Annotated in this window: 57 protein-coding genes (1 of these 57 running past the window's edge); 29 read left to right on the top strand and 28 right to left on the bottom strand. The window is 60.2% G+C overall.

Annotated features, from left to right (window positions below):
- The first annotated feature begins 86 nt into the window (after positions 1-86).
- The 5 genes from QRN31_RS07475 (at position 87) to QRN31_RS07495 (ending at position 4,695) form a co-directional block, all read left to right on the top strand.
- Complete coding sequence (locus tag QRN31_RS07475; RefSeq protein ID WP_285431141.1) at positions 87-1,520, top strand: amino acid permease; 1,434 nt, start codon at positions 87-89, stop codon at positions 1,518-1,520.
- An 83-nt stretch (positions 1,521-1,603) separates the two neighbouring features.
- Positions 1,604-2,569: an ABC transporter substrate-binding protein gene (locus tag QRN31_RS07480; protein WP_285431142.1), complete on the top strand. Its 966-nt coding sequence runs from the start codon at positions 1,604-1,606 to the stop codon at positions 2,567-2,569.
- 16 nt (positions 2,570-2,585) lie between these two features.
- Complete coding sequence (locus QRN31_RS07485; RefSeq protein ID WP_285431144.1) at positions 2,586-3,362, top strand: amino acid ABC transporter ATP-binding protein; 777 nt, start codon at positions 2,586-2,588, stop codon at positions 3,360-3,362.
- Positions 3,363-3,365: 3 nt separating this feature from the next.
- On the top strand, positions 3,366-4,046 hold the full coding sequence (locus tag QRN31_RS07490; RefSeq protein ID WP_222587192.1) for an amino acid ABC transporter permease: 681 nt from the start codon (positions 3,366-3,368) through the stop codon (positions 4,044-4,046).
- A 1-nt stretch (position 4,047) separates the two neighbouring features.
- On the top strand, positions 4,048-4,695 hold the full coding sequence (locus tag QRN31_RS07495; RefSeq protein ID WP_222587191.1) for an amino acid ABC transporter permease: 648 nt from the start codon (positions 4,048-4,050) through the stop codon (positions 4,693-4,695).
- A 76-nt stretch (positions 4,696-4,771) separates the two neighbouring features.
- On the opposite strand, the gene QRN31_RS07500 is transcribed toward QRN31_RS07495, so the two are convergent.
- The 11 genes from QRN31_RS07500 to gbd form a co-directional block, all read right to left on the bottom strand.
- Positions 4,772-6,079: an OprD family porin gene (locus QRN31_RS07500; protein WP_285431146.1), complete on the bottom strand. Its 1,308-nt coding sequence runs from the start codon at positions 6,077-6,079 to the stop codon at positions 4,772-4,774.
- Positions 6,080-6,178: 99 nt separating this feature from the next.
- Positions 6,179-6,751 carry a PPC domain-containing DNA-binding protein gene (locus QRN31_RS07505; protein WP_222587188.1) on the bottom strand — a complete coding sequence of 191 codons (573 nt, stop codon included), beginning with the start codon at positions 6,749-6,751 and terminating at the stop codon, positions 6,179-6,181.
- Between the two features lie 130 nt (positions 6,752-6,881).
- Entirely contained in the window at positions 6,882-8,459 is a 1,578-nt protein-coding gene (locus QRN31_RS07510; protein ID WP_285431147.1) for an aldehyde dehydrogenase (NADP(+)), read from the bottom strand.
- Between the two features lie 30 nt (positions 8,460-8,489).
- Positions 8,490-9,431, bottom strand: a complete 942-nt coding sequence (locus QRN31_RS07515) for an amidohydrolase family protein (protein WP_285431148.1) — start codon at positions 9,429-9,431, stop codon at positions 8,490-8,492.
- Positions 9,424-10,383 (bottom strand): amidohydrolase family protein, encoded by a 960-nt coding sequence (locus QRN31_RS07520; RefSeq protein WP_285431149.1) that lies wholly within the window; start codon positions 10,381-10,383, stop codon positions 9,424-9,426. Before QRN31_RS07520 ends, QRN31_RS07515 begins: the two co-directional genes overlap by 8 nt.
- Before the next feature lie 15 nt (positions 10,384-10,398).
- On the bottom strand, positions 10,399-10,857 hold the full coding sequence (locus tag QRN31_RS07525; protein ID WP_259154547.1) for a thioesterase family protein: 459 nt from the start codon (positions 10,855-10,857) through the stop codon (positions 10,399-10,401).
- A 40-nt stretch (positions 10,858-10,897) separates the two neighbouring features.
- On the bottom strand, positions 10,898-12,796 hold the full coding sequence (locus QRN31_RS07530; protein ID WP_285431150.1) for a TRAP transporter large permease: 1,899 nt from the start codon (positions 12,794-12,796) through the stop codon (positions 10,898-10,900).
- 15 nt (positions 12,797-12,811) lie between these two features.
- Entirely contained in the window at positions 12,812-13,855 is a 1,044-nt protein-coding gene (locus QRN31_RS07535) for a TRAP transporter substrate-binding protein (RefSeq protein WP_285431151.1), read from the bottom strand.
- Positions 13,856-14,019: 164 nt separating this feature from the next.
- Positions 14,020-15,228 (bottom strand): CaiB/BaiF CoA transferase family protein, encoded by a 1,209-nt coding sequence (locus QRN31_RS07540; RefSeq protein ID WP_285431153.1) that lies wholly within the window; start codon positions 15,226-15,228, stop codon positions 14,020-14,022.
- Between the two features lies 1 nt (position 15,229).
- Positions 15,230-16,009, bottom strand: coding sequence for an enoyl-CoA hydratase-related protein (locus QRN31_RS07545; protein WP_285431154.1), 780 nt, complete (start codon positions 16,007-16,009; stop codon positions 15,230-15,232).
- A 75-nt stretch (positions 16,010-16,084) separates the two neighbouring features.
- On the bottom strand, positions 16,085-17,224 hold the full coding sequence (gbd, locus tag QRN31_RS07550) for a 4-hydroxybutyrate dehydrogenase (RefSeq protein WP_285431156.1): 1,140 nt from the start codon (positions 17,222-17,224) through the stop codon (positions 16,085-16,087).
- 175 nt (positions 17,225-17,399) lie between these two features.
- On the opposite strand from gbd, the gene QRN31_RS07555 reads away from it, so the two are divergent.
- From QRN31_RS07555 to QRN31_RS07580, 6 genes are all read left to right on the top strand, one after another.
- Positions 17,400-18,326 (top strand): LysR family transcriptional regulator, encoded by a 927-nt coding sequence (locus QRN31_RS07555; RefSeq protein WP_285431157.1) that lies wholly within the window; start codon positions 17,400-17,402, stop codon positions 18,324-18,326.
- Positions 18,327-18,476: 150 nt separating this feature from the next.
- Complete coding sequence (locus tag QRN31_RS07560) at positions 18,477-19,817, top strand: PQQ-dependent sugar dehydrogenase (protein WP_285431158.1); 1,341 nt, start codon at positions 18,477-18,479, stop codon at positions 19,815-19,817.
- Between the two features lie 29 nt (positions 19,818-19,846).
- Positions 19,847-20,635 (top strand): SDR family oxidoreductase, encoded by a 789-nt coding sequence (locus QRN31_RS07565; protein ID WP_285431159.1) that lies wholly within the window; start codon positions 19,847-19,849, stop codon positions 20,633-20,635.
- Positions 20,636-20,668: 33 nt separating this feature from the next.
- Entirely contained in the window at positions 20,669-21,784 is a 1,116-nt protein-coding gene (locus tag QRN31_RS07570) for an NAD(P)/FAD-dependent oxidoreductase (protein WP_285431161.1), read from the top strand.
- A gap of 93 nt (positions 21,785-21,877) precedes the next feature.
- Positions 21,878-22,474, top strand: a complete 597-nt coding sequence (locus QRN31_RS07575) for a DinB family protein (RefSeq protein ID WP_285431162.1) — start codon at positions 21,878-21,880, stop codon at positions 22,472-22,474.
- Between the two features lie 577 nt (positions 22,475-23,051).
- Positions 23,052-23,411 carry a DUF6124 family protein gene (locus tag QRN31_RS07580; RefSeq protein WP_285431163.1) on the top strand — a complete coding sequence of 120 codons (360 nt, stop codon included), beginning with the start codon at positions 23,052-23,054 and terminating at the stop codon, positions 23,409-23,411.
- Positions 23,412-23,566: 155 nt separating this feature from the next.
- On the opposite strand, the gene QRN31_RS07585 is transcribed toward QRN31_RS07580, so the two are convergent.
- Positions 23,567-24,463 carry a LysR substrate-binding domain-containing protein gene (locus QRN31_RS07585; protein WP_285431164.1) on the bottom strand — a complete coding sequence of 299 codons (897 nt, stop codon included), beginning with the start codon at positions 24,461-24,463 and terminating at the stop codon, positions 23,567-23,569.
- A gap of 132 nt (positions 24,464-24,595) precedes the next feature.
- Between QRN31_RS07585 and QRN31_RS07590 the strand changes: the two genes are divergently transcribed.
- Genes QRN31_RS07590 through QRN31_RS07600 form a run of 3 tightly spaced genes read left to right on the top strand, consistent with a single transcriptional unit; the run spans position 24,596 to position 26,850 of the window.
- On the top strand, positions 24,596-25,612 hold the full coding sequence (locus QRN31_RS07590; RefSeq protein WP_285431166.1) for an aldo/keto reductase: 1,017 nt from the start codon (positions 24,596-24,598) through the stop codon (positions 25,610-25,612).
- A 2-nt stretch (positions 25,613-25,614) separates the two neighbouring features.
- Positions 25,615-26,412: an SDR family NAD(P)-dependent oxidoreductase gene (locus QRN31_RS07595; protein ID WP_285431168.1), complete on the top strand. Its 798-nt coding sequence runs from the start codon at positions 25,615-25,617 to the stop codon at positions 26,410-26,412.
- 27 nt (positions 26,413-26,439) lie between these two features.
- Positions 26,440-26,850: an SRPBCC family protein gene (locus QRN31_RS07600; protein ID WP_285431170.1), complete on the top strand. Its 411-nt coding sequence runs from the start codon at positions 26,440-26,442 to the stop codon at positions 26,848-26,850.
- A 136-nt stretch (positions 26,851-26,986) separates the two neighbouring features.
- On the opposite strand, the gene QRN31_RS07605 is transcribed toward QRN31_RS07600, so the two are convergent.
- On the bottom strand, positions 26,987-28,381 hold the full coding sequence (locus QRN31_RS07605) for a sensor histidine kinase (protein WP_285431172.1): 1,395 nt from the start codon (positions 28,379-28,381) through the stop codon (positions 26,987-26,989).
- Complete coding sequence (locus QRN31_RS07610; RefSeq protein ID WP_010455216.1) at positions 28,359-29,042, bottom strand: response regulator transcription factor; 684 nt, start codon at positions 29,040-29,042, stop codon at positions 28,359-28,361. The genes QRN31_RS07605 and QRN31_RS07610 overlap by 23 nt, the downstream gene beginning before the upstream one ends.
- A 177-nt stretch (positions 29,043-29,219) precedes the next feature.
- Between QRN31_RS07610 and QRN31_RS07615 the strand changes: the two genes are divergently transcribed.
- From QRN31_RS07615 to QRN31_RS07625, 3 genes are all read left to right on the top strand, one after another.
- The gene (locus QRN31_RS07615) at positions 29,220-29,528 is read left to right on the top strand and encodes a YdcA family protein (RefSeq protein ID WP_285431324.1); all 309 of its coding nucleotides are present in this window, start codon (positions 29,220-29,222) and stop codon (positions 29,526-29,528) included.
- A 183-nt stretch (positions 29,529-29,711) separates the two neighbouring features.
- A complete protein-coding gene (locus tag QRN31_RS07620; protein WP_285431174.1) occupies positions 29,712-30,647 on the top strand; it encodes a hypothetical protein in 936 nt (311 codons plus the stop codon).
- Positions 30,648-30,879: 232 nt separating this feature from the next.
- A complete protein-coding gene (locus QRN31_RS07625) occupies positions 30,880-31,419 on the top strand; it encodes a hypothetical protein (RefSeq protein ID WP_285431175.1) in 540 nt (179 codons plus the stop codon).
- Positions 31,420-31,521: 102 nt separating this feature from the next.
- Here QRN31_RS07625 and QRN31_RS07630 read toward each other — a convergent pair whose 3' ends face one another.
- Positions 31,522-33,333 carry a monovalent cation:proton antiporter-2 (CPA2) family protein gene (locus QRN31_RS07630; protein WP_285431177.1) on the bottom strand — a complete coding sequence of 604 codons (1,812 nt, stop codon included), beginning with the start codon at positions 33,331-33,333 and terminating at the stop codon, positions 31,522-31,524.
- Between the two features lie 183 nt (positions 33,334-33,516).
- On the opposite strand from QRN31_RS07630, the gene QRN31_RS07635 reads away from it, so the two are divergent.
- Positions 33,517-34,431, top strand: a complete 915-nt coding sequence (locus QRN31_RS07635; protein WP_285431178.1) for a LysR family transcriptional regulator — start codon at positions 33,517-33,519, stop codon at positions 34,429-34,431.
- On the opposite strand, the gene QRN31_RS07640 is transcribed toward QRN31_RS07635, so the two are convergent.
- The gene (locus QRN31_RS07640) at positions 34,421-35,197 is read right to left on the bottom strand and encodes a substrate-binding domain-containing protein (RefSeq protein WP_285431179.1); all 777 of its coding nucleotides are present in this window, start codon (positions 35,195-35,197) and stop codon (positions 34,421-34,423) included. The two genes, QRN31_RS07635 and QRN31_RS07640, sit on opposite strands and share 11 nt — an antisense overlap.
- A 21-nt stretch (positions 35,198-35,218) precedes the next feature.
- Positions 35,219-36,511: an MFS transporter gene (locus tag QRN31_RS07645; RefSeq protein ID WP_285431180.1), complete on the bottom strand. Its 1,293-nt coding sequence runs from the start codon at positions 36,509-36,511 to the stop codon at positions 35,219-35,221.
- A 266-nt stretch (positions 36,512-36,777) separates the two neighbouring features.
- Between QRN31_RS07645 and QRN31_RS07650 the strand changes: the two genes are divergently transcribed.
- Both QRN31_RS07650 and QRN31_RS07655 read left to right on the top strand, forming a co-directional pair.
- Complete coding sequence (locus QRN31_RS07650) at positions 36,778-37,086, top strand: RcnB family protein (protein WP_285431182.1); 309 nt, start codon at positions 36,778-36,780, stop codon at positions 37,084-37,086.
- 100 nt (positions 37,087-37,186) lie between these two features.
- Complete coding sequence (locus tag QRN31_RS07655; RefSeq protein WP_285431184.1) at positions 37,187-37,651, top strand: hypothetical protein; 465 nt, start codon at positions 37,187-37,189, stop codon at positions 37,649-37,651.
- Positions 37,652-37,656: 5 nt separating this feature from the next.
- Here QRN31_RS07655 and QRN31_RS07660 read toward each other — a convergent pair whose 3' ends face one another.
- Positions 37,657-38,730 carry a sensor domain-containing diguanylate cyclase gene (locus QRN31_RS07660; protein WP_285431185.1) on the bottom strand — a complete coding sequence of 358 codons (1,074 nt, stop codon included), beginning with the start codon at positions 38,728-38,730 and terminating at the stop codon, positions 37,657-37,659.
- A 160-nt stretch (positions 38,731-38,890) separates the two neighbouring features.
- Between QRN31_RS07660 and QRN31_RS07665 the strand changes: the two genes are divergently transcribed.
- The 3 genes from QRN31_RS07665 to QRN31_RS07675 all read left to right on the top strand — a co-directional run bounded on the left by QRN31_RS07665 (position 38,891) and on the right by QRN31_RS07675 (position 40,576).
- A complete protein-coding gene (locus QRN31_RS07665; RefSeq protein ID WP_285431186.1) occupies positions 38,891-39,613 on the top strand; it encodes a hypothetical protein in 723 nt (240 codons plus the stop codon).
- A gap of 31 nt (positions 39,614-39,644) precedes the next feature.
- The gene (locus QRN31_RS07670) at positions 39,645-40,166 is read left to right on the top strand and encodes a hypothetical protein (RefSeq protein ID WP_285431187.1); all 522 of its coding nucleotides are present in this window, start codon (positions 39,645-39,647) and stop codon (positions 40,164-40,166) included.
- A 71-nt stretch (positions 40,167-40,237) separates the two neighbouring features.
- Entirely contained in the window at positions 40,238-40,576 is a 339-nt protein-coding gene (locus QRN31_RS07675) for an FKBP-type peptidyl-prolyl cis-trans isomerase (RefSeq protein ID WP_285431188.1), read from the top strand.
- A gap of 99 nt (positions 40,577-40,675) precedes the next feature.
- Here QRN31_RS07675 and QRN31_RS07680 read toward each other — a convergent pair whose 3' ends face one another.
- The 5 genes from QRN31_RS07680 to QRN31_RS07700 form a co-directional block, all read right to left on the bottom strand.
- Positions 40,676-40,915 (bottom strand): pyocin S6 family toxin immunity protein, encoded by a 240-nt coding sequence (locus tag QRN31_RS07680; protein ID WP_285431189.1) that lies wholly within the window; start codon positions 40,913-40,915, stop codon positions 40,676-40,678.
- 194 nt (positions 40,916-41,109) lie between these two features.
- Entirely contained in the window at positions 41,110-41,445 is a 336-nt protein-coding gene (locus QRN31_RS07685; RefSeq protein ID WP_285431190.1) for a hypothetical protein, read from the bottom strand.
- Positions 41,442-42,683, bottom strand: a complete 1,242-nt coding sequence (locus QRN31_RS07690) for an S-type pyocin domain-containing protein (RefSeq protein ID WP_285431191.1) — start codon at positions 42,681-42,683, stop codon at positions 41,442-41,444. Before QRN31_RS07690 ends, QRN31_RS07685 begins: the two co-directional genes overlap by 4 nt.
- Before the next feature lie 173 nt (positions 42,684-42,856).
- Entirely contained in the window at positions 42,857-43,153 is a 297-nt protein-coding gene (locus QRN31_RS07695) for a DUF6124 family protein (RefSeq protein WP_285431326.1), read from the bottom strand.
- A 368-nt stretch (positions 43,154-43,521) separates the two neighbouring features.
- Positions 43,522-44,553: a D-cysteine desulfhydrase family protein gene (locus QRN31_RS07700; protein WP_285431193.1), complete on the bottom strand. Its 1,032-nt coding sequence runs from the start codon at positions 44,551-44,553 to the stop codon at positions 43,522-43,524.
- A 277-nt stretch (positions 44,554-44,830) separates the two neighbouring features.
- Here QRN31_RS07700 and QRN31_RS07705 point away from each other — a divergent pair, with 277 nt between their 5' ends.
- Together QRN31_RS07705 and dmeF are read left to right on the top strand one after the other, a co-directional pair.
- Entirely contained in the window at positions 44,831-45,106 is a 276-nt protein-coding gene (locus tag QRN31_RS07705) for a metal/formaldehyde-sensitive transcriptional repressor (RefSeq protein ID WP_090184884.1), read from the top strand.
- A gap of 13 nt (positions 45,107-45,119) precedes the next feature.
- A complete protein-coding gene (gene dmeF, locus QRN31_RS07710; protein ID WP_285431195.1) occupies positions 45,120-46,043 on the top strand; it encodes a CDF family Co(II)/Ni(II) efflux transporter DmeF in 924 nt (307 codons plus the stop codon).
- On the opposite strand, the gene QRN31_RS07715 is transcribed toward dmeF, so the two are convergent.
- Positions 45,964-47,163: a cytochrome P450 gene (locus QRN31_RS07715; protein ID WP_285431197.1), complete on the bottom strand. Its 1,200-nt coding sequence runs from the start codon at positions 47,161-47,163 to the stop codon at positions 45,964-45,966. The genes dmeF and QRN31_RS07715 overlap by 80 nt on opposite strands.
- Positions 47,164-47,245: 82 nt before the next feature.
- Between QRN31_RS07715 and QRN31_RS07720 the strand changes: the two genes are divergently transcribed.
- Complete coding sequence (locus QRN31_RS07720) at positions 47,246-48,010, top strand: ArsR/SmtB family transcription factor (RefSeq protein ID WP_285431198.1); 765 nt, start codon at positions 47,246-47,248, stop codon at positions 48,008-48,010.
- On the opposite strand, the gene QRN31_RS07725 is transcribed toward QRN31_RS07720, so the two are convergent.
- Positions 48,007-48,615: a LysE family translocator gene (locus QRN31_RS07725; protein ID WP_285431199.1), complete on the bottom strand. Its 609-nt coding sequence runs from the start codon at positions 48,613-48,615 to the stop codon at positions 48,007-48,009. The genes QRN31_RS07720 and QRN31_RS07725 overlap by 4 nt on opposite strands.
- 105 nt (positions 48,616-48,720) lie before the next feature.
- On the opposite strand from QRN31_RS07725, the gene QRN31_RS07730 reads away from it, so the two are divergent.
- Genes QRN31_RS07730 through QRN31_RS07740 form a run of 3 tightly spaced genes read left to right on the top strand, consistent with a single transcriptional unit; the run spans position 48,721 to position 51,750 of the window.
- Positions 48,721-49,638, top strand: a complete 918-nt coding sequence (locus tag QRN31_RS07730; protein ID WP_285431200.1) for a LysR substrate-binding domain-containing protein — start codon at positions 48,721-48,723, stop codon at positions 49,636-49,638.
- A 52-nt stretch (positions 49,639-49,690) separates the two neighbouring features.
- Positions 49,691-50,911: a putative DNA modification/repair radical SAM protein gene (locus tag QRN31_RS07735; RefSeq protein WP_259154508.1), complete on the top strand. Its 1,221-nt coding sequence runs from the start codon at positions 49,691-49,693 to the stop codon at positions 50,909-50,911.
- Entirely contained in the window at positions 50,908-51,750 is an 843-nt protein-coding gene (locus tag QRN31_RS07740; RefSeq protein WP_285431203.1) for a TIGR03915 family putative DNA repair protein, read from the top strand. The genes QRN31_RS07735 and QRN31_RS07740 overlap by 4 nt, the downstream gene beginning before the upstream one ends.
- Before the next feature lie 56 nt (positions 51,751-51,806).
- On the opposite strand, the gene QRN31_RS07745 is transcribed toward QRN31_RS07740, so the two are convergent.
- From QRN31_RS07745 to QRN31_RS07755, 3 genes are all read right to left on the bottom strand, one after another.
- Complete coding sequence (locus QRN31_RS07745) at positions 51,807-52,826, bottom strand: branched-chain amino acid aminotransferase (RefSeq protein WP_285431204.1); 1,020 nt, start codon at positions 52,824-52,826, stop codon at positions 51,807-51,809.
- A 229-nt stretch (positions 52,827-53,055) separates the two neighbouring features.
- The gene (gene lpdA, locus QRN31_RS07750; protein ID WP_285431205.1) at positions 53,056-54,441 is read right to left on the bottom strand and encodes a dihydrolipoyl dehydrogenase; all 1,386 of its coding nucleotides are present in this window, start codon (positions 54,439-54,441) and stop codon (positions 53,056-53,058) included.
- Positions 54,442-54,444: 3 nt separating this feature from the next.
- A protein-coding gene (locus QRN31_RS07755; protein ID WP_285431206.1) for a dihydrolipoamide acetyltransferase family protein crosses the window boundary here: on the bottom strand, positions 54,445-55,446 show its 3' portion. Its footprint extends 279 nt past the window's final position; the window shows 1,002 of its 1,281 coding nt (coding positions 280-1,281); its start codon lies beyond the right edge, outside the window — the gene reads right to left on this strand; the stop codon is at positions 54,445-54,447.

Raw genomic sequence — 55,446 nt, forward strand, 5'->3', positions numbered from 1 at the left:
TATCCGGTGTGTTGTCCCCCTCGCGCAAAGTCTTCGATGAAATTATCCGGTCAATCGACCCCAGACCCTGAAGCGGAGGTCATCCAGTGAACAACGCCCAGCCAACCGATACAAAACCCGGCCAGCAGCGCCTTAGCGGGGCCTTGCGTCAGCGCCATATCACGATGATTTCCCTCGGCGGGATCATCGGTGCAGGCCTGTTCGTCGGCAGCAGTGCAACGATTCAGGCCATTGGCCCGGCGGCGTTCCTCAGTTATCTCGCTGCCGGCATCGTGGTGATGCTGGTCATGCGCATGCTCGGCGAAATGGCCGTGGCGCTGCCCGGCGTCGGTTCCTTTACCGAATACGCCCGAATCGGCCTGGGCAATTGGGTCGGCTTTACCAGCGGCTGGTTGTACTGGTACTTCTGGGTGATCGTGGTGGCGGTGGAAGCGGTGGTCGGCGCCAATATTCTCCAGCAATGGATACCATTGCCGGCGTGGATGATCGGCCTGAGCCTGCTGGCAGTCATGACCGCCATCAACTGCCTGTCCGTGAAGTCCTACGGCGAGTTCGAATACTGGTTCGCTTCATTGAAAGTCTTCGCGATCATCGTCTTCATCTTCGTGGTCGGCGCCTACCTCTTTGGTTTCGCCCCGAGCACCAGCGACCTGCTGGGCAACCTGGTGAATGACCGCGGCTTCATGCCTTACGGCGTCAGCGCGATTCTGGCGGGTGTGCCGACGGTCATCTTTGCGGTCGGCGGCGCAGAGATTGCGACCATCGCCGCCGCAGAGTCCGACGATCCATCCAAGAACGTGGCTAACATGACCCGTTCGGTGATCTTCCGGGTCATCACCTTTTATGTCGGCTCGATCTTCCTGATTGTCTGCGTGGTGCCGTGGGGGCAAATCGTTGCCGGTCACTCGCCGTTCGTGGCGGCGCTTGAAGTCATGCGCATTCCTGGCGCCGCGATGATCATGCAAGCGGTGGTGCTGGTGGCGGTGCTGTCGGCGCTGAACTCCGGGTTGTACGTGTCTTCGCGGATTCTGTTCGGCCTCAGTCAGCGCGGCGATGCGCCAGCAAAACTGTCGATGCTGACCGGGCGCAAAGTGCCCCGGGCGGCCGTACTGCTGAGCAGCGTGATCGGCTACATCGCGATCATGGCGGCGATCATTTCTCCAGAAGGCGTGTTCCTGTTCCTGGTCAATGCCTCCGGTGCGGTGATGCTGTTCGTGTACCTCGCGGTGGCGCTGGCGCAGATCAAGGTTCGCCGCCAGGTAGAAGCCACGGCGCCGGCCCGACTGACCCTCAAGATGTGGCTGTTTCCGTGGCTGTCCTATGCTGTGGTGGCAGTGATTGCGGGTGTTTTGGTCGCCATGGCGTTCCAGGAATCCTTGCGTACCCAGTTCCTTGCCAGCCTCGTCAGTCTTGGCGTGGTCTCCGCCGCTTACGTGGTGCTCAAGCGCCGTCGTCAGCAGGTCAGCAAGCCCCACCTCAGCGCAATCGACATTCTGGCGGGGGTTGCGACACGGTCTTGAAACGCAGGGATATCGAGCCACGGAGGGCTGTTGAGTAGTAAGGCTTGCACCGGTCAAAACAATAATTTGCCCATAGGTGATCTATGTCCGACTTCAAGTTTGATTCCCAAGGTTTTTCCCGACGCGGCCTGCTCAAGGCCACTGGCTACGGCACATTGGCGGCATTGGTCGGGAGTGCGATGGGCCCGATGTCCTTCGCCTTTGCCGCCGGCCAACCGATCAAGACCGTGCGTCCCGGTTATCTGACCGCCGCTTGCCTGGGCGACATGCCTTTGGGGGCGTTGCGCGAAGGTGTTCCGGTCGGCACCGATCTGGAATTGCTCAAGATCATTGCCGATCGCCTCGAGCTCAAGCTCGACGTGCTGACCATGGGGTTCCCGGCAGTGGTCGAGGCCGTGAGATCAGGGCGCGCCGACTGGTTCGGCGGCAACTTCGCCTGGAACCCGATGCGTTCCAAGATTTTGCTGTTGACCGACCCGGTGTTCTACACCGGCGCCTACGTGATCATGCGCGACAGCGAACCGTTCGACACCGCTATCACCGTGAACGACGTGAAGGGCCGCACCATCGGCGCCATCACCGGCTATTTCACCATCCCGGACATGAAGAAAATCGAGGGGGTGAAGGAGGTCAAGCTCTACGACAACACCGACTCGTGCCTACGTGACGTGCGCGCCGGACGCCTGGATTTCGCGGTGCTGGACGCCCCGACCATCGACTACATGATCCTTCAGGACCCGAGCCTCAAGCTCAAACAGATTCCTATGTCCTACGATGAAAAATTCCCCAGCCTGACCGCCAAGTTCGAGGCGATCTGGGGCGTTCATCCGCAGAACCAGGATTTGTTCGATGGCATCAATCAGGGCCTGCGCTGGTTGAAATCCACGGATCAGATTCGCCCGATCCTCGCCAAGTACGGGATCAAGAACCCTGACTACCTTGTGCCTCCGGCCAAGGACCCGCGCATCGGCGTCGACCGTGACGAGAAAGGCAGCCTGATCGGGCCATTCGAACATCCGCCGCGTGATTTCAGTCAGGCCTTTGCCTGAGTCGAGGATATAGCTCATGGCTGAATCAACTCCACTGGTGCGCATCGAGGGACTCTACAAGTCCTTCGGCAGCCTGGACGTGCTCAAGGGTATCGACCTCAGCGTGCAGCAAGGTCAGAAGATCTCGCTGATCGGCCCCAGCGGGTCGGGCAAGACCACGTTGCTGCGGTGCGTCAATTACCTGGAAGAGCCGACCAAAGGTGACATTTACATCGATAACGAACTGATCGGCCAGCGACTGGTAGGCACCCGCAAAGTGCCCATGAGCGACAAGGAACTGGCGCGCATGCGCACCGAAATCGGCATGGTGTTCCAGCGCTTCAACCTGTTTCCACACCTTTCGGTGCTGGAAAACATCATCCTCGGCCCGCTCAAGGTGCAACAGCGCAGCCGCGCCGAAGCCGTTGAACTGGCCGAGGACCTGCTGAATAAGGTGGGCATGTTCGCCAAGCGAGACGTCTACCCGGAACAGCTCTCGGGTGGGCAACAGCAACGCATCGCCATCGCCCGGGCGTTGGCGATGCAGCCCAAGTTAATGTTGTTCGACGAAGCCACCTCGGCGCTGGACCCGGAGCTGGTGGGTGAAGTGCTGGGGGTCATGCGCAAGCTGGCGGAGGAGGGCATGACGATGATTATCGTGACCCACGAAATGCACTTCGCTGAAAGCGTCTCCGATCAAGTGATCTTCATGGCCGACGGCAACATCGTCGAACAGGGGCCGCCCCGGCAGATCTTTCGCGAGAGCCAGATCGAACGCACCCGCTCCTTCATCCGTGCCGTGCAGGAGCATTGATCGATGTTTGATTCCATTGCCCTGCACAAAGCCATCGACATGCTCCCGTACTTTTTGAATGTGCTGGGCCTCGGTGCAGTGACGACGATCGGCCTGACGGCGGCGGCGTTTGTGGTGGCGACGTTGTTGGGATTTTGCCTGGCGTTGATGCGTCTTTCCCGCAGCCGGGTGTTGAGCCTGGTGGCGAGCGTCTACCTGGAGATTTTTCGCAACGTCCCGATCCTCACCCAGCTGTTCATCCTGTACTTCGGCCTGACCTACATCGGCATCACCTTGCCGGCGATTGGCGCGGCGATCATCGGTTTCGGCCTGAATGGCGCGGCGATTCTGTCGGAGGTGTTCCGTTCAAGCATCCGCACCATCGATCGCGGGCAAAGCGAAGCGGCGTATTCCATCGGCATGACCCGTTCCCTGGCGATGCGCATCATCGTGCTGCCCCAGGCGTTCAAGGTGGCGATTCCGGGGATGGCCAACTTCGCCATCGGGCTGCTCAAGGACACCTCGCTGGCCTCGGCGGCGGCGGTGCCAGAGTTGACGTTCAAGGCGCGGATGCTGGTCAGCGAAACCTACCAGACCAACCTGATTTACTTTCTGCTGGCGACCATTTACCTGGTGTTGAGCCTGGTGCTGTCCCACTGGGCGGCGCGTACCGAACGCCGTCTCAAAGTGGTCAAGGAGAACTGATATGGGTTATGGCGAGTTGTGGGAAGCAACCCATGTCGAATTGCTGGCGGCGGCCTGGGCCACGCTGCAGTTGGCGTTCGGGGCGCTGGTCATCGGCTTGATTGTCGGTTTGCTGGTGGCACTGGCACGTCTGTCAAACAGCCGGCCATTGCGCCGTGCGGCGCTGATCTACATCGAGGTCTTTCGCGGCACCCCGGCTCTGGTGCAACTGTTCATCGTCTATTTCAGCCTGACCGAAATCGGCGTTCAGTTCAGTTCGTTCCAGGCGGCGATGATCGGGTTGGGATTGAATGCGGCGGCTTATCTGTCGGAGATCTACCGCTCGGGGCTGGAGGCGGTGCCCAAGGGGCAGGTGGAAGCGGCGAAGGCGATTGGCATGCCTCATCTGAAGGTGTTGCGCTGGGTCGTGTTGCCCCAGGCCATCCGTATCGTGCTGGCGCCAATCGGCAACGTCGCGATCTCGCTGTTGAAAGACACTTCAGTGGCCTCGCTGATAGCGGCACCCGATCTGATGTTGCGGGCTCAGGACTTGAGTTCCGTGTACTTCATGCCGCTGGAGATCTACATCCTCGTCGGCGCGATTTATTTTGCGCTGTGTTATCCGCTGTCTCTGGGCGTGCGATTGCTGGAGCGCAAGACGCGACACTGATCAAACAGCCCCAAAAAACAGCGCTGACGACCACTCAGCGCTGATCTCTTGAAACCTTGCAGTACGCGCGGTGGCTCTACAGCAAGGGAATGCTGTAGCTCACGATCAAGCGATTCTGATCCTGGTCACGGGACGCTTCGCTGTTGGACTTGCCGTTGCGCCATCCAAAACCCACTCCTTTGAGCGAGCCGGACTGAATCACATAGTCCAGGGCAATGTCGCGCTCCCATTCCTTCTGGGAGTCGCCCGAGGTCGTCTTGATATTGTCCCCGCTGAGGTACATGACGGACGCTTTCAGTCCGGGCACGCCCATGGCCGCGAAGTCATAGGCGTATTGGCCGAACGCGGTGCGTTCGCCCGCGCGGGTGAAGGTTTGAATCAAACGGTCGGTGTACAGGTAAAGACTGCTGCCGCCAGCACCCTTGTTGGCCAGGCCGCCCTGATTGAGCTGGGTGAAGCTGCTGCCACTTGAAACGCTCTGATAGCCGGCGGTGATGCCGTGGCCACCCACCGTGTAAATCAGTGCGGCGCTCCAGGTTTTATTGTCGATCTCGCCATCGTTACCTTCGGTGAAACCGCTGATTTTGTAGCCCGAGGTGCCCGAGCTGTTTTTGCCGGAAGAATCGGTCTTGAAGTAGCGCAAGTCGGTTTTCAGTGACTGTCCTTCCGCGATGTCCAATGTGTGAATCAGTCCGAAAAACTGCTGGGTGTAGTAGTCGTCCAGGTTGGCGTAGTAATACTGCGCGGTCAGGTCCTTGGTGATTTTCCAGTCGCCGCCAGCGAAGTCGAACGCATTGCTTTCACGGGTGCCGCCGGTCGCTGCCAAGCCCGTCTGATCGGTTGAACCGCGACCGGTGGCGTGTTCGATTCGCCCTGCGGTGAAGGTCAAATCCTTGAACTCGCCCGAGGTGACCTGGCCACCTTCAAAGGTCTGCGGCAGCAGGCGACCGTCGTTGGCCACCAGGATTGGCAACTTCGGCAACAGCGTGCCCAGGCGCAGTTCGGTTTTCGAGACCTTGACCTTGCCGGTCAATCCCAGCCGGCTCCATTCGTCGACGGCGCTGTTGTCGCTGTCCGAAGGAATCATCGAACTGCCGACATGCCGTCCTTTGCCACTGTCCAGCGTGACCCCCATCAAGCCCAATGCATCAACGCCAAAACCGACGGTGCCATCGGTGTAGCCTGACTTGTAATCGAGCATGAAACCTTGCGCCCACTCCTCGGTTTTCGAAGGCGCGGCGGTGCCGTCGCGATTGTCATTGTTGAAGTAGAAATTCCTCAGTCCCAGGGTGGCTTTACTGTCACTCAGGAAGTCGGCGTGCGCCTGGGTGCTCAGCGCAATGGCGCCCAGTGCAATCGTTACCGCCGTGGTTTTAGTGCTCATCGAAATCGCCCTTTTTTTGTAGTTTGAATAGGGGGAGAGTGGCTCCCGCCGTGGCGAATGCCGGCAAGGCAAACGGCCTGCGGGAGCGTGAAACTTGAGTTAAATACCCAGCACGTTGGCGCCGATGCATGGGTCAATGCCGCGTTCCAGGCGACGTTGATGGACGATCACGGTGATTTCCATCGAACCGGTGGTGACCTCGAAGTCGAGGATGTGGCCGCCGTATGCCTGGAACGTGGCGTCACCGGCGACGCCGTGCATATGGATCGATGGTTGATCGTTCTTCCATGCCACGGAACCGGTGATGCTCGCCATCTCGACGCTGTTCAAGGTCTTGGCGTCGAAGTCTTTCTTGTCCTTGTTCCAGAAACCGAACTTCACATTGCCGAAACCGATGCCGGTGATCGAGGCGCTGGGGATTTTTTCGGCGATGGCCAGCTTGGTCAGTTCCTTGAAGGCGTTGTCGCCCATGCGCAGGACCATGAGGTAGCCGGTGGGGGTCTTGGTGTAGCGCGGTGTGGCTTCAGTGGCACATTGCATGGGGGCTGTCGTCGCGGCGGGAGTGGTTTCGGCGGCGGCCAGTTGCATGCCTGTGGTGTTGATCATCACGGCGGCGGCCACGGCCAGCATCAATTTGCAAACGCGGTGTTTCGGGTGAAGTTGAACGTGCATGAGACTTCCTCTGTTTTTGTTGTTGTGGGGTGTAGCGGTTTTCGGGACGAGCGAATCCGGCGCCTGTTGTTCAACAGGCGCGGGAGTTGTTGTTAACAATCGGTGTTAGTTGAAGCCGGGTTAGCGCGACTTACAGCGCATCGCGACAACTGATGCCGTCAACCAGTCGAGCAATGCTCAGCGGATTGGCATTCTTCAGGGCGTCCGGCAACAAACTGTCGGGGCAGTTCTGGTAACACACGGGGCGCAGGAAACGATCGATCGCCAACGTCCCGACCGAGGTGCCGCGCGAATCCGAAGTGGCCGGGTAGGGGCCGCCGTGAACCATGGCATCGCAGACTTCCACACCGGTCGGATAGCCGTTGAACAACACACGTCCGACTTTCTGTTCCAGCAGCGGCAGAATATCGCCCAGGGTCGCGGTGTCCGAGTCTTCGACAATGAGCGTTGCCGTCAACTGGCCGCGCAAACCCTGCAAGGCCTGGAGCAATTGGGCGTGGTCGGCGACCTCGACGATCAGGGTGGTCGGGCCGAAGACTTCCTCCTGAAGCAACTCGTCACCGTTGATCAACAGGCTGACGTCGGCCTTGAACACTTGCGGCTGCGCCTGATTGCTCTGTTGCGCGGCGCCGGCCAAGTGCGTGATGCCGGGGTGAGCTCGCAGGTTGTCGAGGCCGTGGCAATAGCTTTTCAAGGCGCCGCTGTTGAGCATGGTTTGCGCCGGTTGTTCACTCATCAGAGCGCTAAAGCGTTCAAGGAAAGCGCTGAATTCGGGCGAGCGAATGCCCAGCACCAGACCGGGATTGGTGCAGAACTGACCGGCACCCAAGACCACGGAAGCGCTCAGTTCGGCCGCGATCTTGTCACCGCGTGTCTTGAGTGCGTCGGGCATCAACACCACCGGGTTGATGCTGCTCATTTCGGCAAACACCGGGATCGGTTGCGGACGTGCCGCCGCCATGTCACACAAGGCCCGGCCACCGCGCAACGAACCGGTGAAGCCAACGGCCTGGATCGCCGGATGCTTGACCAGTGCCTCACCGACGCTGCCGTAAAGCAGGCTGAAAACGCCTTCGGGCATGCCGGTTTTTTTCGCGGCACGGGTGATTGCATCAGCGACGTAATCGGCGGTGGCCATGTGGCCGCTGTGGGCCTTGAACACCACCGGGCAGCCCGCAGCCAGCGCCGAGGCGGTGTCGCCGCCAGCGGTCGAAAAGGCCAGCGGGAAGTTGCTGGCGCCGAATACTGAGACCGGACCGAGCCCGGTGCGGTACTGACGCAAATCGGGGCGCGGCAACGGTTGGCGGTCCGGCAGTGCTCGGTCGATGCGTGCGCCGTAGAAATCGCCGCGACGCAGCATCGTGGCGAACAGGCGCATCTGGCCGCTGGTGCGGGCGCGCTCACCCTGAATGCGGCCGGCGGGCAGGGCGGTTTCCCGGCACACCAGGGCAATGAACGTGTCGTCCAGTGCCTCAAGCTCGGTGGCAATGGCGTCCAGGAACTGAGCACGGCGTGCAGCTGACAGTTGACGAAAGCGCGGGTAAGCCGTGGCCGCAGATTCTGCGGCCGCATTCACTTCATCGATGGTCGCCTGATGGAAGTGATATGGCAGTGCTTCGCCGGTGCGCGCGTCGTGGCTTTGCAAGGTGGTCGAACCTTGTGCGGAACGCGTGCCAGCGATGTAGTTGTGGCCTGAAACTTCAAACATGGGAACTCCTGAAGGGCTGTTCAATGAGGGTCAAGCAAGCCGGTAAATGCGCCGGGCGTTGTCATGAAACAGGGCGAGCCGATCAGTTGGGGAACGGTCGCGGGTAATCGTTTTGAAGCCGTCGAAGATCTCGCTCATGCCGTTGACGACGCCGTCCACCGGGTAATTGCTGGCAAACGCGCAGCGGCTGACGTCGAATATCGAAATTGCATCGTTGACCACGACCCGGTTCGCCTCCACGGGCCACGCCTTGCCCGGCAGGCAGATGCCGGAAATCTTCAGCGCGACATTCGGCTCCCGCGCCAGCAAGGCGAGGTTTTGCCGCCAGCCAGCCAAGCCTTCTTCCGAACGATCCGCCGGCAGCGCCGTGTGATTGACCACGAGGGTCACGTCCGGGAAATCCCTGGCCAGCTCGGCGGCTTCCGCCAGATGCCACCAGGGCGCCTGCAACTCGAAGTGCAGGCCATTGGCGGCCAGTTGGGCGTAACCCTCGCGCCAGCGCGGATCGCGCATCGAACCTGGCGCGACGAAATCTTCGCGCCAGGCTTCAAGGCTGGTCACCGCCGGTTTGTGGCGCACGCCACGCACCAGCGGATGGTCAGCGTATTGGCGCAAGAGCTGCGCGGCGTCCTCACGATCGAGCCAGGCCTGCGCGACCATCGCCGCCAGCGTGGGTTCGTCTTGAGCCAGCGACTCGACAAACCTCACTTCATCGGCGGGCGTCGCGGGGTCCCATTCACCTTCGATGACGACGGTTTGGACGATGCGATGGCGCCCCGTCAGCCGGCGATAGTCCTGAGGCAGAAAATTGCGGCAGATCGACGAATAATCGCCGTAGCGAAAGGGCCGCAACGGCCGGTCGTTCAGCCACGGGTAGTAATGCTGTTCGATGTCGAAGTAATGCTGGTGAGCGTCGACGATGGGCAAGTCCGCATCCTCGCCACTGGCCAGAAAGCGTGCACGGTTATCCATGCTGTTCCTCCAGGCGATAAAAACGTCGTGCATTGCCGGCGAACACCGCTTCCTGAACGGCGCGGCCCAGAGGCGCAAGCATCGCGGCCATGCCGTCGGCAATCGTGTCGTAGGACGCGCGCAATCCGGCGACCGGGAAGTTGCTGGCGAACATGCAGCGCTCGGGGCCGAAGATCTCCAGCGCGGTCAGCACCACGATCCGGTTGTCGTCGTAGTGCCAGGGCGAGTCTTTCAACCCGAACTCAGAGAGCTTGATGTGCACATTGCTCTGCAGGGCCAGGGCTTCCAGGCCTTTGCGCCAACGGGCCATGCCTTGCGGGCCGCGATCCCAGGCAAAACCGGTGTGATTGAGCGCGATGCGGATCTGCGGAAACAACGCCGCCACTTCAGCGGCCTCCACCAGATGCCACGGCGGCACGCGCAAATCCCACGACAGGTCGTGATCGGCCAGGCGCGCAAAGCCTTCCAGCCATTTCGGGTCCTGCATGGTGCCCTTGGCGCCTGCAATCGACACCTCGGGCGATGTCGACGTGACGGGTTTGGAGCGTATGCCTTTGACCAGTGGCCTGGCAGCCTGGGCCGCAAGAATCTCCGCGCTGTCCTCACGGTCGAACCAGGCATGGGCAACGATGGCATTCGGGAAGCCGTAACGGGCATTCACCTGTTCCAGCCAGCGTGTCTCGGCCACCTGCTCATCGCGGGCCCGTTCCGCCTCGATGTGCACCGTGCCGACCAATCGTTGTCTTTCGGTCAGGGCGAGAAACTCTTCCGGCAAGAAATCACGGCAAAGGCTGCGATAGTCGCCGAGGAAAAAATCCTCGTGATACTCGTCTTGCAGCCACGGATAACGACCGTTGCCCAAGTCCCACAAGTGGTGGTGAGCATCGACAATCGGCAGCGCATCCTCGGCCGCAAGGTTGGGCAAGCCATTGCGTTCGTGCAGCGTGATCATGACGTAGGCCCTTGTTCAGCGCGAGGCGGCGAATTGGGAAGGGCTGAGCACGCCGTCTTCGACTTCGCCGGCGGCGGCCGCATCAGCCTTGGCCTGAACGCGACTGCGCAGTTTGGCGACGTTCACCACAACCCGGGTATGGGCTGCCGTCGCGACCAGTTCGACGTCATCGCGTACCTCGACGTTGAACGTGACGCTGCGTCCCTCGATGCGGGTGACCGTGGCGACGATGCTGACTGACATGCCCAGCAGCGTCGCGCCCACGTGGCGAATATCGACTGCGGCCCCGACGGTGTTTTCGCCTTCATCGAGGAAGGTCAGCAGGTAGTCCAGGCACGTTTGTTCGATGTCGTTCACCAAGCGAGGCGTGGCGTAGATGCGCAAGTCTTCGCCCAGAAACGAGATGGTGCGTTCCTTGTCGACGATCAGTTTGTGTTCGGTGGCGGTGCCTGCTTCGAGCGTGGAGAAATTCATGAGAAACCTCGTATTTGAGTGCTGTCAGTCAAAAAATGATTCAGGTGGCGGGCAGGAAACCGATGGAGATCCATGGCACGGCGATCAGCACCCCGAGGGCGACAACAAGCGCGCCCAGATACGGCCAGACTCGACGCATGGCGCCGCTGGGGTCGACCTTGGCGATGGCGCACGCGGCATAGAAGCCCACGCCAAACGGTGGGGCGAACAAGCCCAGGCCCATGGCGAAGATCGCGACCATTGCGTAATGCACGTCGTTGATGCCCATGGCCTTGGCAATCGGAAACAGCAGCGGTCCGAACAGCACGATGGCCGGGATGCCTTCCAGAAAGCTGCCCAGGAGGATGAACGCCACGGCGGAGATGATCAGGAAACCCAGCGCACCACCCGGCACGGTCGACATCACTTGCGCCAATTGGTGGGAGAAGCCCGATTGGGTCAGCGCCCAGGCCATCGCGGTCGCGCTGCCGATGATGATCAGGATCGCGCCGGACAGTGACGCGGTGCTGACCAGGATCGGGTACAGCCGACGCCAGTCAAAGCAGCGGTAGCACAGCAACCCGACGATGAAGGTGTAGGCCACGCCAATGGCGGCGACTTCGGTGGCGGTGGCCACGCCTTCGACCACAGCGGTGCGTATCACGAAGGGCAGGGCCAGGGCCGGTAAAGCCACCAGCAGTGAATGCCCGATTTCCTTGGCCGAGGCGCGTTTGCCGGTGGTGACCTCGCCTTTGCGGTTTTTCCACCAGATCACTGCCGCCATCGCGATGGCGCCCACCACTGCCGGCATGAAACCCCCGGTGAACAGGGCCGAAATCGACACCCCGGTCACCGAGCCGATGGTGATCAGTACCAGGCTTGGGGGAATGGTTTCCGACATCGCGCCGGAGGCATTGAGCATCGCCACCAGTTCGTTTTCATCCTCGCCGCGTTTCTTCATTTCCGGAAACAGCGCCGGGGCGATGGCCGCCATGTCGGCAGCCTTGGAGCCGGAAATGCCGGAGATCAGGTAGATCGCGCCGATCAACACATAAGACAGACCGCCACGCACATGGCCGATCAGCGAGCAGAGGAAGTGGATCATTGCGCGGGCCATGCCCATCGCTTCGATCAACGCACCCAGGAACACAAACAACGGAATGGCCAGCAGAATCAGGCTCGCCATGCCTTCGTCCATCCGCCCGACCACCAGGGTCAGCGGTGTGCTGGTCATGGTCGACAGGTACGCCACGGTCGCCAGGCCGAACGCGACCATGATCGGCACGCCGATGACGATCATGGCCATGACGCCGATCATGAAGAAGACCACCAGGTTCCAGTTGCCCATCAGCAGCAGAGGACCTTCAGCCGCCCACAACAACCCGGCCAGGGAGGCCAGCATCGCCACCGACACCGAGAAATCGATCAGCCGGGCGCTGGTCAGCAGCCGCGCGACACACGTCATCAGCATCAGGCTCAAGCCGACCGCGATAGCAGACACGCGAAAGGCGTTGGGGATTTCCAGGGCCGCCGTGGTGATGATCCACTCGTCGCTGACGTATTCCCAGGCGGGGGTGAACAGCAACCCGATGAACGTGATGACGATCACCGCGCCCAAGGTGTCGACAAAGGCGCGCTTCTCGAGCGGCAAGCGCCCGATGAACGAGGTCAGGCGCATGTGCTCGCCGCGCCGCATCGCCACCACCGAACCGAGCATCGCCAGCCACAGAAACAGCAGCGAGGCCAGTTCATCACCCCAGACAATGGGTTGATTGAGTACGTAGCGCGAGAACACATTGCAAAACAGCAGCGAGACTTCGATAACCACCAGCAACGCCGCGCTGCCTTCAGTCAGCCAGCGCAGCCCGGTGTCGAGTGCGCGGCCCAGACGAAATGTGGCCTGGTGTGGGCTGAGTCCTTCAGCGGGAGAAACATCCGTCATTGGTAGTTGGCTTTTCATGACTTTGTCTCCGGCTTAGGACAGTTGACCCGCGTACTGCTCGAGCAAGCTCCAGGCTTCGGGGCCGTACTTTTCCTTCCATTGGGTGTAGAAACCTTTGGATTGCAGGTCCGCCCGGAACAACGAACGGTCAACTTTGTTGAAGGTGATGCCGTGGGCGGTCAGTGACGGTTCCAGGCTGGAGTTGAGGTCGATGACCTGCTGGCGCTGCACCAGGGCGGCGGCGTTGATTTGCCGGGAGACGATTTCCTGTACGTCCGCTGGCAGTTTCGGAAAGGTCTTGCCCGAGGCGACAATCCAGAAGCCACCCCAGATGTGGTCAGTCATGGAGCAGTATTTCTGCACTTCATAGAAACGAGCGGACTCGACCACCACCAACGGGTTTTCCTGGCCGTCGACGACTTTGGTCTGCAACGCCGAGTAGGTTTCGTTGATGCTGATGCCGGTCGGGGAGGCGCCAAGGGCGCTGAACATCGAGGTCCACAACGGGCTGACCAGCACGCGCAGTTTGAAACCGGCGAGGTCTTGCGGGGTGTTGATCGGTCGGGTCGAACTGGTGATCTGGCGGAAACCGTTGTTCCAGACTTTCTCCATCGGGATCAAACCGACTTTCTCGGTCTTGGCCCGGACGTGTTCGCCCAGCTTGCCGTCCAGCGCGGCCCAGACACTGTCGTAGTCCTTGAAGGCAAACGGCATGCTTTCAATCGACATGGCCGGCACCAGCGTGGAGAGGATCGCGCCTGGCAGCGGAATGAAATCGATGGCGCCGGCACGCACCTGGGACAGCATGTCAGTGTCGCCGCCCATGGCGCCGTTGGCGTACACCTGCAGGTCCACCGCGCCGTTGGTTTCGGCCTTGATGGCTTCGGACGCGGCCTTCATCTGTTTATTCAGCGGATGGGTGTCGGGCAGGCTGCTGGTGTAGCGCAATACAATCGGTTTGGTCGCGGCGAAGACGCTGGAGGGCAGCAGGTTGGCGGCGAATGCACCGCCCACGGTGACGCCGGCAGACACTAGAAATGATCGGCGGCTGACGGACTCGGTCAAGATACGGCTCATGATGTTCACCTTCTTGTTTTTGTTGTTGTTTTGATAAAACAGCGAATCAGTTAAGTGAACGCTGCTCCTTGTGGGAGCGAGCCTGCTCGCGATGAGGTCGTCAGACTCGATATCCATGCTGACTGACCCACCGCATCGCGAGCAGGCTCGCTCCCACAAGTGGTTCAGGATGCGAGTGCTACGACCGCTTGGGATCGAATCAACTCGTCGATTTCGGTTTCCGAGAAGCCACTTTCCTTCAACACTTCGCGAGTGTGTTCACCCAGCAATGGAGCGGGGCGGCTGGTCGGTGGCGCGGCGTTGTCCATGTCGGAGAAGTGGATCGGCAGCCCCATGCCGCGCACTCGGCCTTCGGTAGGGTGTTCAGTTTCCACCACCATGCCGCGTGCGATGGTTTGCGGATGTGCCAGCGCCGCCGCGATGTCCAGCACAGGCCCGGCAGGCAGGCCGAGGTTGTCGAACAGCACCATCCATTCGTCCGTGGTGCGCGCGACCAGCACTTCGTTGAGGATCTCCACCAGGGCCAGGCGATGCTCCATGCGCAACGCGTTGCTGGCGAAGCGCGGGTCGGCCTTGAGTTGCGGCACGGCGAGTGCTTCGACCAGGCGTTCGTAGTTGGCCTGGTTGGCGGCGCCAATGTTTATCCAGCCGTCGGCGGTGCGGAACACCTGATACGGCGCGCTGGTGGAGTTGGCTGAACCCATCTTCGGCAGGATGGTGCCATCGGCGAAATACGCCGCCGCCGGCCAGTACATTTGTTGCAGGCCGGCTTCGAACAGCGAGGTGTCGACCATCTGCCCAAGACCGGTTTTCTGCTTGGCCGCGTAGGCCGCGCAGATGCCGAGGGCGGCGAGGATGCCGGAGTTGATGTCGGCCACCGGCGAACCGGCCTTGACCGGCTCACGCCCGGCTTCACCGGTCATGCTCATCATGCCGCTCATGCCTTGGGCGATCAGGTCAAAACCGCCTTTTTCGCCGAACGGCCCGCTGCGGCCGTAACCGGAGATCGCGCAGTAGATCAGCCCGGGGTTAAGGGTTTTCAGGGTTTCATAACCGAGGCCGAATTTCTCCATGGTGCCGGCGCGGTAGTTTTCCGTGACCACATCGGCGTCCATCAACAGACGGCGCAATACGTCGCGCCCGCCCTCGGTCTTGAGGTTCAGGCCAATGCCGCGCTTGTTGCGGTTGACCACCATGAACGAAGCGGATTCACCGCTGGCCATGATTGGCGAGAAGCGGCGCGAGTCGTCACCGTCCGGGACTTTCTCGACCTTCACCACGTCGGCGCCCATGTCGGCCAGCATCATCCCGCACACCGGGCCGGACATGATGTGAGCCAGTTCTACCACGCGCATTCCTGTCAGCGGTCCCATGTTATTTCCCCTTGAATTGTGGTTTGGCTTTCGCGATGAAAGCGTTCAGGCCAATCTGAAAATCGTCGGTGTCGTAGCAGCTGTAACTGCTGTCGATCTGCTCGACGGTGGGCGCGACGCCGGCCTCAAGCTGACGTGCGGCCTGGCGGTGCCAGCGGGCGACGAGGGGCGCGCCGTTGGCGATGCGCCTGGCGGTGGCGAGGGTTTCGGACTCGACCTCGCTGTCAGCGACGACGCGGGTCACGAGGTGTTTCACGTAGGCATCGTTGGCGTCGAGAATCCGCCCTTCGAGAAGAATTTCGAGGGTGGTCGAACGTCCGGCCAATGCCACCAGACCGGCCATTTCGTCATAGGACATGACCAATCCCAGCTTGCCGACCGGCGCGCCGAAGCGACTGGAGGTGCCGCAGATGCGCAAATCGCACAGTGCGGCGATTTCCAGGCCGCCGCCGACGCACACGCCGTGGATCATCGCGATTACCGGGTGTGGGCAGTCGGCAACGGCGCGCATGGCCCTGGAAGTGACGTCGGCATAGACCCGGGCTTGCGCCTGATTGGCGCGCACAGTGGGAAACTCACCGACATCGGCGCCGGCGGCAAACGCTTGCTCGCCAGCGCCGCGCAACACCACGCAGCGCACGCTGGTATCGGCGGACAATTCGCTCATGACGTCACCCAAGTCCTGCCACATGGACAGGGTCAGGGCGTTCATTTTTCCCGGATGACTGAGGGTGACGATGGCAAGGCTGTCTTGCCGGTCGATAAGGACGGTGGGCTTCATGATTGTTCCGCTGGCGTCGAATCGCGTTCGACGGTGCGGTTGCCTCCTGATTTATTGTTGTTGGATCGCGGCTGCTTACAGCGATTGTTCGAGCATCGACAGGTAGTCCGCGGGCGATGCTTCGCGGGGATTGGTCTTGTGGCTGTGATCGTGCAAGGCGCCTTCGACAATGCCGGCGAACAGGCTTGGGTCGACGCCGATCTCGCTCAGGCGCGTTGGCAGGCCCAGGCGTCGGGTCATGTCTTCGATGGCCTCACCGATATTGGCACCGGCCGCAAGGCCCATGGCATGGCGCAGGCGTTCGAGCTTGCGTTCATCGCGAACGGTGGGCGCGTTGGCGTTGAAGTCGACGACGGCGGGCAGAAAGATCGCGTTCAACGTGCCGTGGTGCAGTTTCGGATTGATGCCGCCCAGGGCGTGGGACAAGCTGTGCACACAGCCCAGCCCTTTCTGGAAGGCCAGCGCGCCTTGCATCGACGCGCTCATCATGTTCATCCGGGCTTCGCGATCACCGGGTTCGGTGGTGGCGCGCTCGATGTGTTCCCAGGCGCGCCACAAGCCATCGAGGGCAATGCCATCGGCGGCGGGGTTGAAGGCCGGCGCCATGAACGTTTCGATGCAATGGGCGATCGCGTCCATGCCGGTGGCGGCGGTCAACATCGCTGGCAGGCCCAGGGTCAGTTCCGGGTCGCAGATGGCCACGCGAGGCACCACATAAGGTGAGATTACGCCCACTTTGCGACCATCGTCGAGGATCAGAATGGCGCCCCGGCCGACTTCGCTGCCGGTGCCTGCCGTGGTCGGAATGGCAATCAGCGGCGCGGTGGCAGACGTAATGCGATCCAGTCCGCCTTCGATCACCGCAAAGCTTTGCAGGGGGCCGTCGTGAGTGGCACAGACCGCGACGCCTTTGGCCAGATCAATCGAAGAACCGCCACCCACCGCGATGATGCCGTTGCACTCGCCCAGGTGGTATTGCTCGACGGCGTCACGCACCGCGTGTTCGTTGGGGTTGGGCGGGGTGGCGTCGAAAATGGTCGGTGTACGTTCAGCGCCGAGGGCTGCGATGACCTTGTCGACGATGCCGGCGCCGCGCACGCCGACGTCAGTGACGATCAGCGGTCGGGTGATACCGGCGCGCTCGGCTTCGGCGGCCAGATGCTGCAGGCTGTCGTAGCCGAACTGGATTTTGGTGACGTAATTGATGAGGGACATGATTCACCACAAGTTATACAGGATTGTTATTGTTGCAATCGGTTGGGGGCAGGAGAGCTTTCGATCTCAGGTCAAACCCATTGCATTGCCTGGTCGTGGGGTGGACTATAGGGCCGTCGTGGCGAGCCTCGATACTGACAACTTTCGATACCTCTATAACTTTTAGTTAATCCTGATGACGCCCTCACTCAATTCGATCATGTCCCGCCTGCACATCAAGCAGCTGCGTTTGCTGATAGCCCTGGATGAGCACGGCTCCTTGCTGGGCGCGGCCAAGCAGGTCGCGCTGACCCAGCCCGGCGCCAGCAAAGCCCTGCAGGAAATTGAAACCACCTTCGGCACGTCGCTGTTCACCCGCACTAACCGCGGGCTTGAGCCGAACGATGCCGGACGCTCGGTGATCCGCTACGCCCGGCTGATCCAGACCGACCTCGCACACCTGCGCGAAGAGATCATCGGCATCATGAGCGGCGAGGGCGGACGAGTGTCGGTCGGCACCATCATGGGCGCCGTGCCGCTGTTGACCACCGCGATCAGCCGAGTTATTGCCGACAACCCGAAACTGTCGATCGAGATCGTCGAAGACACTAGCGCCGCGCTGCTCAGCCAGCTCGACGCCGGGCGCCTGGACCTTGCGATCTGCCGTACCACCATCAGCACCACGCCCTACTTGTATGAGAGCTCGACCTTCGTCGAAGAAACCCTGGCGGTGATCGCCAGCACCCAACATCCGTTCGCCTACGCCCGGCAGTTATCGCTCAAGGACCTGGTGGATTACCGCTGGGTCGTCTATCGCGCCAACATGCCAATGCGCTTGTTGCTGGAACGCGAATTTCACGAGGCCGACCTGCGATTCCCGGTGCACCTGCTGGAAACCACCTCGGCGTTTGCCACGCTGTCGCTGCTCCAGGAAAACCCGACCCTGGTCGCGCTGGTGTCGACCGATGTGGCGAAGTTCTGCTCCGGCTACGGCTTCACCACCACGCTGCCGCTGCCCATCACCTCACGCAGCGAACCCTATGAACTGGTATCGCGCAAAGGCGTACCGGACTCGCCGGCGGCGCGTTTGCTGCGAGAGGCCTTATTGAATCCCTCGGGATAATGCCTGCGTCTGCAAGTGAGCATTCGTGCGATTAAGGCAAATGTGATTTGCCGCGGAGGCGGTGTTTGAGAGGGGGTATGCGCCGCAATACTTCGCGGGATTTTGCCTGCCCAATAATTGGCCCACGGATGGCCACTGCGAGGTTCCAACATGAATGTGCCCAACCGGCTCGCGCTCTTGATGACCACTGCCGCGCTCCTCACTGCCTGTGGTGAATCTTCCAAACTGCCGCCACAGGCGGGCGTCGGCCCGGCCCCGCAGTTGCCCGAGCCCGTCACTTCGCTGATCCCCACCTTGAAAGTTTCAAAAGCGGTGGGCTGGTCGGGTCAGGACCGTCCCACGGCGCCTGCCGGTTTCACCGTCGCCGCGCTGGCTGAAAACCTCGACCACCCGCGCTGGATCTATGTCTTGCCCAATGGCGATGTGCTGGTCGCCGAAAGCAATCATCCGCCGATGCCGGAAGGGGCCACCGATGGCGGCACCGGTCCGATTGCCTGGGTACGCCGCACGGCGATGGGATTCGTGATGGGGCGGGTGGGGGCCGACGCCCCGAGCGCCAACCGAATCACCTTGTTGCGCGATGTCGACGGCGACGGTCACGCCGAGGTTCGAACCGAGTTCATGACCGGTCTGACCTCGCCGTTTGGCATGGCGCTGGTGGGCAATGAGCTGTTCATCGCCAACGCCGACGCCTTGGTCAAGGTCCCTTACAGCGAAGGTCAGACCGAGATAAAGGCAGTTCCGGTGAAAGTCACCGACCTGCCTGCAGGCATCAATCACCACTGGACCAAGAACGTACTGGCCAACCCTGAGGGGACCCGGCTGTACGTCACCGTAGGCTCCAACAGCAATGTTGGCGAGAACGGTCTCGATGCGGAAGAAGGCCGCGCCGCGATTTGGGAGGTCGACGTCAAGAACGGCAGCAAGCGTCTGTTTGCCAGCGGTCTGCGCAACCCCAACGGGCTGGCCTGGAAGCCGGGCACGACGCAGCTGTGGACGGTAGTCAACGAGCGTGACGAAATCGGCAGCGACCTGGTGCCCGATTACCTGACGTCGGTGAAGGACGGCGCATTCTACGGCTGGCCGTGGAGTTACTACGGCGCCCACGTCGACACCCGTGTCGAGCCGCCGCGCCCGGACAAAGTGGCCCAGGCCATTGCTCCGGATTACGCGCTGGGCACGCACGTCGCGCCGCTGGGCCTGGCATTCTCGGACTCGCGGGCCATGTCGGCGAACTTCGCCCAAGGTGTTTTCGTTGGCGAGCATGGCTCGTGGAACCGCAACCCGCAGGCGGGCTACAAAGTGGTGTTCATCCCGTTCAGTGATGGCAAGCCCGCTGGAATGCCAGTTGATTTCCTGACCGGGTTTCTCAACGCCGACGGCGAGGCACGGGGGCGTCCCGTGGGCGTAACGCTGGACCAGCGCGGCGCGTTGTTGGTCGCTGATGATGTCGGGAACAAGATCTGGCGTATCGCCGCCGTGAAACCCTAGTCAACATCACAATTGTCAGGAGCACGATTATGGATTTGGGTATTTCAGGTCGTTGGGCGATTGTCTGCGCCGCCAGCAAAGGCTTGGGTCTGGCGTGTGCGCGTGCCTTGGCGATGGAGGGCGTCAATCTGGTGATCAACGCACGCGGCGACGAAACATTGCAGGCCGCCGCCGGACAATTACGCAACCTGGCGCCGGGAATTGAAGTGCGCACGGTGGCCGGGGACATCAGCACCCCTGAGGTGCGCGAGCAGGTGCTGGCGGCGTGTCCGCAGGTCGATATCCTGATCAATAACGCTGGCGGACCACCGCCGGGCGACTTCCGTGACTGGCAGCGTGAAGACTGGTTGAAGGCGCTGGACGCCAACATGCTCACGCCCATCGAGCTGATCAAGGCCTGCGTCGATGGCATGGCCGAGCGCGGTTTCGGGCGCGTGGTCAACATCACGTCGGGCGCGGTCAAGGCCCCCATCGATGTGCTCGGCCTGTCCAACGGCGCGCGCAGTGGCTTGACCGGTTTTATCGCCGGGCTGGCGCGTCAGGCGCGGCTGGCCGGGCACAACGTGACGATCAACAATTTGCTGCCGGGCCCGTTCGAGACCGAACGCTTGCACAAAACCCTGAGCGCGGCCGCCCAGGCCAATGGCACCGATGTCGAGCAGATCAGTGAACAGCGCCGCCGAAACGTCCCGGCCCAGCGCTTCGGCCAGCCCGATGAATTCGGCGCCTACTGCGCGTTCATTTGCAGCGCCCACAGCGGTTTTCTGACCGGGCAGAATTTGTTGTTGGATGGCGGCAGTTATCCCGGTACGTTTTGATGGATCGTCAGGCGTAAAAGGAGCACAAGGCAGGTGAGCGTCGATATTCAATGCGTGGTGGTCGGGGCCGGTGTGGTCGGCCTCGCGGTGGCCAGGGCGCTGGCCCGGACCGGGCGCGAAGTGATCCTGGTCGAGGCTGGCGACGGCATTGGCGTGGGCATCAGTTCGCGCAATTCCGAAGTGATCCATGCCGGGATCTATTACCCGAGCGCCAGCCTGAAAGCGCAGTTGTGCGTGGAGGGCAAGCAACGCCTTTACGCTTTCTGCGATGAGCGCAGCGTCGATTACCAACGCCTGGGCAAGCTGATCGTGGCCACCGATGAGCGTCAGTGCGTGGCGTTGCAGGCGTTATTGGAACAGGGCCAACGCAACGGCGTCGATGACTTGCAATGGCTCGACGCGGGGCAAGCACAAGCGCTTGAACCGGCGCTGTCCTGCGTCGCGGCGCTCTGGTCGCCTTCCACCGGTATCGTCGATTCCCATGCCCTGATGCTGGCGCTTCAGGCAGACGCCGAAGCCCTCGGCACATCGATTGCCTTTCACACGCCGCTGGCATCTGCCCGATGCACCGAGCAAGGTTTTGAACTGCACATGGGCGGTGCGCAGCCGATGACGTTGAACTGCCGCGAGTTGATCAATTGCGCCGGGTTGTCCGCGCCGGATGTGGCGAGCCGGATTGAAGGTTTGCCATCGCAGCACGTTCCTGCGGCGCGGTTGTGCAAAGGCAGCTATTTCAGTTTCAGCGGTCGGGCGCCGTTTCGGCATCTGGTGTATCCGGCACCGGAAAGTGCCGGGCTCGGTGTGCACATGACCCTCGATCTGGGTGGCCAGGCGCGTTTCGGGCCGGATATCGAATGGGTCGATCAGGTGGATTACCGTGTGGACCCGCACCGGGCCGACGGCTTCTACGAAGCGATCCGGCGTTACTGGCCCGGTTTGCCCGATAACAGCCTGCAGCCCGCTTACAGTGGCATCCGCCCGAAAATCACCGGCCCTGACGAGCCGGCCGCCGATTTCATCATCAGCGGTCCGACCGAGCACGGCGTGCCGGGGCTGGTAAACCTGTTCGGCATTGAATCCCCAGGCCTCACCAGTTGCCTGGCGCTGGCCGAACGGGTAGTTCAGCGTCTGGCACCGCACTCCTTCTAGTCGCTGACGAAGCTGCCGGTTATCAGTGTTTACGCTGCTTTGCGACGAGAGGGCTATGCTTGGCAGAGTGCCCATTGTCATGGGAGAGCTGTGATGATCAACGTACGCACTGCCCGCATGCTTGCCGAATACAAGCAATGGGCCGACAAGCGCCTGTTTGACAGCCTGGCCGAACTGCCGCCGGGAGAGGTCGATAAAGAGCGGGTGTCGGTGTTCAGGAACATGATCGGCACCCTGAACCACATCTATGTCGTGGACTGCATCTGGAAGGCTCACCTCGAAGGCCGAGGGCACGGCTTCAAAACCTCACACGATCTGTTGCATCCCGACCTGTCTGACTTGCGCATGGCGCAAAAGGACATCGATCACTGGTACTGCGACTGGAGCGCCCGGCAGACCGAGTCCTCGCTGGACAAACCTGTCGAGTTCACCTTCGTTTCGGGCGAGAGCGGCTCCATGAGCGCCGGGGCGATGTTGCTGCACGTGGTCAACCACGCCAGCTATCACCGGGGCTGGGTGATCCAGATGTATTTCGACATTCCCGCCATGCCGCCGATGACCGATATGCCGATCTTCCTGCGCGAAACCGATCCCGCGTCTTTCCAATCGATCAATACCCCGGTAGCGGCGCCGACCTGTATTGGACGATTCTCGAGTGCAACCAACGTTCTGCCGAATCGTTATCGTTGACGGTTGGCTGATCGTTCCCACGTCGAGGCGTCGAACCGTCCGCGTGGGAATGCCTCTAGGGACGCTCCGCATTCCAGCTTTCGAAAGGGACGCGGAGCGTCCCGGGCTGCATTCCCACGCAGAGCGTGGGAACGATCATTGCGAGCCCGATTTGGTCAGTACTTTCCTGAGCGTCTCCGGAAAAGGAGGCGCATTTATTTTTCAGTCTGGTCCGTGGTGTATGGGCGCGGGGCGGGTTTTAAACGTCGATGTTTAATCGACATCTCCAGACACTCTCTCAGGCTACACATCCTTGCGTCGTTGCCTACGTCTGCGCCAGAATCCGCCGGCTTGTGCGCCTTGGGCCTGGACTCTATCGTTTCCGGGTCGCTGCCAATTCAGCGTCCGGACTTGACCGTCCGAATCGATCAAGGCGTACCAGTGGCCAAGAAAAGCTCCAGGCTTTTTGCGGTGGCTGTGCGAGGGACACTTTCGAGTGTGCCGGATTCCTTGATTTCCGGTCGGTCAACCCGCGTACAGCTGCCACCTTTCGTTTGACCGCGTCAGGTCGCAGCTCCGCCAATCAAGGAGCTTCACTGTGTTCAAAACCACCCCCAATCCTCCGGATATAAACGACGTTTCTCCGTACGAATCCCCCGATTCCAAAAAATTCAACGAAGCCGCCGACCGCGCCCTCGACCATTACCTCAATCCCGCCAAGGCATCACCCCCAAGAAAACCCAGCACGATGTTCCTCATCGCGCCCGATATCGATTCGGAAAGCCTGCTGGCTCACGCCTGCGAGTCCATGGCCTCGGCGAGTGTGATGGCGAGTGATTTTGCCGGGGAGCTGCAAGGGCCGCAGCGTCACAAGATGCTGGCGTTGCAGCAGATCATCATGCTGGGCGAGCTGGCGGTGAATCGGGCGCTGGATAACGTCGATCCGCAGAACGCCTGACAAGATCGTTCCCATGCTCTGCGTGGGAATGCCTCTAGGGACGCTCTGCGTTCCAGCTCTCGAAAGGGACGCGGAGCGTCCCGGGCTGCATTCCCACGCGGAGCGTGGGAACGATCTCAATCACCTTGTTCGGCGTGGAGCGATAAGGGGAATGATCATGGCGAGCCCGGTTCTGTTAGCACTTTCCTGAACGTCTCCACCAGCGGTCGCAGATTGATCCGGTGCCACGCCGCCCACAATGGCGTGGTAAACGAAATCCATGGCACTTCCCGTAGCACCACGCCTGGCGGGGCATTGCGGCTCAAGCCTTTTTGAATCATCGCGATCCCCAGTCCTGACGCTACCAGCCCCAACGCGGTGAAGGGTTCGGTGGCTTCCATGCGGATGTCCGGGGTGAAGCCGGCGCGGATGCAGGCGCTGATGAAGTCGTCGCGGCTGGCAACGTTCTGGCGGTGTTGCACGCCGATCCACTCCTGATCGGCCAGGTCCGCCGGGGTCAATGTCGCTTGCTGGGCGAGGGCATGGTGCTCGGGCAAGGCCAGCAGCATCGGATCATCCAGCACCTGGAAACCCAGCAGGTCCGGATCGTCGGCGAGGGGCGGCTCGCCAACCAGGGCGATGTCCAGACTACGCTGACGCAGGCCTTCAAGTTGTTCGGCAGAGCTCAGGTTGTACAGCGCGACGTGCACGTTCGGTCGGTCGCCGCGCAGCACGCGCAGGGCGTTGGGCAACACGCCGGCGTGCATGGCGTTTTCGATGTAGCCGATGCACAAGCCGCCTTCTTCGCCACGGCCCAGGCGCTTGCCCAACGATTCGAGGCGGTTGGCGTGGGTCAACAGGGCGCGGGTTTCGGCGAGGAACGTCTGGCCGTCGCGGGTCAGGCGGATACGCTGCTGGCTGCGCTCGAACAGGGTCAAGCCCAGGCGTTCCTCGAGCTGGGCGATTTGCCGGCTCAGGGGCGACTGGGAAATGTGCAAACGTTCGGCGGCGCGACCGACGTGTTCTTCTTCGGCGACGGCGACGAAGTAGCGCAATTGGCGGATGTCGATCATGTCAGACCTATCAGGACTTAAGTGCTGCACATTATGTCTTGGACGGTCCGACCATCGCAATCTAGGATCTGCTCAACGGTCACCCGTACTACTTGATGAAGGGCGACCTCTGAAACTGATGAGGATTGAAGCATGAGCTTGAAAGACAAACTGCCCGGCGCGCTGGGTTTCGGTACAGCGCCATTGGGCAACATGTTCCGCGCCATTCCTGAAGAAGAGGCGCTGGCCACGGTGCATGCCGCGTGGGATGCCGGCGTGCGCTACTTCGATACCGCGCCGTTTTACGGTTCGGGCCTGTCGGAGATCCGCCTGGGCGCTGCGCTGGCCCACTACAACCGCGACGATTACGTGCTGAGCAGCAAAGTCGGGCGGGTCATCCTTGATGAAGTCGAAGACACCGCTGCCCGCGACCTCGGCGAGAAGAGCGGGGTGTTCGAGCACGGTCGCCCGAACAAGATCGTCAACGACTACAGCGCCGACGCCACCCTGCGTTCCATCGAAGACAGCCTCAAACGTCTGCAGACCGACCGCTTGGACATCGTCTGGGTGCACGACATTGCTCAGGACTTTTACGGCGATCAGTGGCTGGAATACTTCAACCAGGCCCGCACCGGTGCGTTCAAAGTGCTGACCCGACTGCGCGAAGAAGGCGTGATCAAGGGCTGGGGCCTGGGCGTGAATAAGGTTGAACCGTGCGAGCTGACCCTTGATCTGACTGAAGCGCAGCCGGACGGTTTTCTGCTGGCGGGTCGCTACACTCTTCTCGACCACGACCGTGCCTTACAGCGTCTGATGGACGCGGCACTGGCGCAGAACGTCGAGATCGTGGTTGGCGGTCCTTACAGTTCGGGCATTTTGGCCGGTGGTACGCACTTCGAATACCAGAAAGCCAGCCCGGCGATCATCAACAAGGTCGAGCAGATCAAGCGCATCGCGGCTGCCCACGGTGTCGACATCAAGGCTGCTGCGTTGCAGTTCTCGTTGGCGAATCCGGCAGTGGCCGCGGTGATTCCAGGGTCCAGCCGTCCGGACCGAATCGCTGAAGACGTGGCCGCACTGTCGGCGGTGATTCCCGCCGCATTCTGGCAAGCGATGCGTGAGGCGAAACTGGTTTCTGACCGTGCGCCATTGCCGATCACAGGAGCATGAGCATGAAAATCGATTTGACTGGAAAACTTGCCATTGTCAGCGGCAGCACCGCCGGCATTGGCCTGGGCATCAGCAAGGCACTGGCCGAATCCGGTGCCACGGTGGTAGTGATCGGCCGCGAGACGGCCAAGGTCGAACAGGCGCTGGCGAGCATCCGCCAGAGCGTGCCGGACGCGCAACTGCGTGGCCTGACCGCCGACCTCGGCACGGCTGAAGGCGCTGAAAAGCTGTTCGCTGCCGAACCCCGCGCCGACATCCTGGTGAACAATCTCGGCATCTTTAACGATGTGGATTTTTTCGACACGCCGGACAGCGAGTGGACGCGCTTTTACGAGGTTAACGTGATCTCCGGCGTGCGCCTGTCACGGCGTTACGTGCCGGACATGGTCAAGCAAGGCTGGGGGCGGGTGATCTTCGTGTCCTCGGAATCCGGCATCGCGATTCCCGCCGACATGCTCAACTATGGCGTGACCAAGAGCGCCAACCTGGCGGTGTCCCACGGCCTGGCCAAGCGGTTGGCGGGCACCGGCGTGACGGTCAATGCGATCCTGCCCGGCCCGACGCTGACCGATGGCCTTGAGCAGATGCTCAAGGACGCCACTGATGCGTCGGGGCGTAGTATTCATGAAGAAGCCGATGCGTTCGTGCGCAAGGCCCGGCCGACTTCTATTATCCAGCGCGTGGCGAATGTCGAGGAAGTCGCCAACCTGGTGGCCTACATCGCTTCGCCGCTGTCCTCGGCCACCACAGGCGCGGCGCTGCGGGTCGACGGCGGTGTTGTCGACAGCATGGCGATTTGAACCTTTTTAATTAAGAGAGAGGACTACATGGCAACTGCATCAGCATTCATTGATATCCCGGCGTCGGCCGATCAGGTGTGGCAATTGATTGGCGGCTTCGACACGCTGCCGGACTGGCTGCCGTTTATCCCGAAAAGCGAACTGAGCGAAGGCGGGCGGGTGCGCAGCCTGCAAACCGCGGAAGGCGCGGTGGTGGTTGAGCGCCTGGAGGCGTTTGATAACGCCGGGAAGACTTACAGCTATTCGATTGTGCAGGCGCCGTTTCCCGCGACCGAATACCTGGCGACTATCAAGGTAGAAGCACAGGGCGAGGGCACCCGGGTGACGTGGTCGGGCCGGTTTACGCCGGTTGGGGTGAGCGAGGCAGAGGTCGAGGCGTTGTTTGCCGGGATTTATCAGGGCGGCCTTGAGGCCTTGCGGGCCAACTACCCAGCCTGATAGTCACTGCAAATCCCCTGTGGGAGCGAGCTTGCTCGCGATTGCGTCTTCAGCATCAACATAGATGTTGACTGATAGACCGCTATCGCGAGCAAGCTCGCTCCCACAGGTGTTGTGTCAATTCAGGTGATTTGGCTCAGGTCTGGGACATCAGTTTTTGCTGGCAATCGAGTGTCAATCGTGCGCCGCCGAGTTCGCTGGTGCCCACTTCAAGCGCAAAGCCATGCAGGCTGGCGATCGCCGCAACAATCGAGAGACCCAGGCCAAAGCCGTTTTTCTGATTGCCACCGTCCGCCCGATAGAAGCGCTGGAACACCGCTTTGCGTTCGCTTTCCGGGATGCCGGGGCCTGAATCGAGCACTTCGATTCGCGTGTGCCCAGCCACATTGACCCCACGCAAAATCACTTCGCCGCCCGGCGGGGTAAATTTGATCGAGTTGCTCAACAAGTTCGCCACAGCCTCAAACAACAGCGCGCGATCGCCAGTCAACGGGGGCAGCGATGCAGGCAATTGCAGCGTGAACAGCAACTCGCCTTCCTCCGCCAGCGGCAGGTAAAAGTCGTGCAATTCCTGCAGCAGCGGCACCGGGTCCAGCTGCACAAATCCGGAGCGGCGCTGCCGGTCCTCCAGTTCGGAAATCCGCAACAATCCACGAAACCGCGCCATCAAGGTGTCGGCTTCAGCGAGCACTGAGTCCAGCTGCACGGCCAGCGTCGAGCCTTCATCCGCCTGCTGTTGAATCCGGTACAACTGCGCGCGCAGGCGGGTCAGCGGGGTGCGCAGGTCATGGGCGATGTTGTCGCACACACCCTTGACCTCGTTCATCAAGCGTTCGATGCGTTCAAGCATGGCGTTGACGATGGCGGCGAGCATATCCAGCTCATCGCGGCGATTGGACAGGGGCAGGCGCCGGGTCAGGTCGCCGGCGACGATGGCTTCGGCGCTCGCTTGAATCGCACGAATGCGCCGCAACGGGCGCCGCCGCAGCAGGTGCCAGCCGGCAATGCCGGGCAGAATGGTCAGCGTCACCCCCCAAAACAAGGCATGCAAAATGATGCGGGTCACGGCGAACAACGAACCGTTGTCGCGTACCAACACTAGCCAGCGACCGTCCCTGGTCTGGGTCGCCACCGCGTCACAACTGTCGGCGGGCAGGCTGGGGTCGTCGGATTCGGCGCAGTCGCTGAGCATGTGGATCTTGCCGTCCAGCGGCAAACCTTCGGGGATGCTTTGCATCGCACCGCTGAGGTAGCGGTGCTTGGCATCGAACAGGCCGTAGGCGTCGATGCCGCGAATGTCGAAGGTCATGCTGACGGCGAGGGCGTCCACCAGTTGCTCGCCCTGAAAGTGCGAAAACAGGTGCTGGCGTTGCATCAGCGAGTGCTTGGCCAAATTGTCCAGGTAAGCCGAAACCTCGAAATACATGACCCCCATGAGAATCCCGCTCCAGAGCACGAACAGCGAACTGTACAGCGCGAGCAGGCGGCTGCTGGACGAGCGCCAGCCGTTAGAGGGGTTCAGCAATGACATATCCCGAGCCTCGCACGGTGCGGATCAACGGGACTTTACCGGGTGGGTCGATCTTCTTGCGTAGACGACCGATGTGCACGTCGATGAGGTTGGTACCGGGGTCGAAGTGATAACCCCAGACTTCCTCGAAAATCATCATCCGCGACAGAATCTGCCCGGTGTTGCGCATCAGGAATTCCAGCAGCTTGTACTCGGTGGGCAACAGCGTCAGCAACTGATCGTCGCGGCTGGCTTCGTGGCTGATCAGGTTCAGCTCAAGGTCGGCGACGCGCAACGTGGTCGCCTGTGCGGTCACGGTGTTCTGGCGGCGCAGCAGCACTTCAACGCGGGCGGCCATTTCATCGGTGGCGAACGGCTTGGTCAAGTAATCGTCACCGCCAGCGCGCAAGCCGCGCACCCGCTCGTCGACGTCGGACAGGGCGCTGATCATCAGAATCGGCGTGGCCACGCCCATGGTGCGCAACGTGGTGACAATCGCCAGGCCATCGAGCTCGGGCAGCATGCGGTCCAGCGTGATCAGGTCGTAGTTGCCGCTGACCGCACGTTCAAGTCCTTCACGGCCATTGTTGACCCAATCGACATCGAGGCCGTGGCTGCTCAGTTCGGCGACGATTTCCCGGGCGGTCACGGCGTCGTCTTCGATGGTCAAGATGCGGGTCATAGGGCGTGCCTGATAGTCAGTTCATGGCGGAGTGTGGGGGTATTTTGCCAAGAATTACCGGGGTCTGAATAAATTAACTTTCATGTTGCTTGAAGAGCTTGTGCAGAGCATTGATATCATACGGCCATAACTCATTCAGGAAACTGCGCTGTGCTTACTTTGATTCGTCGCGGCGGGATGCCGATTACATTGTTGCTGCTGTGCATTGCCAGCGCTTCCAGCTGGGCGGGTAATACACCGTGCTCGGGAAAAAAGGGCGGAATTGATCGCTGTGACGGCGATCTGTTTCTGTGTAATGACGGATCTATCAGCGGTTCGAAGAAAAGTTGCTCGGCGGTGTATGGCGGCCAAAGCCAAGCCCGACCGCAAACCGTGTTGCAGAGTAATGATGGCTGCGCCTGCGGCACCGGCTCGTTCTGCACGGGGCCCAGAGGCGGGGTCTATTGCCTCACGCCCAGCGGTAACAAGAGCTACAAGCGCAAGTAGTTAATCGCAGTGCATAAAACCCGCTGCAATTGCCCCTACCTTGCAAATTGCAATAAAACTGGAAGTTCAAACTTTATAAGTTATTGAAATAACAAGATTTATTTAAATATTGCGACTGGCACGGTGACTGCAATTCTCCCTCCGAAGAGTTGTAACACCATCTTTCTGCCTGGAGCGAAAACAATGAATAGATCCTCTGATGGTTTCTATCCCGATATAGAAGAATCAAGCACGCTGTCGGGGGTGTCCTGGGGCGCGATCTTCGCCGGGGCTGCTGCGGCAGCGGCGTTGTCGCTAATTCTGGTACTGCTCGGCTTCGGTCTGGGCTTTTCGGCGGTTTCACCTTGGGCCCATGAAGGCGTGAGCGCCAAAGGCCTGGGGATTTCCACAATCGTCTGGCTGGCGGTAACGCAAATCGTGGCTTCCGGGCTCGGCGGTTATATCGCCGGTCGCTTGCGGGTGAAGTGGGCCAACATGCACGGCGATGAAGTTTATTTCCGTGACACTGCCCACGGCTTCCTGGCCTGGTGCGTAGCCACGCTGGTGACGGCGACGCTGGTCGTCGGTTCGGTCAGCAGCATCGTCAGCGGTGGCGTACAAGCCGGCGCAAGTGTTGTCGGTGGCGCTGCCAGTGTCGCGACTCAAGCCGCTGGCACCGCCGCGGCTAAAACCGACAGTGACCAGTATGGTTACTTCGTCGACACCCTGTTCCGCGATGATCGTCCTGCCGCTGTCAGCGATGACGCCGCCCGCAGCACCGTGACCCGGATCTTCGTACGCTCCCTGAGCGATGGCCAACTGGCCGCCGCAGACCGGACTTACCTGGCCCAATTGGTTGCCCAGCGCACCAACCTGACCCAGGCCGATGCCGAACGCCGTGTCGATGAAGTCTATGCCCGCACTCAAAAAGCGGTTGCCGACGCCAAGCTGGCGGCCCAACAAGCTGCTGACACCGCTGCCAAAGTCGCTGCCTGGACGTCGCTGTGGATGTTCGTTGCCTTGCTGATCGGTGCGTTTTTCGCCAGCTTCGCCGCCACCTTCGGCGGTCGTCGTCGGGATGCCGTGGTGTATCTGGAATCCGACACTTATGTCACCACCACTACATTGCCTGTTCGCTAACCCAGGAGAATCCTCATGCGCTCATTACTTCTGTTTTTTCTCGGCGTGCCTATCCCGATCATCATCCTGATCGCCCTGTTCATGCATTGATACTCTGAGGCTTATGCCTCTGCCGCTTCCGCCTCTGGTGGAAGCGGCTTTTTGCTTTCCGGGCTCCAATAAAGCGACACTGATCTGCGGCAGCAAGCTTGCTCGCACATTTTTGATTTGGGTTGCCCAGGAGAGAAGTACGTTGGACAAAAAGGAAATTAAACGGCAACTGGTGGAAATGCTGGAAGCCGGGCGTTCAAAAACCGAGACCTTCAAGGCGTTTTCGGGTGGGGCGGTCAAGGACCGGGTGCTGGCTTACTGGATTGGAGCCAGGCCGGATCCGGCGTTGCGCGAAAAGCATTCAGGCAAGGTCAACGTTCTGATTGCATTGACCTGTGTCCAGGCATTGCTGGGCGCGGTCACCAGTTTTTTCATGGGTTTGATGATCGGGCCCGGTGCAGCGGTGTTCTTCACGCTCTTTGCGGGGCTGGTGCCATTGGCATTTGCGTGGGGTTTTTACAAGAGCTCGGCGAAGGCCTACACGATCTACATGATTCTGAGCGTCAGCCAAATCTCGCGAATGTTCAAGGGATATGAAGAAGACCCGGTGATGACCGTGGTCGGCGTGGCGATCACCCTGGGCATGGTGTTTTTTGCCACGTGGATCAAAAACCTGTTGTTCCCGGACCTGGGCTTTGTGGGTTCGAAAAAGCTCAAGGGACAGTACGTGTTCTCCAACTGATTGACGAGGTAGGGGCCAGCTCCCACCGGGTTCTTGTGATCGACACAAATCCCTGTGGGAGCGGGCTTGCCCTCGATGGCGACAGACCTGCCGCCACAAGACTCAAACCTTACCCGCTTCCCGCTCCTCCATCTGATCCGCCTCAAACAATCTGGCCAATTCCGCCCGCGCTTCCTGTGCCGTCTGCAAGACCTTCGCCGCATCGTCATACACCGCATGCTGGGCTTCCAGCACTTGTTCATCGTGATGCTTGAAGCGCTTGATCCGCGCATCGGCCTGCGCTTGGGTGAGTCCGAGACCGACCAAGGTGCGCCGACTCATTTCCAGGCTCGAATAATAGGTTTCCCGAATCGCCTCGGCGCCAAGGTCCACCAGCCGGTGCACATGCTGACGGTTACGGGCCCGGGCGATGATCTTGATGTGCGGATACAGCTTTTGCACCACCTCGGCGGTCTTGATATTGGTGTCCGGATCATCGGTGGCGATGACAAAGTATTCCGCTTGCTCGACCTTGGCCGCGCTGAGAATTTCCGGGCGCATCGGGTCGCCGTAGAACACCGGGACGCCGCCGAAACTGCGCGACAGTTCGATGGTTTCCACCGAGGTGTCCAGCGCCACGAACTTGATGTTCTGTGCGCGCAGAATCCGCGCCACGATCTGCCCCATCCGGCCCATGCCGGCAATCACCACGCGCGGCGCGTCGGTGTCGATGTCGCGAAATTTCTCCGGCACCTCGACGGGCTGCACCTTGGGCGTATACAGCCGCGCGCACAGCAGCAACAACAGCGGCGTCACTGCCATGGACAAGGTGATCGTCAGCACCAGCAAGTCGTACAGGCGCGGCTCGAACAGCCCCTGGTCGCGCCCGATCTTGAACACCACAAACGCAAATTCACCACCGGCCGCCAGCACGATGCCCAGGCGAATCGCACTGACCTTGCCCAAGCCACCGGCCAGTCGACCGACCACAAACAGCAGCGGCAATTTGAGTGCGATCAGCAGCAGGGTCAGCCCCAACACCGTGATCGGCGCGCTGAGCAGCAGACTCAAGTTGGCGCCCATGCCGACGCTGATGAAAAACAACCCTAGCAACAGGCCCTTGAAAGGCTCGATCTGCGCTTCCAGTTCATGGCGGTATTCAGAGTCCGCCAGCAGCAACCCGGCGAGGAATGCGCCAAGGGCCATGGACACACCGACGAGGTCCATCAGCCACGCCGTGCCAATCACCACCAGCAACGCGGTCGCTGTGGAAACCTCGGGCAATCCGGTCTTGGCCACCACGCGAAACACCGGTCGCAACAGATACCGTCCGCCGACCACCACCACCGCAATGCTGCCCAGTACCCGCAAACCGTGGTTCAAGTCGTCGGCAGCGGTGGAGGTGTGATCGCCACCCGCCAGCAGCGGCACCATGGCGATCAACGGGATCGCGGCGATGTCCTGGAACAGCAGGATCGCAAACGCCAGGCGACCGTGAGGACTGGTCAGCTCCTTGCGCTCGGCCAGGCTTTGCAGGCCAAACGCGGTGGAAGACAACGCCAGGCCAAGGCCGAGTACGATGGCGGTGTTCAAGGGTTGGCCGAAGACAAACAGCGCCAGCACGCCGATCACCGAACCCGTCAGCAGCACCTGCGCCAGTCCCACGCCAAACACTGATTTGCGCATCACCCACAAGCGGCGCGGTGACAATTCCAGGCCAATGATGAACAGCAGCAACACCACGCCCAGTTCGGAGATATGGCTGACGCTCTGCGGATTACCGATCAACCCCAGCACCGACGGCCCGATGATCACCCCGGCAAACAGATAACCCAGCACGGCCCCCAGTTGCAGGCGTTTGGCCAAGGGTACGGTGAGCACGGCCGCGAACAGAAAAACAACGGCGGCTTGTAAAAGGTTGCCTTCGTGGGGCATGACGAACTCCAGACACTCGATACGGCGGGGCGACAAGGATAAAGGCTGAGGCCTCAGGCGTCAGCCTGAACATGAAGCGTTTCAGCTTGCAGTGAAGGCCAGTTGAATCTGGTTACAGTTAGCATCAATTAGTTACATTCATAGGATAAGCTAATCAATCTGCCTGTTCCCCGAGTACGCATTATGGCCATCAACTTCGACCTCAACGATCTGCAAGCCTTTCGCGCCGTGGTCGAGCAGGGCAGTTTTCGCAAGGCCGCCGACACCGTGCGTATCTCCCAGCCTGCACTGAGCCGACGCATCGAAAAACTGGAAGACGCCCTCGGCGTACGCTTGTTCGAGCGCACCACGCGCAAGGTCAGCCTGACCCAGGCCGGGCGCGGTTTTATGCCGAGTGTCGAGCGCCTGCTCGATGATCTCGACATCGCGCTGCTGGGTATCAGCGAAGTCGCTTCGACCCGACTCGGCCATGTCACGGTCGCGTGTGTGCCGTCGGCGGCGTATTACTTTATGCCGCGAGTGATCGCCCGTTACCACCGGCAATTTCCCCGGATCAAAGTCAAAGTGCTGGATTCCAGCGCTCACGACGTGCTTGGCGCGGTGGTCAATGGCGAGGCGGATTTCGGCCTGAGTTTCATGGGCACACTGGAGGCCGAAGTCGAGTTCGAACCATTGGTGCAGGAAGAGTATGTGGTGGCCTGTCGTCGCGATCACCCGCTGGCGGGGCGTAGCAGCGTGACTTGGGATGAGTTCTATCAGCAGGATTACATCTCGCTGGACAAGACGTCCGGCAATCGCTTTTTGCTGGATCAGGCGCTGGTCGGTATTGTCCCGCAGCGGCCGAGTATCTGCCAAACCCGCCATGTGACGACGATGATCGGTCTGGTGGAGGCGGGGTTGGGCGTGGCGGCGGTGCCGTTGATGGCGATGCCGGCGGCCGATCACCCGATTCTGACACGGGTGCCGCTGACCAATCCGCAGGTGATGCGCAGTGTCGGCTTGATCAAACGCCGGGGTCGAACCCTGACCCCGGCGGCGTTGGAACTGGAACGGTTGGTGGTGGAGATGAAAGTCCAGCCGTCCGCGGTCAGCGGCTGACCGAATCCAGCCCGGTGGCCTTCACGTCCGACTGAGCAGCCGAGGAGGCCAGGTATTCAAGCAGCGCCTTGGCTTGCTCCCGGTGCTGCGCGCCCACCGGAATGCCGGCCGCAAAACGCGTCACCGATTGCACCGACTCCGGAATTTTCGCCACAAAACTCACCCCCGGCACGGGCAGCAGTTCGCTGACTTGCTGGAAGCCCAGTTGGTAATCGCCCGTGGCAACCACCGAACCGACCGGGATTTTTGGAATCATCTTCGATTTGGGTTTGAGTTGATCCTCGATGCCCAGGCGCTTGAACAGTTGCTCCTCGATGTACACGCCGCTGGCGCTGTCGGAATAGGCCACGGACTTCGCGTCGAGCAAGGTCTTTTTCAGTCCGTCGACGGAACTGATGTCCGGCTTCGGCGCGCCTTCGCGCACCACCAGGCCGATTCGTGAATCCGCCAGTTCAACCCGGGACGCCGGGTCGACTTTGCCTTGCTTGATCAAGTCGTCCAGGGCGTAGCCCACCATGATCACCACATCGGCCTGCTCACCACGCGCGAGTCGATTGGGGATCGCTTCCGGCGCCTTGCCCATCGAAGGGCCAAGGGCGGTGTCCAGTGTGTTGCCCGTGGAGGCAGCGAATTTCGGGCCGAGGATTTTATAGGCAGCGGTGAAACCACCGGACGTCATCACGCGGATCTCTTCGGCCTGGGCGAGGGTGCTCAGACCGAGACTGGCCAGCAAAGTCAGGGCAGCAAAATTGAATAGTTTCTTCATGGTCATGTGTTCTCGAAGGGTTCAGGACATCGCCGGTTGCAGGCGACCGGTCGAGCGGCGGTAGAGATACAGCGTCGCGCACAACGCACAGAGCGCGGCGAAACTCATCCAGTAACCGGGCGCGGCTTTGTCGCCGGTGTACTGAATCAGGAAGGTCGACATCGCCGGGGTGAAACCGCCAAACACTGCGGTGGCCAGGCTGTATGCCAGGGAGAACCCCGCGACCCGGACCTCGACCGGCATGATTTCCGTGAGCGCCGCAATCATCGCGCCGTTGTACAAGCCGTAAATGAACGACAGCCACAGCAATACCAGCAGCATGTGCATGAAGCTCGGCGCGTTGACCAGGAAGGTCAACGCCGGATACGCGGTGGCGAGGGTCAACAACGCCATGGCGATCAGCACCGGACGACGACCGATCCGGTCGGACAATGCACCGCCAATCGGCAACCAGAAGAAGTTCGAAACACCCACCAGCAAGGTCACCAGCAACGCATCGGACGTGCTCAGGTGCAGCACGGTTTTGCCAAACGTCGGTGCGTAGACGGTAATCAGGTAGAAGGCGGTGGTCGTCAGCGCGACCATCATCATGCCGGCGAAAACGATCACCCAGTTCTGCGCCAGTGTGCGGAACACATCGCCCATGCTCGGACGGTGTTTACGCGCGGTGAACTCCTCGGTTTCTTCCAGGTTACGGCGCAGGAAGAAAATGAACGGCACGATCATGCAACCCACGAAAAACGGAATTCGCCAGCCCCAATCGGCAATCATCGCCGGCGCCATCCACTGGTTCAGTCCATACCCCAGCGCGGCGGCGATAATGATCGCCACTTGCTGGCTGGCCGATTGCCAACTGGTGAAGAAGCCCTTGTTGCCGGGCGTGGCGATCTCTGAGAGGTACACGGAGACTCCGCCCATTTCCGCTCCGGCGGAGAAACCTTGCAGCAGTCGGCCGATCAGCACGATGGCAGGAGCGAACAGCCCGATGGTTTCGTAGCCGGGTACCAGCACAATCAAGATCGTGCCGCTGGCCATGATCGACAGCGTGACAATCAATCCTTTGCGCCGGCCCACATCATCAATGTAAGCACCCAGCACCACGGCACCCAACGGACGCATCAGGAAGCCTGCGCCAAATACCGCAAAGGTCATCATCAGCGAGGCGAATTCGCTGCTGGCCGGGAAGAACACGGCAGCAATCTGCGTGGCATAGAAACCGAAAAGGAAGAAGTCGAATTGTTCGAGAAAGTTGCCCGAGGTGACCCGGAAAATCGCACTGGCGCGGGAGCGCCCGGAAGGGATTGATGTTGTCATTGATCAGTACTCCACCGCTTTTATGACGTGTATTGCCTGGACGCAATGCACGGTTCTTATTGGGGCGAATGGTGGATCAGGGGGATCGATATGATAAGTGCATTGTTGACATGCATTAATGCGTGAAGCGGATCAATGGTAGGCGCAGATAGGCGTGTAGCCGCTGTAGCGCCTGTTTTCGATTTCGACGTGGCTAATAATTTTCGAATGATCGAGCGTCTCGGCGGTCCCACTTCAGCTACCAAGCATTTACTGGAGGTTCATCAATGAACAACAAGACCCTTATCGCCAGCCTCGCCCTCGTTGCCGGCCTGGCCGGTATCGCCCCGATCGTTCAAGCGGATGACCCACCCCAAAAAACCGTTCAGCCCGGCGTCAACAATTCCCGCAAGCTGGTGGTCGGCGACCGCGCGCCGGACATCTATCAACGCAGCGAAAAAGCCTTGGGCAACTGGAAACAGAAGGGCCTCAAAGCCCCGAAAAGCCAGGCGCAATGGGTGCAGATCAATGACAAGTACATGATGGTGATGATTACCAACGGGACGATTGTCGATATCACGCCAGTGGAGCGATAGGCGGCCCGTAACAATTAGCCATGGAAGGCTGGTTGAATTCGTTGACGAGCGCGGTAAAGCTCGGCGGCGATTTTGTTGACTGGATGTCAGGAGCGACTCGTTGGAAAAGAAACCCCTTTACCGCAAGATCAACACCTGTACATGGGGTGTCCGGCGGAACGATTACGCGGGTAAATACCGCCACCAACGCCATACCAAAGCTGCAAATGCCCGTGATGCGGTACGGGTTTCGATGCATGGAAAACGCCGGCACGGGTTTGATTACACGCCTTTGTTCCGGTTTTTGCTGTCACGCGTCGGCAGGCAATGGAGTGAGGTTTTTAGTGAAGCGATAGCTCGGCTCGATCGGCCTGAACCGGTGTTCTGGATGGTTGCTCTGTGTGAAAGTGAGCGTCGGGATTACATCAGGACAGATGAAGCCAGTTACTTCAGCGGTCTATTTGTCGATGATCAGGGCTTGCTCGCAATAGTCGCCCCCGAGTTAACTGCAGCAAACATGACCACTTTCTGCCGCTGCTGCACTCATAGCTTCAATGGTATTCCTTACGGGCAAAGCAGGGACTGAGCGGTTCATTCGACCCTGCTAGGGCTCACTGTCTGATCGCCCAACCGATACTGATTATTCCCACTGCGTTTAGCCTCATACATCGCCAGGTCGGCGATGTGAATCAGCCGGTCCATGCTCGGCGCATGGTCCGGGAATACCGCGACGCCAAGGCTGGTGCCGATGTGGCGTTGGTCATTGCCGATGGTGATGGGCGGTGACAGTTCGACGAAGATTTTCTGGCAGATGTTGCGCGCTTCATCCTGCAGACTGATGCCCAGGGGCAGCCCCTGCAGGATCACCACGAACTCGTCGCCACCGATCCGCGCGACGGTGTCGGTCGAGCGCAGGATTCTCTTCAGGCGTGTGGCGGTCGTGATCAGCACCCGGTCACCCGCGGCATGGCCGTAGTGATCGTTGATGGCCTTGAAACCATTGAGATCGACGAACACCAGCGCCACTCGGGTCGCGCTGATACGTGCCTGTTCCAGTGCGTCGGACAAGCGTTCTTCGAGCACCAGGCGGTTGGGCAGGCCGGTCAGCGGATCGTAATGGGCCAGGTGTTGCAGGTAGCTGGCCGAGGCTTTTTCCTCGGTGATGTCGCGCACCACCCCCATCATCTTGACGGTGGCGTCATGGTCGTTCTTGACCACGTTGCCTGTCTCGCGCAACCAGCGAATGGTGCCGTCGGGCCAGACCACGCGGTATTCCTCATCATGGTTTTCACCGGTTTGCAGGCAACGCAGTTCCCCGGCCCGCACCTGAGCCCGGTCATCGGGGTGTACGCAGGCGCAAAATAGTGCGTAGGAGGGCGTCACCTCGCCGATCTTGAAGCCGAACATGCCGTAGATGGCGTCCGACCAGTAGAGCTTATCGGTGTCGACATCCCAGTCCCAAGTGCCGATGCGGGCGAAATACTGGCTGCGCTTGAAGCGTTCGGCATCACCGTCCTGGCGCGGGATCTGGCGCTCGGACAGGGTGGCGATCAATGCGCGTTGCTCGGCCAGCTGCCTGTGCAGCGAGCGCTCGCGGCAGATCAGCACGACGATCAGGGCAATCATCACCGAGCCGATGGCGGCGCTGGTCCAGACGAAACTCATTCAGGCGTTGCCATCGTTTGTGTGTTAACCGTGAGGGGAGATGCCCCATAGATTAGTTCAGACGCGCGCCAAGTAGCAGTCGCTTTCTCTTCAGCGGACGCTAGACTTTATAGGCACGCTATCAGCATCGTGATCGTCCGCCCGGCAGGGAATCATCACCATGACTCAGGTCAACGCATCTGCCGCTGTGCCTCCGCCTGCGCCGGAGAGTTCGCAACTGTCGACTCACTTCGGCGGTCCGACGTTGCTGTTTGGCGCTTATCTGTTTTTTTATTCGTGGCTGCACCTGTTTTATTACTTCAAGACGTTCGGCATACCGTTGGTGTCGCTCGATATCTCGCTGTACTTCTATCTTGCGTTTGCCTGGACGGTCGCGAAACAGTTTGGTGTCTGGTACCTGATCGGCGGCGCCTTCGTTTATGTCTTGCTGAACAGCGGCTGGTCTTGGGATGAGAAGCCCATTCGCTACCTCCTGCACAAAGTGTTGTTTGCGGTATTTCTGATTGCCGGCCTGTGGGGCACATCGGTGCTGGCCGAGCACTTCGGCACTCTCCAGGCTCAGCAAGTGCGCGACGGCGGGGTATTGCGCCCGATTCGCCTGCATTTCAAAGAACAGTACGCAAAGGTTTATCCGCCTGAGCTGATGATGGCCACGGCCAGCAAGGACGGCGGGGTAAAAGAGGCGGTGCTGCTGATTGAAACAGCCGCGACCTATTACGTGCTGGTGCAAAAGGTACTGGTGAAAACCGATAATCGGCCACAACGTTACGATTCATTTGGCACGGTGTATCAAGTGCCGAAAAAGCAGGTGACTTATATTGAAATCGACGTTCCCAACATGCCACGGGTAACCCGAACGTTGTTTTCTGACAAATTCCTGTAATGACTCACTCTGGACGTATGGCAGGTGCGCTATGACCAGACGAATGATGGTGCTGTCGCTGGTTGTGTTAACCAGCGCGGCGACGGGCGAAGAAATATTGTTGATGCCCAACGGCGAGCAATATCTGGGCAACCAGACGGTGGACCATTCGGGCATCTTCGTCGATTGCGACAAGCGGCCCCACAGTTCGGCGGACGGCAAGATCCAGCCGACCAGTCAACGGTGTACGACCAGCCAGGAGATTTTTGTGGCGACGCCACCGCTGATCACCCGTTCTCCGTTGGAAGTGGTCAGCGTCAACCCAAAAGACAAGAAGATCGAAGTCATGGAAGGGAACATGCTCAAGACCCTCGACCTGAAAGGTTTTACAGACTTTCATTGGTTTGATTTCAACAAAGGCGACCAGATCGGCATTGTCACCGACCAGAAAAGCAGCCTGGGCAAGTGGATCTTCCCAGAAGCCATTTTCGGCAAGGACTTCGCCGTCGATGCCAAGGCCAAGGAAGAAAAAAAGGTCGAGGCGCAGGTGCCAAACCCTGACACGGGTGCGTGAAGAGTTGCCAGCCGGATGATTTTCTGGGAAAACCACGTCCCTCGAACACCGCCAACAGATAAAACATTGTCATGACTGAAGAACTGCAAATCATCGACCTCGAACCGGGCAACGGCAAAGCCGCTGTCAAAGGCGCGCTGATCACCACCCAATACCGTGGCTGGTTGGAAGACGGCACTGAATTTGACTCCTCCTACAGCCGCGGCAAGCCGTTCCAGTGTGTGATTGGCACGGGAAGAGTCATCAAGGGTTGGGATCAAGGGATCATGGGGATGCACGTCGGCGGCAAGCGCAAGCTGCTTGTGCCGGCGCATCTGGCCTATGGAGAGCGCACGATGGGCGCGATTCCACCGAATTCGAATCTGATTTTCGAGATTGAATTGCTGGAAGTGCTGACGCGCGATGATTGAATGCGTGGTTTTAGTGACGGGGCATGCCGAATATCTGCATCGCCCCGTGGTGCGGTTAGCGATGCCTAACCTGACATCGAGTTTGATTGAAGCAAAATTCTACTCCCGTACACCGATGAACAGCTCCAGTTCTGTCGGTAGCTGTTGATTGAGAACTGTAGCGATTTTTCGAGCTTGCTCACCAGTCAGCTGCGTTTCGCCGTCCGCCGCTTCATCAAGACTGTTCCAGCCGAACGCATCCATTACTGCGCTTTCATACTCCGGTTGAACGGTGTGCTCGAATTTCAGGAAGTCACCCGCTTCATCACCTTTCAAAAACCCGCTTATCCATAAAAACATGAAAAACCCTCAATTGATTTCAAAGCGATGCGGACGCTATATCAATAGGGATTGGATGGATGTAGGACGGTTCTGAAATGTGGGCAGTTTTTTCCAGTTGGCCCATTGTCTTCGCCTTGCCAGGTGAACAAACGCTTTTGTCGGGCGAGAGGATTAGCCCCTCGCCACATTAGTTTTCTGACTGCTCAGCCCGTTCATGTAAATGCGTCAATATCGTCAAGCGTGTCCGCGACAACTCCTTCCAGAGAAGGAAATTTTTTCTGCACGATTTCGAGCGCCGGAAGGACTGCCTCCAGCTCCAGGTCACCATGCCTGCGAGCGATATGACCAAGAGCAGTGATTGCGGACGCGGCAACCGATTCGGTCTCGCTGGTGAGGTACTGGAGGCAAGTGTTTTGAGCCCAGGTTCTGTCGACTTCATTCAGGCCTATGGAGATCAATGCCGCGATAACATCTGTATCCACGCCACTAGCGAGAAGTTGCGTCGCTTTTTCGTGTCTCATCGATGGATCTTGATAGAGAAAGCTCACTTTTTTACCCCCAGAATATTGCCCTTGTTGTCTACTCTCTTAGCTTTGATAAGTGCATTTTTCATATCTTGGTGGAGTTTATCCCAAGGTCTAACGTGTCCGTGGTAAACGTCTCCTCCGGTACGGTCAAACACAACTAGCTCATTGGCATCGGTGTCTATACCAATCCTGCGTGGCGATGTAGGTTTTACCTGAATTGAGTTCTCTAGGGTTTCTTGTCCATTGGTTGGCCCCTTACTTTTTATTGGAGTATCCGTTTTGCCATGATAATTCGCTGCATCGAACTCCAGCGCCAAGACAACATAGAGAGGTTTAATACCGGAATCAGCCGGAAAAACTAGGATGAAGTCCCTGTATTCCGGAGGGTAGATCGGATCAACGATGATTTGATCTGCCTGCTCAGTAGGCGGGTAAATCCAGATCTGCGGGAGTTGTGGTGCGCCTTCTAGTGCTGGAATTCCTGAAGCGCCGGACGGGTTTACGGCTGGCGTCCATATCAGGGTTGCCCCATGTCCGAAGTCAGCTACTTGCTCAGAGCCTTGAGCTACAAACTGCACGACAGGAATCAGCTCCCAATCGCTGCGCTTTTGGGTGTTGTATCCGTATCCCTTTAGGGAGCCATCGGCCTGTTGTTCGACATGCAGTCGGACACGAGTGCGGCCTTCCTTTAATGACTTGAGATGTTCTTCGGTGTATAGCGAGCTGTCTCCGAGACTCGACGGCCAGAGCAGTGCAACCATTCCCACCAATGCGCCAGCAGCAACACCACTTGTCACTGCACCGGCAGTTCCAGCCGCGCTTGTCCCCATGGTAGCAACACCGACTCGGCCCAAAAGAATCGAGCCCAAAGACGCAGGCAGCGCGCTACCGCTGATTGTTTTGAGCGGGATGTTTCCTGCCTCATCTATTTCGCGGCCACCCAGTAGGCAGAATTTTCCGTAGTCGGCAAGTCTTTCAACTGGGACAAACCCTGCAGGATTGTCATGGTTGATGACGCCATTGGGCAGGTTGCAGCTTTTAGCGAATACACAACCCATGGAGCTGGAAACGTTCTGTTTTTGAGGTTGTTTGATGAAGCGGTCTTCGTATGCTTGTTGTCGGGCCAACATGTCTTCATATGTTTTTTGCCTGGCGTCCCGCTCCGCCAGTTCAGTGGTGGTCATGTAGCGGCTGGTGACGTGGTGCCCGTCGCCTGACGGTGGGTTTTGAACACGCGGTATGTCTGTTTTACGAACCATGAGCGTCCCTGTTTCATCTTTTTAAAGCGATGCAGGACGCTAAATCAAAGGGCATTTGATAGATGTAGGACTGTTCTGAAACTCTGGGTGTTGTTACAAATGGCGCTGCTCTCTTTCAGCTAGTCAAAAAGAGCTTTTGTGGCCAGAGGGCATGCCCCTCGCCGCATATCCCACTATTCGTGCGGATCGATATTATCCAGCGCCCGGTAGACGGCCAGTTTGCCGAGCATGACCATCTGCGCGATTCCTAGGATCTTATTGCGATGCGGGCCTTCCAGAAGGTCGGCGAAGTCGCTGAGTAAGACGCTGGCGGAGACCATGGATTCGCAGGCGTTGGCCAGCAGGCTTTCGGTGTCGATGTCGGGAGCGACCATGAACATGGTGCTGGGTTTGCGCGGGGTTTTGGCGGCTTTGAGGGCGGAGAGGGAATCGGTTTCTGATTCCGGGGGATTTGGTGTTGCTTTAAACATGCTGATGCTTTTTGGTCCTTCGGGAGCTGCCAACATCACTTGCAGATGATGGGTGGAGGCCATGCGCGGGTCTGCAAGACCGGGGAACCAAGGAACCCGGCAGCCCCGAGGGTTTCCCGCGCAAAGCCGCCATCAAGTGGACACAATAAAGCGTCCTTTTGGCGTTGCCATGCGTTCAGCCCCTGCGGGCTTGCAGACCCGATCACTGATGAGCAGTGACGAAAATCAAACTACCGACGAGCCCCAAAGCGCACAAGCCAGCGGATTCTGGCGTAGTTGTAGGCAACGACACAAGGTGATGTAGCCTCACCCGACGGCTACAAATGATGTGGGAATTTTGCGTTCATCCACCCTACATTGGCTCACCGTCAAGCCTGAAATGTTTCCCGATACGCATACAAACCCGGTGTTCCCCCGGTCATGACAAACAACACATTGTCCCCGGAACGAAAGTGCCCTTGCCGGATATCGGCCAACAGCCCGGCGAAGGCTTTCCCGGAATACACCGGGTCGATCAACAACCCTTCGGCGCGGGCCATCAGGCGTACGGCTTCTTGCATGGCCGGTGTCGGCAAACCGTATCCGTCGCCCAGCTGACGGCCGTCAATGTTGATCGCTTCAGCCGTCACAACGGCGTCGCTGCCCAGCAATGTCAGGGCGTCCTGGGTCAATGTCAGGGTTCTGGCCGCTGACGTGTCGCGGTCGGACAGCACCGAATACGACTTGACGATTGAAGTGCCGCGATCCAGCAATTCAAAGCCAGCCGCCAGCCCGGCATGGGTGCCGGCGCTGCCGTTGGGCACCACGACCTGGTTGAACGTCAGGCCGAGTTCGGTTTCCTGCTGCGCGATTTCCGCCGCGCAGCGTGCATAACCGAGACTGCCCAGCGGCGTCGATCCGCCCGTTGGTATGACCAGCACTTTGCGTCCCGAGTCGCGAAGTTGTGCGGCGCGAATGTCGGCTTTTGCGAGCGCATCGCTGCCCTTGGCGAGCACCTGGATGTCTGCGCCGAATAACTGATCGAGCAGGACGTTGCCGTTCAGCTCGTAGTCCACTTCGTCTTTGGGCACCGCGCGGGTCAGGATCAATTCGCAGGCAAGGCCCAGGCGGGCGCACACCGCTGCGGTCAGCCGCGCATGGTTGGATTGCAGGCCGCCAACGGTAATCACCGTGTCGACACCGGTCTCAAGCGCGGCGCCAATGTGAAATTCGAGTTTGCGCAATTTGTTGCCGCCACCGCCGATTAGCATGTGATCGTCACGCTTGAGATACAGGCCGATGCCCCGCGACTTCAAATCCAGCCATTGCTCCAGGCGTTCAGCCCTCTGAATCGGCGTAGGGCCTTGCAACAGGTCGACCCGCGCAAAAGAACTCAGCGACTTGTCCAGTAGGGTTTGCATCAATGGCGCCTCGTTGTTCACTTTATTAAAGTGACTCTAGGGAGAAAGCCTCGGGTGATAAACGCACCGCCGGTTATTACTCCTTTAACCTTGTGTAATTAATGCAAGGCAGGGACACGAGCAAACTCAGGCGAATGGGAGTCTCCGTCGCCAGGCGTTTGTCGATTTTTATCGCGCAACGACTGGCGTAAAGGGCACTCCACGTTTGGATATTCGACTTGCCTGTTCGCTCAGGATCAGTGACTATGCGCGCCTGATAGGGGTAGGGGGTATAGGTATGTCGCATATTCACGAACACAAAGATGATTTGCTCAACCGGGTGCGGCGCATCTCAGGCCAGGTCCAGGCTGTGGAGAAGGCGCTTGAGTCCGACGCTGATTGCGCGAAGACCCTGCACCTGGTCGCCGCCATTCGTGGTGCGGTCAACGGTTTGATGGATCAGTTCATCGACGCCCACGCCCGTGAACACGTGGCCCGTCCAGGCCTGAGCGACGAAGAGCGCGCCGAAGGCCTGGAAGAGTTACTGCAAGCTATCCGTCGTTACTCGAAATAAGGCCTGAAAAGACATGACACCGTTACCGCAGGCTTCGAATTTTGCCCACGACCACATGTTCCTGGGCGCCTCCCATGATGAAAACGCCCGCCGCACCTGGTGGGTGGTGGCGCTGACCTTCGTCATGATGATCGGCGAGATTGCCGCCGGTTACCTCACGGGTTCCATGGCGTTGCTGGCCGATGGTTTCCACATGGCGACCCATGTCGCAGCCTTGGGCATCGCGGCGGCGGCCTATGGTTTTGCCCGGCGACATGCCAGCAACGCCCGCTACAGTTTTGGCACCGGCAAGGTCGGTGATCTGGCCGGTTTTGCCTCGGCCATGGTGCTGGGGCTGGTGTCGCTCGGCATTGCCGTGGAATCCGTCCTGCGACTGTTCGAGCCGACCACCGTAGCCTTTACAGAGGCGACAGTAATTGCCGTAGTCGGGCTGGCGGTGAACATTGCCAGTGCTTTTCTCTTGATGGGTCACCATGGGCATCACGGCCATGATCATGGTCATAGCCATGACCACGGCCATCATCACGACAACAACCTGCGCTCGGCCTACGTCCACGTGCTCGCTGATGCCTTGACCTCGGTGCTTGCGATCGCGGCGCTGCTGGCCGGCCGTTACCTGGGCTGGGTCTGGCTGGACCCGGCGATGGGCATCGTCGGTGCCATTGTCATTGCCAAATGGGCCTATGGCCTGATGCGCGACAGTGCGGCGGTGTTGCTCGACACCACCGATGAGCCCGTGGCTGCTGAGATTCGTGAGTTGCTGGCGACGGATGACGTGCGCATCAGCGACCTCCACGTCTGGCAGGTCGGGCCTGATGCGCGGGCGGCGATTGTCAGTGTCGTGGCCAATGCTCCCGTCAGTGCCGACACCATTCGCGAACGTCTGGCGCCGGTTCATGAGCTGTCTCACCTGACGGTGGAGTTTCGCACCGCTTGAAGCCGCGTGCGGGGCCGTCGTTGAAATGCGGCAGGCGGCTGTTGAGGGAAGGGCGGTAGTGCCAGCTCAGGCAGTCCCAATCGGGTCGATGGGCCAGAATTTCCTCCAGTGTCGCCCTGGCGATCTCCAGCGCGAGCATTTGCCCCGGACATTGATGACGCCCCGCGCCAAAGGTAAAACTGCGGCGTTGCGGGCGATCCAGCTTAAACGCGTCGGGACGCTCATTGAGCTGAGGATCACGATTGGCCGATGCCAGCAGCACCAGAATCACATCGCCTGAATTGAGATGGATACCGTCAATCTCACACGGTGCGGCGACGAATCGCCGGGTATTCTGCACTGACGGATCAAAGCGCTGAACTTCTGCGATCAAGTGGTCAACGCGCGTCGATTCACTGCGCAATGACGGGTTTCGAATCAACGCCAACAGCGCATTGCCGATCAGCCCGGCGGTGGCCTCATACGTCTGGGAAAACAGCCCGATCAGGTTGGCAATCAGCGCTTCATGGTCTGCGGCGAAACGCTGGCGAATCCCTGCGAGCAGTGCGCTTTTGTTGTCCGGATCCTCCAACAGTTCAACGAAATACCCCCTCAATTGCTCCGCCGCCCCGTGCGCCGCGTGCAGTTGCGCCTGATCACTGAGCGGCGACAGGCACGCGACGAAATTCGCCGTCAGCTCGCTGATCGCCCGACCCTGGGCCGGTGAGAACCCCAGCAACGCCGCCACCACGCAGACCGGCCCGCGAAACATGGCGTTGTACAACCCCGCAGCGTCCGGCGTGATCAGCCGCGCGCTCACCAGCGCCTCGACTTCGCTGACATCAATCAGCGCCAGCCCTGGCTCGATCGCCGACCTCGGACAGCGGTGACGTTCGCCCTCGTTCATGCGCATCAATTGCGCAAACACCTGGCCGGCCATGCCGCCAACAATCGCCTTGGGCACTGGCTCGTGAGAAGGTCGCACATGGCAATCGGGATGCGCGAGCACGGCAGCGACCGCGCGGGCACTGCTCGCCACCCACAGTTTCAGCCCCTGATGAAAAACCAGCCCGCCCTCGGCGCGCAGTTGGGCGTAGTAAGGATAAGGATCGACATGAGTTGCAGCGATGATCGGGTCCATGGGTCGCAGCCTTGTTCGTGGTGGGGAAAGTGTTGCTACTATCTCCAGTCCGAAAAGGCCTTGATTCGTTCGGGAGCGAAATATGAACGTTGAACACCACGACATCGGCGTCTCGCAGGTGGCGGCGGCCATTGCAGAGCCGGCGCGGACGAAAATCCTCTGTTCGCTGATGGACGGCCACGCCCGCACCAGCACCGAGCTCGCGGCGGTTGCCGAAGTCAGTGCCTCCACGGCCAGTGCACATTTGGCCAAACTCAAGGAACTGGCGCTGGTGCGGTTGCACGTGCAGGGCCGCCATCGTTATTACAGCCTCGCGGACAAACGCGTCGCCCAGGCGCTGGAAGCGCTGATGGTGATCGGCCAGAACACTGCGCCGACCTTCAGCTCACGGACGCCGGATCGGCTGCAATTCGCCCGCACCTGTTACGACCATATGGCCGGCACCTTGGCCGTGTTGCTGCATGACCGGATGATCGAAGCCGGATGGTTGCTGGAAACCGACGAGCAGGTTTATCAGCTCAGCACCAGTGGCGAGGCCCTGTTTGCGGGGCTGGGCATTGAGGTCAAGGACCTGAATACGCTGCGCCGCCGCTTCGCCTGCCCGTGCCTGGACTGGAGCATGCGGCGCCCGCATTTGGGCGGCTCATTGGGCGCGGCGTTGCTGCAAACCGCGATCAAGCGCAAATGGCTGACCCAGGATCTGGACAGTCGGGCGCTGACGTTGACGGCGGTCGGGCGCAAGGAGATCGGCAGCCGCTTCGCCGTTGAGTTGCCGACTCAAGTCGCGATCGCTCGTCCCACACCTGCCGAGTCCCGCCGCCGTTCGAGTGCCAGCCCGACGACTTAGCGGCTGGCCGAGGCCATGAGCACGCCAAAACCGGCAAAGGTCACCCCTGAGACTTTGGCGGCCAGCCAACCGCCTTTCGGGCTCGACAGCCAGCCTTTGGCGGCATTGGCGAGCAGCGCATAACTGCCATGCACCAGGATCACCAGCACCGCGTAAGAGGCGACCAGTTTGAAAAACTGGCTGGAGAAGTGCGCCGAGGTGTCGATGAATTGCGGAAACACCGCCAGGAAAAAAAACACGGCCTTGGGATTGAGGAACTGGATCGACGCCGCTTCCAGAAAGCGATAGCCCGGGCTTGAAGGCCGGGTTTGCAGCAACGAGCTGAAACGGTCCGAGCGCCAGCTCTTGAACCCCAAATACAACAAATACGCGGCCCCTGCGTATTTCAGTACGGTAAAGGCATGGGCAGAGGTGCTGAGGATCAGGCCCACACTGGTGGCGCTGATGGCGGCGACGATGAACGCCCCCGAGGCGATGCCGAAAATGCCCGGCAATGCCCCGGTCCAGCCGTGTCTGGCCGCATTGGACAGGGTCAGCAGTACGCCAGGCCCGGGGCTCAGAATGGTCAGCGTGGCGAAAAGCAAAAACAGTCCGTAGTTGTTCATGGCGTGCTCCGTCAGGTGGCGCTGGCTGCGTGGGGGCAGATTGGCGTGGCGCAATGCGCGTGACAAACGCTTTAATTTCGGCGCATAGGTGACTAAATTAGACGCATGAAAAATCAACTACCGCCGCTCAATGCTGTTCGCGCCTTTGCTGTCGCTGCTCGTCATCAGAGCTTCGCCCTGGCGGCCGAAGAGCTGCATGTCAGCCACAGTGCGGTCAGCCGACACATCAAATTGCTTGAAGAACATCTGGGCGTGTTGCTGTTTGAGCGACGCATCCGGCAATCGCTGCTGACGCCGGCCGGCCAGCGGTTTTATGGGCAGGTGAGCGCCGGGTTGGCGCAAATTGCCGACGCTGCCGCCGAACTCAAGCGGCATGCCGCGCTGCCGGTGGTGAAGATCAATGTCCGCCCGTCCTTTGCCCAGCTGTGGCTGGAGCCCAGGCTCGCGGATTTCATGGCGCAATACCCAGGCATCACGCCGCAGGTGATGACCCAGACCCAGGCCCCCGATCATGCCCGCGACGGGTTTGACGTCGTCATTCGCCGTGGTCGCGACGACTGGGCACCGGCGATTGAAGCGCGGCCCTTGTTTGAAGACGAACTGCTGCTGGTCGCGGCGCCCTCGCTGATCGAACAGCAGCCACTTGAAGACCTTGCTGGACTGGACCGGCACACATTGCTGACCGCCAAGGCGCGCCGCGAAGACTGGCACAACTGGGCCATGCATTTTGGCCAACGCCAGTCAGCCGCTCAGGCCACCCGTCAATTCGATCACATGCACCTAGTGCTGCAGGCCGTCGTGGAGGGGCAGGGCATCGCCTTGTGTCCAAGCTCTTTGCTGGGCACCCATCTTTCGAGTGGACGCCTGATCTGCCCATTACCCGAATTACGCATGCCGCTGCCGCGCTATTACTACGGTGTAGCGCCAGATGTGACAACGTCTGCTCGGGTCTTTGTGGAGTGGTTGTTTAGCCGGATTGCTCAGGATGAGGACCAGGCGACCAAGGGTGCGTTCTCGACTTGAACCACGGGCATCGACGCGATACTGTGTATCCATCCAGTATAAGGCGTGCCCCATGGAACTCATCGACAAGCTCAGCATCCTCGCCGACGCCGCCAAATACGACGCGTCATGCGCCAGCAGCGGTGCGCCCAAGCGCAGTTCCGAGGGCAAGAGCGGACTGGGCTCGACCAACGGCATGGGCATTTGCCACAGCTATACTCCGGACGGGCGCTGCGTTTCGCTGCTGAAGATTCTGCTGACCAACTTCTGCCTGTACGACTGCCAGTATTGCGTCAATCGTCGTTCAAGCGATGTGCCACGCGCACGCTTCACGCCGGAAGAAGTGGTGACGCTGACCCTGGATTTCTACCGGCGCAACTGCGTCAGCGGGCTGTTTCTCAGCTCCGGGATCATTCGTTCGGCGGACTACACCATGGAGCAATTGATCCGTGTGGCCAAGCTGCTGCGCGAAGAGCATGAGTTTCGCGGTTACATTCACCTCAAGACCATTCCTGAAGCCGATCCGGCGCTGATCGAGGAGGCGGGGCGCTACGCCGATCGCTTGAGCGTGAACATCGAATTGCCCACCGACGCCAGCCTGCAAACCCTGGCTCCGGAGAAACAGCTGGGCTCGATCAAGCAAGCGATGCAGACCATCTACACCGGCGTACAAACCGTGCTCAACGAGCCGCGCGCGCCGAAATTTGCCCCGGCCGGGCAGAGCACGCAAATGATCGTTGGCGCCGATGACACCGATGACAGCACCATTCTTCATAGCGCCCAGGCGCTGTATGGCAACTTCCGTTTGCGGCGGGTCTATTACTCGGCGTTCAGTCCGATCCCCAACAGCCCGAAAAGCGTGCCGTTGGCCGCGCCACCGTTGATGCGTGAACACCGCTTGTATCAAGCGGATTTCCTGTTGCGCAGCTACGGCTTTACCGCAGGCGAGCTGTTCAAGGGGCCCGGGCACCTGGCGCTCGACATTGACCCGAAGCTGGCGTGGGCACTGGAGAATCGCGACGTCTTCCCGCTGGACCTCAACCACGCCGAGGCATCGTTGATCGCGCGCATTCCCGGCATAGGCTTGCGCACCACCGAGCGCCTGGTGGAACTGCGTCGCCAGCGCCGCATCCGCTACGAGGACCTGACTCGAATGCGCTGTGTCCTGGCCAAGGCCAAGCCGTTTTTCATCACCAGCGATTACCACCCGCAGCAGGCCGAAGTCACCAGTCATCTGCTGTATCAGCAATTGCGCGACCGACCCGCCCCACAACAGATGGGGTTGTGGGGATGATCCATCTCGATTGCGACGACTTGTTCGATACATGGCGCCAACAGGCACGCTGGCTGCTCAGTCATGAGGTGGACCCCAGCCTGGTGAGTTGGGCCAGTGAGGGTGTGGCTGACCTGTTCGCCAGTGACGATGCGCCGCCCGAAACCCAGGGGCCGTTTCAGGCCCGGATCCCGCGAACGCTATTGGACACCCTCGAACGCGCCGCCCGTTATCGCGGTGATCAGCGTTGGAGCCTGTTGTACGAAGTGTTGTGGCGAGTCAGTCATGGCGACCGCACCGCAGTGTTGGCAGGCGACAAGCTAGGCAGTGAATTGCAGAGAAGAATCAAGCAGATACAGCGTGAAGCTCATCATCTACATGCATTTGTGCGTTTCGTCGCGATGCCTGAAGGCGAGGGTCCGCACTATGTCGCCTGGCACGAACCGGCCCATGACATCCTGCACAGTGCCAGCGAACATTTCATTGGCCGCATGGGCCGCCATCGCTGGTTGATTGCGACACCTCGGGACGGGGTTTACTACGATGGCGAGCGGCTGATCCACCACCGTCGCTGCCCGATTGAATGGCAGCAACTGGCACAAAACGCCGACGATCCACACAGCGACATGTGGTTGACCTACTACAGCCATATCTTCAATCCGGCGCGATTGAACCCGACGGTGATGCAAGGGCATTTGCCGATGCGGTTCTGGAAGAACCTCCCGGAAGGCGCGCTGATTCCGGGGTTGATCATTCAGGCTCGCACGGGCAAACAGCAGGACGGCCAGGCCAGCGGGATCAAGGGCAGGGGCGGTAAACGCATTACGCTGGGAGACGCCGAGCGTCTCCAGAATCCATAAAAAAACCCACTGGACGCGCAGGCGCCCAGTGGGTTTTTGTTGTGGCGGATGTCAGGTCAAACCTTAACGATCCAGCCCGCAGGTGCTTCGATGTCGCCAGTCTGTACACCGGTCAGCTCTTTGTAGAGCTTCTGGGTGACCGGACCGACTTCGGTCTCGCTGTGGAACACGTGCAGATGGTCGTTGTAGCTGATGCCGCCGATCGGAGTGATCACGGCAGCGGTACCACAAGCGCCGGCTTCCTTGAAGTCGGAGAGCTTGTCGATGAACACGTCGCCTTCAACCACTTCCAGGCCCAGACGCGATTTGGCCAGTTCGATCAACGACAGGCGGGTGATGCCTGGCAGGACCGACGGCGAGTTCGGCGTGACGAACTTGTTGTCGTGGGTGATCCCGAAGAAGTTGGCCGAGCCGACTTCTTCGATTTTGGTGTGGGTCATCGGGTCCAGGTAGATGGCGTCCGCGAAGTGCGCCTTCTTGGCCTGGGAACCTGGCATCAGGCTGGCCGCGTAGTTGCCACCGACCTTGGCTGCGCCGGTGCCTTGTGGGGCCGCACGGTCGTAGCTGGAGATCAGGAAGTTGTGCGGGGTCAGGCCGCCCTTGAAGTAGGCGCCGACCGGGATGCAGAAAATCGAGAAGATGAACTCCGGTGCGGTACGCACGCCAATGTTGTCACCCACGCCGATCACGAACGGACGCAGGTACAGCGCGCCGCCAGTGCCGTAAGGCGGGATGAAACGCTCGTTGGCACGGACCACTTCCTTGCACGCTTCGACGAACTGCTCGGTGGACACCTGTGGCATCAGCAGACGACCGCAGCTGCGTTGCATGCGTGCGGCGTTCTGATCCGGGCGGAACAGGTTGATCGAACCGTCCTTGCAACGATAGGCCTTCAGGCCTTCGAAGCATTGCTGGCCATAGTGAAGGGCAGTGGAGCCTTCGCTGATGTGCAGCACATTGTCTTCGGTCAGGGTGCCTTTGTCCCACTCGCCATTACGCCAGTGCGACAGATAGCGCTTGTCTGTCTTGATGTAGTCAAAACCCAACTTGTCCCAATTGATGCTTTCGTTACCCATGACACCCTCTATCACTTAACAACCGCCGAAACGGTTCAAGGCTTCTGACGTTTTTTGGATGGGGACAACAATACTTCATTCCGGGCCTGTTTCGCAGTCGGAATTCGTTCCTTTATCGTTGATCGTTCCCACGCTCTGCGTGGGAATGCCTCAATGGACGCTCCGCGTCCGCTTCTGGGACGCGGAGCGTCCCGGGCTGCATTCCCACGCAGAGCGTGGGAACGATCAGTTAGAGATGTAACGCGTGGCCCAAGGCTCGCAGCGCCGCTTCCTGTACCGCTTCGCCCAGTGTCGGGTGTGCGTGGATGGTGCCGGCGATGTCTTCCAGTCGCGCGCCCATTTCCAGGCTCTGACCGAAGGCGGTCGACAACTCCGAAACGCCGACTCCGACCGCTTGCCAACCGACGATCACATGATTGTCACGGCGAGCCACGACCCGCACGAAGCCGCTTTTGGATTCCAGCGTCATCGCCCGGCCATTGGCCGCGAACGGGAAGCTCGACACGATGCAGTCCAGCCCCGCAGCCTTGGCCTCGTCCGGGGTTTTGCCGACCACCACCAGTTCCGGGTCGGTAAAGCACACGGCGGCGATGGCGGTCGGGTTGAACTCGCGGTGTAGACCGCTGATCAGTTCAGCGACCATCTCGCCCTGGGCCATCGCCCGGTGCGCGAGCATCGGTTCGCCACTCAGGTCGCCGATGGCATACACGTTGCGCATGCTGGTCTGGCAACGGTTGTCGATCTTGATCGACGAGCCGTTCATGTCCAGGTTCAGCGCTTCGAGGTTCCAGCCCTGGGTGTTGGGTTTGCGACCGACGGCTACCAGCACCTGATCCGTTTCCAGGTTCAGGGTCTCGCCGCCCGGCTGCAGAACTTGCAGTGTATTGCTAGCAGAATCAAAGCCTTGGACGCTGTGCTTCAAGTAAAGCTTCACGCCGAGTTTTTTCAGTTCGTCGTGCACCGGTTGGGTCAGTTCAGCATCGTAGGCCGGCAGGATGCGTTCCTGAGCCTCGACCACGCTGACCTCGGCGCCAAGCTTGCGATAGGCAATCCCCAGCTCCAGACCGATGTAGCCGCCACCTACCACCACCAACCGTTTCGGCACCGACTTCGGTGCCAGGGCCTCGGTGGAGGAGATGATCGGGCCGCCAATCGGCAGCATCGGCAGGTTCACGCTTTTCGAGCCGGTGGCCAGCACCAGGTGCTCGCACTGAATCCGCGTGTCGCCCACATCAACGGTCTTGCCGTCGACCACGGTGGCCCAGCCTTGGATGACCTGGACTTTGTTCTTTTTCAGCAGGGCCGCGACACCCGTGGTCAGGCGATCGACGATGCCGTCCTTCCACTCGACACTCTTGCTGATGTCGAGGGTGGGTGCCGAAACACTGATGCCCAGCGCCGAATGCTGGCTGTGATGCTGCGTCTGGTGGAACTGCTCGGCCACGTGAATCAGCGCCTTGGACGGAATGCAGCCGATGTTCAGGCAGGTGCCGCCCAGGGATTGGCCTTCCACCAGAATGGTCGAGATGCCCAACTGGCCGGCACGGATCGCCGTCACATAACCGCCAGGGCCGCCGCCGATGATCAGCAGCGTGGTATTCAAAGTCTGTTGCATGACCTACTCCACAAACAGCGTAGCGGGTTGTTCGAGCAAGCCACGAATGGCCTGGATGAATTGCGCCGCGTCCATGCCATCGACCACGCGGTGATCGAAAGAACTGGAGAGGTTCATCATCTTGCGAATCACGATCTGGCCTTTGACGACCATCGGGCGTTCGACGATTTTGTTCACGCCGACGATTGCCACTTCCGGCAGGTTCAGCACGGGTGTGCTGACGATGCCGCCCAACGCGCCGAGGCTGGTCAGGGTGATGCTCGAGCCGGAGAGCTCATCGCGGGCAGCCTTGCCGTTGCGTGCGGCGGTGGCGAGGCGAGAGATTTCAGCGGCGTTGTCCCACAGGCTGCGGGCTTCGGCATGACGCACCACCGGCACCATCAAACCAATGTCGGCCTGGGTGGCAATGCCCACGTGCACGGCGCCGAGGCGGGTGATGACCTGGGCTTCGTCGTCGTACCGGGCGTTGATCTGCGGGAAGTCACGCAGGGCGACGACCAGGGCACGGACCAGAAACGGCAGCAGGGTCAGCTTGCCGCGTGTCGCGCCGTATTTTTCGTTCAGGTGCGCGCGCAGTTCTTCCACAGCAGTGACGTCAATTTCTTCGACATAACTGAAGTGCGCCGCGCGCTGGGTGGCGTCCTGCATGCGCTGGGCGATCTTGCGGCGCATGCCGATCACCGGAATCTGTTCTTCGTCATTGCGCTGGGCGTAAGCGGCGCCGGCAGTCGATTGTGGCTGCTGACCTTGCGCCAGATACGCGTCGAGGTCTTCGTGCAACACGCGACCGGCAGGGCCGGTGCCACGCACCAGACGCAACTGAATGCCCAGATCCAGTGCATGTTTGCGCACGGCTGGTGAGGCCAGCGGGCGCTCGTCGGCTTCGCGAGCAACCACCGGGCCTTGGCACACGGCGGCTGGACGCGGTGCAGCAACCGGTTTGCTGACGGCCGACGCTTCAATTTTCGGCGCCGCCACTGGTGTCTCTTTCGCGACAGCGGCCGC

The sequence above is a fragment of the Pseudomonas sp. fls2-241-R2A-110 genome, from assembly GCF_030209165.1.
Classification (GTDB): domain Bacteria; phylum Pseudomonadota; class Gammaproteobacteria; order Pseudomonadales; family Pseudomonadaceae; genus Aquipseudomonas.

Excerpts from the sequence above, each read along its gene's own strand:
- QRN31_RS07480 (WP_285431142.1), top strand. The coding sequence starts at position 1,604 with ATGTCCGACTTCAAGTTTGATTCCCAAGGTTTTTCCCGACGCGGCCTG.
- QRN31_RS07485 (WP_285431144.1), top strand. The coding sequence starts at position 2,586 with ATGGCTGAATCAACTCCACTGGTGCGCATCGAGGGACTCTACAAGTCC.
- QRN31_RS07490 (WP_222587192.1), top strand. The coding sequence starts at position 3,366 with ATGTTTGATTCCATTGCCCTGCACAAAGCCATCGACATGCTCCCGTAC.
- QRN31_RS07495 (WP_222587191.1), top strand. The coding sequence starts at position 4,048 with ATGGGTTATGGCGAGTTGTGGGAAGCAACCCATGTCGAATTGCTGGCG.
- QRN31_RS07500 (WP_285431146.1), bottom strand. The coding sequence starts at position 6,079 with ATGAGCACTAAAACCACGGCGGTAACGATTGCACTGGGCGCCATTGCG.
- QRN31_RS07505 (WP_222587188.1), bottom strand. The coding sequence starts at position 6,751 with ATGCACGTTCAACTTCACCCGAAACACCGCGTTTGCAAATTGATGCTG.
- QRN31_RS07510 (WP_285431147.1), bottom strand. The coding sequence starts at position 8,459 with ATGTTTGAAGTTTCAGGCCACAACTACATCGCTGGCACGCGTTCCGCA.
- QRN31_RS07515 (WP_285431148.1), bottom strand. The coding sequence starts at position 9,431 with ATGGATAACCGTGCACGCTTTCTGGCCAGTGGCGAGGATGCGGACTTG.
- QRN31_RS07520 (WP_285431149.1), bottom strand. The coding sequence starts at position 10,383 with ATGATCACGCTGCACGAACGCAATGGCTTGCCCAACCTTGCGGCCGAG.
- QRN31_RS07525 (WP_259154547.1), bottom strand. The coding sequence starts at position 10,857 with ATGAATTTCTCCACGCTCGAAGCAGGCACCGCCACCGAACACAAACTG.
- QRN31_RS07530 (WP_285431150.1), bottom strand. The coding sequence starts at position 12,796 with ATGAAAAGCCAACTACCAATGACGGATGTTTCTCCCGCTGAAGGACTC.
- QRN31_RS07535 (WP_285431151.1), bottom strand. The coding sequence starts at position 13,855 with ATGAGCCGTATCTTGACCGAGTCCGTCAGCCGCCGATCATTTCTAGTG.
- QRN31_RS07540 (WP_285431153.1), bottom strand. The coding sequence starts at position 15,228 with ATGGGACCGCTGACAGGAATGCGCGTGGTAGAACTGGCTCACATCATG.
- QRN31_RS07545 (WP_285431154.1), bottom strand. The coding sequence starts at position 16,009 with ATGAAGCCCACCGTCCTTATCGACCGGCAAGACAGCCTTGCCATCGTC.
- gbd (WP_285431156.1), bottom strand. The coding sequence starts at position 17,224 with ATGTCCCTCATCAATTACGTCACCAAAATCCAGTTCGGCTACGACAGC.
- QRN31_RS07555 (WP_285431157.1), top strand. The coding sequence starts at position 17,400 with ATGACGCCCTCACTCAATTCGATCATGTCCCGCCTGCACATCAAGCAG.
- QRN31_RS07560 (WP_285431158.1), top strand. The coding sequence starts at position 18,477 with ATGAATGTGCCCAACCGGCTCGCGCTCTTGATGACCACTGCCGCGCTC.
- QRN31_RS07565 (WP_285431159.1), top strand. The coding sequence starts at position 19,847 with ATGGATTTGGGTATTTCAGGTCGTTGGGCGATTGTCTGCGCCGCCAGC.
- QRN31_RS07575 (WP_285431162.1), top strand. The coding sequence starts at position 21,878 with ATGATCAACGTACGCACTGCCCGCATGCTTGCCGAATACAAGCAATGG.
- QRN31_RS07585 (WP_285431164.1), bottom strand. The coding sequence starts at position 24,463 with ATGATCGACATCCGCCAATTGCGCTACTTCGTCGCCGTCGCCGAAGAA.
- QRN31_RS07590 (WP_285431166.1), top strand. The coding sequence starts at position 24,596 with ATGAGCTTGAAAGACAAACTGCCCGGCGCGCTGGGTTTCGGTACAGCG.
- QRN31_RS07595 (WP_285431168.1), top strand. The coding sequence starts at position 25,615 with ATGAAAATCGATTTGACTGGAAAACTTGCCATTGTCAGCGGCAGCACC.
- QRN31_RS07600 (WP_285431170.1), top strand. The coding sequence starts at position 26,440 with ATGGCAACTGCATCAGCATTCATTGATATCCCGGCGTCGGCCGATCAG.
- QRN31_RS07605 (WP_285431172.1), bottom strand. The coding sequence starts at position 28,381 with ATGTCATTGCTGAACCCCTCTAACGGCTGGCGCTCGTCCAGCAGCCGC.
- QRN31_RS07610 (WP_010455216.1), bottom strand. The coding sequence starts at position 29,042 with ATGACCCGCATCTTGACCATCGAAGACGACGCCGTGACCGCCCGGGAA.
- QRN31_RS07615 (WP_285431324.1), top strand. The coding sequence starts at position 29,220 with ATGCCGATTACATTGTTGCTGCTGTGCATTGCCAGCGCTTCCAGCTGG.
- QRN31_RS07620 (WP_285431174.1), top strand. The coding sequence starts at position 29,712 with ATGAATAGATCCTCTGATGGTTTCTATCCCGATATAGAAGAATCAAGC.
- QRN31_RS07630 (WP_285431177.1), bottom strand. The coding sequence starts at position 33,333 with ATGCCCCACGAAGGCAACCTTTTACAAGCCGCCGTTGTTTTTCTGTTC.
- QRN31_RS07635 (WP_285431178.1), top strand. The coding sequence starts at position 33,517 with ATGGCCATCAACTTCGACCTCAACGATCTGCAAGCCTTTCGCGCCGTG.
- QRN31_RS07640 (WP_285431179.1), bottom strand. The coding sequence starts at position 35,197 with ATGAAGAAACTATTCAATTTTGCTGCCCTGACTTTGCTGGCCAGTCTC.
- QRN31_RS07645 (WP_285431180.1), bottom strand. The coding sequence starts at position 36,511 with ATGACAACATCAATCCCTTCCGGGCGCTCCCGCGCCAGTGCGATTTTC.
- QRN31_RS07650 (WP_285431182.1), top strand. The coding sequence starts at position 36,778 with ATGAACAACAAGACCCTTATCGCCAGCCTCGCCCTCGTTGCCGGCCTG.
- QRN31_RS07660 (WP_285431185.1), bottom strand. The coding sequence starts at position 38,730 with ATGAGTTTCGTCTGGACCAGCGCCGCCATCGGCTCGGTGATGATTGCC.
- QRN31_RS07665 (WP_285431186.1), top strand. The coding sequence starts at position 38,891 with ATGACTCAGGTCAACGCATCTGCCGCTGTGCCTCCGCCTGCGCCGGAG.
- QRN31_RS07670 (WP_285431187.1), top strand. The coding sequence starts at position 39,645 with ATGACCAGACGAATGATGGTGCTGTCGCTGGTTGTGTTAACCAGCGCG.
- QRN31_RS07675 (WP_285431188.1), top strand. The coding sequence starts at position 40,238 with ATGACTGAAGAACTGCAAATCATCGACCTCGAACCGGGCAACGGCAAA.
- QRN31_RS07680 (WP_285431189.1), bottom strand. The coding sequence starts at position 40,915 with ATGTTTTTATGGATAAGCGGGTTTTTGAAAGGTGATGAAGCGGGTGAC.
- QRN31_RS07690 (WP_285431191.1), bottom strand. The coding sequence starts at position 42,683 with ATGGTTCGTAAAACAGACATACCGCGTGTTCAAAACCCACCGTCAGGC.
- QRN31_RS07695 (WP_285431326.1), bottom strand. The coding sequence starts at position 43,153 with ATGTTTAAAGCAACACCAAATCCCCCGGAATCAGAAACCGATTCCCTC.
- QRN31_RS07700 (WP_285431193.1), bottom strand. The coding sequence starts at position 44,553 with ATGCAAACCCTACTGGACAAGTCGCTGAGTTCTTTTGCGCGGGTCGAC.
- QRN31_RS07705 (WP_090184884.1), top strand. The coding sequence starts at position 44,831 with ATGTCGCATATTCACGAACACAAAGATGATTTGCTCAACCGGGTGCGG.
- dmeF (WP_285431195.1), top strand. The coding sequence starts at position 45,120 with ATGACACCGTTACCGCAGGCTTCGAATTTTGCCCACGACCACATGTTC.
- QRN31_RS07715 (WP_285431197.1), bottom strand. The coding sequence starts at position 47,163 with ATGGACCCGATCATCGCTGCAACTCATGTCGATCCTTATCCTTACTAC.
- QRN31_RS07720 (WP_285431198.1), top strand. The coding sequence starts at position 47,246 with ATGAACGTTGAACACCACGACATCGGCGTCTCGCAGGTGGCGGCGGCC.
- QRN31_RS07725 (WP_285431199.1), bottom strand. The coding sequence starts at position 48,615 with ATGAACAACTACGGACTGTTTTTGCTTTTCGCCACGCTGACCATTCTG.
- QRN31_RS07730 (WP_285431200.1), top strand. The coding sequence starts at position 48,721 with ATGAAAAATCAACTACCGCCGCTCAATGCTGTTCGCGCCTTTGCTGTC.
- QRN31_RS07735 (WP_259154508.1), top strand. The coding sequence starts at position 49,691 with ATGGAACTCATCGACAAGCTCAGCATCCTCGCCGACGCCGCCAAATAC.
- QRN31_RS07740 (WP_285431203.1), top strand. The coding sequence starts at position 50,908 with ATGATCCATCTCGATTGCGACGACTTGTTCGATACATGGCGCCAACAG.
- QRN31_RS07745 (WP_285431204.1), bottom strand. The coding sequence starts at position 52,826 with ATGGGTAACGAAAGCATCAATTGGGACAAGTTGGGTTTTGACTACATC.
- lpdA (WP_285431205.1), bottom strand. The coding sequence starts at position 54,441 with ATGCAACAGACTTTGAATACCACGCTGCTGATCATCGGCGGCGGCCCT.